Below are 57671 nucleotides of genomic sequence, written 5' to 3'. Positions count from 1 at the left end.
CCGGACATGTTGGCACATATGCGGAGAAGGACGCCGCCGAGAAAGCCGCGAGACGCGTCAAAGGCGTCCGCGCCATAGCCCAGGAAATAGATGTTCAAATTCTAGGCCCGCGGCGGACAGACGACGACGACATCGCCCGACGGGCAGTCAAAATGGTAGACTGGAATATCTCCATTCCAAAGCAAATGGTGCAGATCCGCGTATGCAAGGGCGTCGTTACGCTTACCGGCAAGGTGGAGTGGCAGTACCAAAAGAATGCTGCCGCCGCCGCTGTCAGGGATCTCGCCGGTGTCATTGGCGTCTCCAATCTCATAGAGGTCGTTCCCAGCATCAGTGCTGATGACATCAAGAGGCGCATCGAGGATGCGCTGGAACGCGATGCGGAATTGGAGGCACACGCAATCCAGGTCGATGTTTCCGGTGGTAAAGTTATCTTGAAGGGCCACGTCAGGACCTTGTTCGAGCGTCGTGCGGCGGAACGTGCCGCGTGGTCGGCGCCGGGCGTCCATGCACTCGATGATCAACTGTCCATCAGCTGATCAACTTTCGATAGAAGGAGGGATGCAAAATCATGAGCACGGATTTCACACGAACGGAAGAAGCGCTGCTTGCGGGTGCCGGATATCCCCTCCCGCACCACCAGGACTGCGATTTTCGCCTCGACAGAGCAGACAGAGACAAATGGGAAATCACAATTGTGTCCCCCCGCGCTCAAGCGTGGGTGCATGATGAATTGTGCAATCCCCTCTGCCAGTGTCTGAGTGATAGCCTCAAGGTAGATATATTGGGTGCGGATCGCTTTCTGAAGCAGGTACATGCCTTGGGGTTTCGAACCGAATTTGTCGGCATCGGCGGCAAGGATCTGTTCTGAGGTGGAGCGATGTATAAGTCGATTGTCTGTGCGGTTGGCCTCGGATCGAAGGAGAAAGCCGAGCATCTGATGCATACGGCTTGCGCGCTTCTCGACACGGAAGGAACGCTTCATCTCGCCCATACGGTCGAGCGATTTCCGTCCCTTGTCAGGCAGGGACCGGATGAGTGGGCAGTCTCTGTCATCGGTGAAGCGGAAGAAAAGCTGTCGCTGCTTTGCAGAGAGCTTTCAGTGCCAGCGCTTGTCCATGTTCGCACCGGTCGGGCCGCCGACACGGTGCTCGCCATTGCGATCGAAACAAAGGCGGATCTGATCGTGGTCGCGGCTCATACCAACGATGTTTTCGATCGGGTATTTGGATCGACCGTCGACCACATTGTCCACCATGCGAAATGCTCCGTTCACATCGATCGGATTCCGTCGGCCCCGAAGCAGTAAATATCCAACTCATTCAGAGGCTGGGCTGCGTCGTTGCATTGGCGGCCTGGTCGTACAAGCGTAGGCTAGAGGGCGTATGTTGCGGCCGTTCACGGCCATCGATCTCAAGACATATGGTTTGACCTCAGATATTCCAATCAACGGGATCGTGATCGACGAACCTGTCAAAAGCCTGTCATGAGAAGACGAAAGCGGTCTGCCGAAAAGGTGTGGCCGTGCATTTCGCCGCAATTGTTCCTCTAGATGTCACGGCTCTTAAGAGCTGCTGTTTGGTCGTCACCGTCAATCATGCGGTTGCAGCCAAAAGTAAACCTTTTTGGAAATCAACGAAAATTGAGCGCTATGACAGAACCGCGAAAATCATCCTCCAAGCTTAATCGCTATATCGGAGCCGGCCTTGTCCTTGCCGTGCTGGCGGGGCCAGCCGTCGCTGCCTCACTTAAAAGTATCATGGGCAGCATGGGCGATAACACCACTTCAGCTAAGGCCGTGCTCGCCAACTTCGACAGCAAAGCCGCCGAGCAGGTCCTGCGGCGCTACGCGGCTGACGCCGAGGCCGCCGACGCCATGTTTGCCAGCCAGAGCAGCGCCAAGGAGAAGGATCTCCACGCTCGCTTCAGCAAGATGGTCATGATTGCCGGTACAGCGAGCCAGAAGGCGCAAGACAAAGCCTCGTTTCGCAAGGCATTCGTGGCCGTGGCAGCCGAGTGCAAGTCCTGCCACACGGCTTACAAATAGCCGCTGCAAATCTTCCCGAACAGGAAACTCCACATGAGCGAACAACGATCCGCCTATGAACCCTATTGCGAACCACCCATCGGAAAAGGCGACAAGATTTCACCTGCCAAGAGCGATCTCGTGCGTGCCTGGGACCTTCCCACACGTCTATTCAAATGGTCGCTCGTCGCATTGATCCTGACGGCCTGGGTCTCGAGTGGCTTCAACGATCCGGACATGACTGTTCACAAAGCGGCGGGTTACGGCATTCTCGTCCTCTTGGTTTATCGCCTCCTGTGGGGTGTTTTCGGTAGTTCAACGGCGCGGTTTTCCGGTTTCGTCCGCTCGCCCGCCGCCGTATGGGCCTACCTAAAGGCGCTGCGGCGCAACCGCGCGGGACACTATCTCGGCCACAATCCGGCCGGCGGCCTGATGGTTATCGGTCTCATCGTCGTTTGCGGTGTGCAGGTTTTGCTTGGATTATTCTCCAGTGACGGGGTGACCGCCGCGGGGCCTTTTGCTGGACTGGTAGGGGATGCCGTTTCGAGCTTGGCCGCTTCCGTCCATGCTGCATGGTTCTACTTCGCCATTCTCGTTCTGGCGGGATTGCATATCGTCGCGAACCTCTACTATCAGTTCGTCAAGCGCGAAGACCTTATCGGCGCCATGATCACTGGCCGCAAACAGCGCGAAGCCTACGTCGACCACAATGAGGCGACGGGTGGATCGCTGCCTGTCGCCGCTGCCTGTCTTCTGATTGCCTTTGGCCTGGTTTATGGCACCGTAACGCTGCTTGGCGGAAGCTTCTTCGCTTCAATCTAGAGTTCGTCTTGGTCAAACAGGAGCGTTACGGCTGTAAGATGGCCAGGCTGTACTTCAATCTCCAGCCGCCCCTTATGCAACGCCATGATCCGGCGCACGATCTCAAGGCCAATACCCATGTGATCGGCTTTGAGATCGCCAAACGGGCCTCCCGCCGGAGCGTCAAAAACACCAGCGTCATCCTTGACCGTCAAGCGCGGACCAAGGCCAGCGACAACTTCGATCGCCGCACCTTCGGGGGTATGTTTGACGGCGTTTTCGATGAGATTGCGCAACGCGTCCTCAAGCAGTGGCGCATGACCTTCAACAGAGCCAGCGCCAAGATTGCTGTAGGCAATGGTGTGATTGAGGTCATAGACCAGGGGCGCGATATCCGTGACAACCCAATCGGCCAGCTTGGCCAGATCGACCGGCCGGAACACCGCGCGGTCAGCGCTTTCGAGCCGCCCCAGCGCCGTGATCTGGGCGATAAAGCCCGCCAATGCGTCGAGATCTGCCTCCATCTTGCGAGCACGAGGATGGTCGATGTTGCCAAGTTCCAGCTTCATCATAGCCAGCGGCGTGCGGATCTCATGCGCAACAGCCGTGGTGAACAGACGCTGCGATTTCATGAGCGTACCTATGCGCGCAAGGCTCCGGTTGACGGCAGCGGCAAGATCAGCAATTTCGCGCGGCATGCTGGTCTGGTTGATTAGATGGCTGGGGTCGAGTGGATCGAGATGGCCGGCCTCTCGCGCTGCTTTTGCGACGGGACGCAGGGCCTGGCGGATTGACAATAACGTGCCACCGAGAACGAAGAGCAGCATGATGGCCATCGGGGTGGCGAGATGATCCGCAAACTCACGCCCGATCACCGCCCACATGATGCCGTCGCTGTCGCGCAGGATCGCGATCTCGATAAAAATCTTGTCCCCATGGACTTCATAGGTCTTGCCGCCGGCAACGGCGAGCGGTTTGCCGGCGCTCAGCATTCGAGACCAGAGGTCCGGCGGATTGACCTCATGCGGCAGAAGATGATTGTCGCAGCGCGCATCGCAGTTCGTATAGAGAATCTGACCGGTTGGTGTGCGGATGCGGGTGATATAGAAGCCACCCTGGACGCCGTAACGGTCGAGGTCGTGCGGCAACTTGTAGGGCGCTTCGTCATGGCGGCGTTCGAAACCCTTCGACAGCTTTCCGGTTTCACGTTCGATCATCAACGTCGCCAACTGCTCGTTGTCGAAATAATAATCGGCAAAGACGAGTGCGGCCTGCACCGCCATGGCCAGCGCTGCAAAGAGCGCGATGCGCAGTGTGATGATGCGGATCAGCGTTGGCGGCCGAGCAGATCGATCAACCATTTTGGCGCTTTTCCCGCAGCAAATAGCCAATGCCCCGTATTGTTTCGATGCTGATGGGCAAATCGAACGGGGCGAGGCGACGACGCAGGCGGGAGATCGCCAATTCCACGGCGTTGGTCGAGATATCGTCGCCAAATTCGGAGAGCTTGCTTTCGATCAATTGCTTGGGAGTGACCCGGCCCGCGTTGCGAATAAGCAGTTCAAGGACGGACCGCTCGCGCGGTGCGACTGCGAGCGGTTCACCGCCTGCGGCCACCACACCGTTTGTGGGATCGAAAGATAGGCCGCCAACGACAATGGCCTCGATATAGTGCGGCGCTCTGCGGCGCAGAAGGGCGCGGCAACGCGCGAGCAATTCGATGTGATTGAACGGTTTGACGAGATAGTCATCGGCACCGCCGTCGAGGGCCGCTACGCGATCTTCAATCGAACCGCGCGCCGTGATCACGAGGATCGGTGCGGTAAAACCTTCGCGACGTAGTTCCCGGATAAGATCCAAGCCGTCGCCGTCCGGCAAGCCCAAGTCCACCAGGGCCAAGTCGTAGCTGACAGTTTGTGTTGCCAGCAGCGCGGCGCCTACCGTTGCCGCGCTATCAAGGCGCCAACCCGCCTGATGAACACTTTCGGTCAGCAAATCGCGCAGGCGGGCACTATCTTCGACCAGTAACAAGCGCATACAGACCCCGATTTGCGGTCATAGTGGTTGCGGACCACGACGACAACTTACTAGTGACGCTTCCCGCCGTGCCAGAGCCCACTCTAGACCAATGAACCCCGCGGTTCGACTGGGATCATGCAACAACATCGAAATCAGGACCGTACCGCACAGTGGACGTCTAAATCGGAGACCCGGATACCCTGACGCACGAATTGCCGAGCTATTTTCCAGGCAACGAAGGCGGATATCCATGAAAGTTGTCATGCCCGAGTCTGACTCAGCCATTCAGGCGCTGGTGGATAGTCGCTTTCAGCCCGGGTGTGCGGTGCATGGAATTCATGATGGAGACGGTCCTGGTGAGCGCCTTTCAAGCAGCAACCTGGCCGGGCACCGCAATGTGGCACGGATGGGCTCGGCGGTCGCTGATATCATCGTCGGTATCGATCAAGGGCACCTTGCGGCTCCGCGGAAGGCTGTGGTCTCCACACGAGCGAATAAGGCGACCCCTTACTTGAAGTTTTTCGTGATGGCCGCACGCGCCTCCTCCCGATCAAGCAGCCCATGATTGCTCCGCCTTACTGAGCATCTATCGTGCCTTCTCAAACCTGCCGCGTTGCCTGCCAGATCCAAGGCTCACCGTACTGCTACTCGGTATCGGCTCGGGCGGGCCGGTGTCGGTCCATCTGTAATGCCGCCGCTGGCCCGTAACCTCAATTGAGGCATGTCAAAGTAGCCATCCAAGTGCCTTGATAAACGTAGTATTCGCAACCTCTTCAGTGAAGTTTGCCTGTGGGGATTGCTGATATTCTCGCGCCCGGGGGGTCACGCTCTATGAAATGGCATGCATCGCATCAGTTTCCCGCGCTGAGGCTCGTCGTGCGCTCCGGCGAGAAGTACAGGGTCATCAAGACCGTCCGGGATGCGGCAGTAACATTGATCTCGGATTGGCCGAGCGACGATGGCGAGGAATATGTTATGGCGATCAGGGCATGCCTTGATGCTCTGAACGACGTCATCCCTCCGGAAGCGGCCAGAGAGGCCCTTATCCGTGCCGCTGCCGAAGAGCGTATCCTTTATATTTCAGTCATCGGATGACGTTGGGTTCGCACAGGGCGTGCGCTCCCACCTCGGCCTATTGATGCAGATCAAGGTCCAAAATCGTCAGAGAACCTACCAATTGATCAGGAATGCAAAGTGGACATTTTCGTTGTTCGCTTTGACTTCGGAACGGCAGATCCGTGACAAGGAGAAGAACATGCGTGCAGCTTTGCTGGTCGCCGCGATAGCCGGCGTTATCTTCGGTGCCTATGCTTACCAATCCAGTGGCTCCGCCAAATCAAAAGAACCAAAGCAACAGTCGTCGACGAATACGGGTAGCACAACCGGCAAACCTAAGCTCGGTTATCCAGATCCCTATATTCCCCCGACGAAGGGCAATGGCTTTTGATTTCTAGCGCCAATCAGAGGATGAAATAATGTCAAAACGTAACCCGACTGTCGTGGTCAAACGTCGGCGCCCGCGTGCGCCGCGATTGGCCTCTAGCCCATCGAAGACTTTAGGCTCTCTTCCACCAGTCGGTTCTCCCTCGAATATGCAAAACCCGCCAACTCGTCGCGTGCTGCATCTCTCCGGAGTTTCCTCCCGCGACGTGGCGACTTAATTTTCATGGCCGAATGCCCGCGTCCAGGCTTCCGACGGGACCTAAACGCCCTGTCGGCCTTTGGATCTCCCACAAAAGGCGCCGCAATCTGCACAGCCGGCGACCGATTTCCAATGTGCACGGATTAAGAACGCCGTCGATGCAGACATCCGCGACCTCCTCAGGCGTGCTATCGCTGCGCATCAGTCAGCTTTCTCTCAATATCTATGCGAAGATGCTCGCTGCGCAGTGCATCATCCTTCTCAGGCAAAACTGATTGGATGTAGGATCCCGGATCAACAGCGGCGCGAAGTGCTGTTGGCAGCACCATTGCAACTGATATGATAAAACCAAACGTAAGTTTGCTGCTCTCCGCAATATCCCGATGCCGATTGTCGAAATCGTCAGCAGAGGGTTACACATTTTCAAATCTCAGGAGCGAGTCTCCAGGCATGGGGAGGGGCCTGGTAATTCACACGCTGACATGGTGCCAACCTGAGCAGAATTGTATATGAGGCCGTACTTAACCTGCGTCACACGTAGATCGCGGTACCAGTTGACGAGATCGCCCCAAGGGTCATTTATCTTTGAAAGACCAGACACGAAGGCGACGACTGTCCCGATCTCGGTCTTCCCAGTAACCACGAAATAACCGCCCAGTGCGAAGATGCCTGCGTAACCCATCTGTGTCATCAGATTCATCATGAAATTCATCGTGAACTTGATTTTGTAGATGCTCATGTTGATCCGGAAGACATCTCCGATACGCGACGCCTGATGGCCATCAGTATCAATTGCGTGCCCCATTTGGACGATGTCCTCGCTGACATTGCGCATGATGCCGATCCTTTTTCCGACGCGGCGGTTGATCGCTGCCTGCATGATCGGGACAAAACCACTTTGCGGAAGAAAGATCGTGATGACGATGATCGTAATGAGTGGCTGCAGATAGACCAGATAGCCGCAAACAGCTGTCAATATGCCGATCTGCAACAGAGGCTCCGAGATACTTGTGCCGACGAAGCCACCGACAGGTTCGGCTTCGGCCAAGATGATCGAGAGTTGGACACCTTCGCTGGTCATCATGGAGTCGCCCGTCACCGATGTTCGTGATGCCTCGAATACCTGCAAACGCAGCCATCGGACCGCCGCTTCTCCGATCCAACTGCTGTAGATATTGAGCACAAGTTTCACGGCTCCCTCGGTCAGAGCCAAAAGGACGTATATCAACACCAGGAAGGCGATCGTTCGATAGGAGCCATTCTCCGTTGCCGCATTCACGATCCGTCGCTGTACCTCCAGCGGTATGGTTCCCGCTGTAAAGAGCACGATGGATAGGATTGCGGTGGCCAGCTGATGCCACCCCGATGCCCGAAAAACGAAACCATATAGCGTTCGGGGAAGAATGATTTCCTTCGGGAACGGGCGTGATAGAGCCGCCTTCGCACCGCGAAATGTTTTCAGGATGGTCATTGCGTTGCTGATTTCTCAAGCGCCGGCTGTCGCCCGGTGCCGGCAATCGGTTTCACCCACAAAATGCCAATGATCGTCGCGATCATGACGATCAATATGATCAGCAATAACTTTTGCACCGATGCCCTCCTGACGTGGCAAACAATTTCCCCAGCCCTCAAACGCTTTCATGTTCTCGCTGTGCGCGCGTTGATTCGGGTCAAAGCCGGGGCATCATTTGTGTGGGAGGAGAAGAGTGGTAAATTAAACTGCTCGCCGGAGTGATCCAGTGGTGGAAAAAGTCGCTTGAAACGCAGATGACACGTCGTTTCCCGGCATTTCCTCCGATATCGAGCTTCGAGACGGGCCCCAACTTCGATGGGCTTCAGCCATGAAAGCGATGGTTCTTCAACAAATCGGGAAGCCGCTCATATTTGTCGAACGTGACGATCCAAAGCCTGGCCCAGGCGAGCTGAGGATCAAGGTAGAGGCTTGCGCCGTCTGTCGGACTGATCTTCACGTTGTAGATGGCGACCTCAACGATCCAAAGCTTCCGCTCGTGCCGGGTCACGAGATCGTGGGTATTGTCGATGCCGTTGGCCCCGGAATCGAAATTGCCAAACTCGGTCGGCGCGTCGGCGTTCCCTGGCTCGGTCATGCATGCGGAACCTGCTCTTTCTGTCAAATGAAGGCCGAGAACCTATGTGACCGGCCGCAATTCACCGGCTACACCCGCGACGGCGGTTTCGCGACGCATGTTGTGGCCGACGCATCCTTTGCATTCGATCTAGATGCGAACGCCGATCCCGTATCGCTCGCGCCTCTTTTGTGTGCCGGATTGATTGGCTGGCGTTCGCTCAGGAAGGCCGGCGACGGCAAGAGCATCGGTCTCTTCGGCTTCGGCGCCGCCGCGCATATCCTCATCCAGATCTGTATCTGGCAGGGCCGAGACGTTTATGCGTTTACACGCAGCGGTGACCAAGCGGCGCAGCAGTTTGCGCTGGAGCTTGGGGCGACATGGGCCGGCTCATCTGAAGAGAACGCCCCAGTTCCGCTCGACGCAGCCATCATCTTCGCTCCCGTCGGCGATCTGGTGCCGATAGCGCTCAAGGCGGTTCGCAAGGGCGGGGTAGTTGTGTGCGGCGGAATTCACATGAGCGACATACCGGCGATGCCCTATGCCGTTCTTTGGGGGGAGCGTGAGCTTGTTTCGGTCGCCAATTTGACACGCGCGGATGCGGTCGAGTTTTTCCCGATTGCCCAGATGGTCGGCGTGCGAACCCACACGACGACCTATCCACTCAAGAGGGCCAACGAGGCGCTCGCCGATCTGCGTGCCGGGCGTCTCGTCGGGGCAGCGGTGTTGGTGCCCGAGGCGGGCTAACCCGAAATGAATACGGGTCTTACCATCCCGCCGAAACTTTCATCCCCGTCGGAAATAGAATCGTTTCACCAACTCGAGCGTGGCAGCGTAGATTGCCGAGATCGCAATCAGCCCTCCTAACAACGGAATGGGCAGCGGCGTGAAATCGAATATGCCCGCAACCGGTGGAAAATTGGGGAGCAGGAGGGCGACGAGCGTAATAAACGCCGTCGACCACAGGAGTAGGGGACCGGGCCTATCCTTCCATGCCGCTATGATCGTGCGAACGATCAGCATAGTCACGAGCTGTGTAATGAGTGATTCGACAAACCAGGCCGTGCGGAACTGACTGGTTGTCACGTTGACGATAAACAACAGAAATCCGAACGTCACGAAATCGAACAACGAGCTGACCGGGCCAAAAAAGATCATAAATCGTTGGATGCCGCGAATGTCCCATCGCCTTGGACGCTGCACTTGCTCTCGATCGACCCTGTCCGTGGCAATGGCCATAGATGGAATGTCGGCAAGGAGGTTGTTAAGCAGGATCTGCTTGGCGAGCAGCGGCAGGAAGGGGAGGAATAGAGAGGCGACCGCCATGCTGATCATGTTGCCGAAGTTCGCACTCGTCGCGATCGATATGTATTTCATGGTGTTGGCGAAGGTTCGCCGACCGTCGTCTACGCCGCGGATCAGCACGTTGAGGTCTTGTCGCAACAGGACGAGATCCGCAGCTTCCCGGGCGACATCGACTGCGCCGTCGACAGAAATGCCGACGTCGGCCTCATGAAGGGCTGGGGCGTCGTTGATGCCGTCGCCCATATATCCGACGACATGGCCGGAACGCCGAAGCGCCTTGATAATGAGCTCTTTCTGGTTGGGATCAATCTCGACAAACAGATCTGTTTTGGATGCACGGGCGAACAATGCGTCGCTGCTCATCGACGCCAGCTCACCGCCGGTCAAAACATTCTTTGTTCTCAGCCCGATCGTGTCGGCCAGGTGCTTGACGATGTAGCGGTTATCGCCGGATATGACCTTGATTCCGATGCCGCGATGTTTCAATCCCGTCAGCGCATCCTTGATGCCTGCCTTCGGCGGATCGAGAAACAGGAGAAAGCCCTCAAGGCAGAGGTCGCACTCGTCGCCAACGTTATAGGGCCCCTTGTCTTGAGCGAAGCGCCTACTGGCGATTGCGATCACCCGAATGCCATCCTCGCCCCATTTACGATAAAGCGCGTCGAGGCCGCGCGCGACGCTTCATCGAGAGGCTCGGCAGCATTGCCTGTCCTAACGGAGGTACAGACCGAAAGGATATTGGCGACGGCGCCCTTGCAGACCATCATTGTATCCTGGCCGGCGCTATTGACGATGACCGACAACCGTTTGCGCATGAAATCGTAAGGAATCTCGTCTTTTTTTACGAAGGCTTTCAGATCTGCGCCAATCTCGCCGGACGCCAGTATGGCATCGTCGAGCGGATTTTTGAGGCCGGCCTGCAACGATGCGTTCAAAACGGCGAGCAAGTGAACCTGCTGCGAGTGCATGCCGCCTGGATCGACGCAACCGTCGAGTTTTATGATGCCTTGCGTCAGCGTGCCGGTCTTGTCGGTGCATAGAAGGTTCATGCTCCCGAGATTTTCAATGGCGTCCAGCCGGCGAACGATGACGCCGCCAGCGGCCATGGCGCGCGCGCCGCGGGCGAGCGTCATGCTGATAATCGCCGGCAGAAGCTCCGGAGTGAGGCCGACCGCCAGTGCCAGAGAAAATAGGAGAGAGTCGATCAATGGCCGATGTAGGAGCAGGTTGGCAACGAAAACGGTAATGACGATCACCAACATGATACGCGTCATCAAATAGCCGAAGCGGCGAATACCTCGTGAAAAATCCGTTTCGGGTATCTGTCTCGCGATCGCTCCGGCGATGGCTGCGTATTCGGTGCGCCCACCCGTCTCGACAGCAATGACAGTTGCCGTGCCGCTGCGAACCGATGTGCCGGTGAAAACGCAATTGGACCTAGCGGCGATCGAAGCCTCGGGTGGACAGACACCGGCCATCTTGCCGACCGGGAAGGTCTCGCCCGTCAGAGCGGCCTCGCTGACGCTCAAGTCGCGCGACGAAAGGATCACGCCATCGGCTGGGACAAGACTGCCGGCTGCAAGCTTGATGATGTCACCCGGGACGATAGTGCTTGCCGGGACGAGGGATTCTATTCCGCCCCTTACAACTGTCGCGGACAACGAAATGCTCTTTTTCAGCGCCTCCAGCGCTTTGGTCGCTCCGTACTCTTGAGAAAAGCCGAGCAGGCAGCTCGCAAGGACGATAAGGCTTATGATGATGGCATCATGCATCTCCCCCACCAGCGATGATACCGTTGCGGCAAAGATAAGAATGAGAACGAGGGGATTGAGAAATTGCCGTAGCAGAATGTGAAGGGCATTCGTGTGCGTCATAGCGAGGACTGTGTTCGGTCCGTAGTTTTTTAGCCGGGAAGTTGCCTCTTCAGGCGAAAGACCTGCTATCCGCGAACCAAGATCATGCACCAGAACGTCTTGCGCCTTCGACCAAAAAGGCGACGGCGACATCGTGGTATCCCGGTTCGTGGAAGTCGGCCTTTTAGGTGGAGCGTTCTTGGTGGTTTCGTCAATTTCAATAGGCATCGGCGGTCACCTCTGATACCTTGCTAGCCATTGCACGGCGCGCGCGCCTTGACCTTTGTCAACAGGCGATCATCCGCCGGCTAAAGCCGGCATGCCGTCAGTGTCTACCGAGATGCGCCACCACTACGATGGCATGGGAATGCGCTGGTCGAAATGTAGAGATTGGCCTGAGCCGGTACGATAGATATCCGGCATCCAAAGTTCGGGGGCGGGGAGCAAACGTTGATATCAATATTCCGCTGCTGGATCAGTGAGCAACAAGAACGGGCATCTCAAGATCGACCAGCAGTGATCGAGTGACACCTCCAAGGACAAATTCACGAATTCTGGAGTGCCCGTAAGCTCCGGCGACAATCAGATCGGCGTGCAGGGCTCTCGCGGTTGATTGGATAGCGACGGCTACCTCTTCGCCATTTGCGCCGGCCACGACAACCTCGACATCCAAGCCGCTGTTGCTTAGCACCTCCGCGTATCGGGCCCGGCTTCTCTCATTCATTGAGCCATCATCGGTGATCGATATCAAAATGACCTTCGATGCGCCTTCCAAGAATAATCTGGCGCCTGTCAATGCTGTCGACAGCGGCGCGCTTCCATCCCATGCGATTGCCACCGTGTCGATCCGGCCGCAGACGTGGTTCGCAGGGAACAAGACGAGAGGTCGGCCGCTTTCGAACAGAAGGTTCTCAAGCAATGGCATCATGGTCTCAGACGCTTCGATAATTGACAGGTCATAAGCACGCGAGATTTCCACCAAAGTATCAGGGATTAGCGGCTCCGACGCTTCGAATGTCTGAATGATGGCCCGTATGGCCGCTTTTTGGGCGTAGTCGCACACTGCTTCGCTCAACGCGACACCGCTGTCGCGGCTGAAGCGCTTTGCCTGCGAGCCCAGTCTTTCGACGTCGTCAACCCATGGGGATGATTGACCGACGAGCGGCGTCTTGATCTGCAGGACGCTCGCGGTGAGATCTGCTTTTTGATGTCGCGCCAAGTCGACTGCATTTTGAACCACGGAAAACGAGCTGGCTGTGGGATAGGTGATCAATGGCAGATGGAATTGCGGTTTCATGTCAGTCTTCTCCAGCAAGCTGACCTGATGATCGCGTACCCGCCGGCCCGCCGCTTTGATGAAAGTCAAGATTGGTCGACCGGAGAGGAGCCTTATCGGCGCTCAAAATCGGCAAAAGAGGGCTTCGATCGCCTAACGGCGAGCGATATCGCGCCATTTTGATGCTGATCAATGAACGGTCTGGCAACATCGTCTTTGATGACTCCGCGTCTCACGAAGACGGTTTGGAAAGGGGCCGGGACGAAGTCGTCCTTCGATGGTCCTCGCAACGAAGAGGAGAAATGATATGGCCGATATGGCAAGAAAGCTTCCTGTGAGCACGGAGAAGAAGACGGCGCCGGCTATGGAGCGCTGGGCGCCATTCGAAAGCCTGCGATCGGAAATTGATCGTGTCTTCAATGACTTCACTCCGGGCTTCCTAGACCGCACATTCGCGCGTTTCCCGAATGCCTTCACGCGCGGCATGCCGGCTGCTGACTTCATCGAGTCCGACAAGACCTACGAGCTCACAGTTGAGCTTCCTGGGATTGACGCGAAAGAGCTGGATCTGACACTCGCCAATGGGATCTTGACGGTGAAAGGCGAAAAGCACGAACGCAAGGAGGAAAAGGAGAAGGAATACTATCTCAGCGAACGGCGCTACGGGTCGTTCCAGCGCAGTCTCCAACTTCCCAATGGTGTCGATGCAGACGGTATCAACGCATCCTTCGAAAATGGCGTCTTGAAGGTCGTTTTACCGAAGACGGCCAATGCTCACAAGAATGACCGGAAAATTGCAATCAAGGCAAGCTAGCTCACAAGCGCTCTACACTTGCCCGTCGCGGCTCAGCTGTAGGTTGCCAAGGGGGCCGGCGGCAGAAGAAGGGAGGGGCTCACCCCTCCCTTTGGCATTAGCCGACATGAAGATGATTTTCAACAATGGCGACGCCGGGGACAGACCATGCGGCTTGCTCTGCTGCATGACGCTCGCTCCAGGCATGAACGTCACCTTCAAGAACGACTTTGCTGTCGGAGACACGAACTCTGATTCCATCCGCCTCGATCTCAGCGTTTCGCCGTAGCGCCTGCTCGATCCGTTCCTTGATATCTGATGCGCCGACAAGTTGCCGGATGGTTAGGATATTCGTCACACCAACAACGCCGCCAAGCTTTTTGACGGCGTTTTCCGCAGCCATGCGCTGGAAGTGCCAGCGTACCTCGCCAGAGAGTGTTACCCATCCGCGCTGGACCTTGACGTCAATGGCGCCGTCGGGCAACGCAGTGTCCCAGGTAATGATATCAAGTGCGCGAGCTGCGATTTCATCGTCGGCATGCCTTTTCTGCTCGGGCCAACGCACATCGATCTCATCGGCAATCGCCCGGACGCCTTTCACACGCCAAGTAACTGCCTCCGCCGCCATTTTCTCGGCACAGCTCTTCACATGGCCAGATAGCGTCGCGACGCCATTCTCCACCGAAACGCCGATCGCGGCAGCGTCAATGCTGGGATCAAATTCCAGTTCGTCGAGGATATCCCGACGTATCTTCAGATCACTCATGGTGTCCTCCTTGAAGACGATTGATCGAGGCTCGCGCCTCAAACCAAATCTCGTCAATCCGGCGTGTGGTGTCATTGCGCTGGGTCAAAGACGAAACCGTGTCTTGGCGAACTTCGCCGGGTCGGTCGGACCGGCGGGTAGACCCGGGTAGGCTGGAACGGGATCCTCCGGTGCTCGGATCAGGGGCTGTCAAGTTTTGTCTTCAGTCGATTGCTGACTGGCCGCATTTGCTCTCTTATGCGCTATCTGTCGATCATGCGATGTCTACAAAATGCTGGGCAGGCCTCAAGGAAGCATGCCGGGAAACAGCATTGGCATTTGCCGTCAGTGGGCAAGAAACAGCGGTATGTCCGAGTCTTTCAGCATCGATCGTGTCACTCCGCCGAACAGGCGTTCCTGCAAGCGTGGATGACTATAGGCTCCCATGACGATCATGTCGGCTGCGATGTCGGCGGCGTGTTGTCGCAACGTTTCATCGACCAATCGACCGCCGCTCGCAACGTAGTCGACATCGACCTTGACACCATGTCGCGCGAGGAAGGCGGCGATATCTGCGCCAGGCTCTTCGCCGTTGACGGAGCGCGCAGCAAGAGGATCGACAAGTGTGACATGCACCGTTCCGGCGGCTTGCAAGAAGTCGATCGACTGGCGCGCCGCGCGCGCTGCCTCCTCGCCAGAGTCCCAGGCCAGCAAAATTGTTTTCGGCGGAAGCCGTACCATCTTATCGCTCGGGGTGACAAGCACCGGTGTGGGCGACTGAAATAACGCCCCGTCGATCACTCTTCGCCGAAGTTCCTCGTTGCGGGCGGCCTCCGGACCGATGAGGACAAGATCGGCATAAAGAGCTCGCTCGGCGATATCATCGTCTGCCCAGGCAAATTCCGTGTAGATTTCCTGCACGTCATAGGAGGACGTGCTCCCGCTGAGCAGCGTTTTGATATCGGCTGCCTTTTCGGTCAATCTATCTATTTCACGTTGCCGCTCATCGAGCCTGATCGTGGAGAGGGCATCATATGTGGTGAGCGGAGGCGTGGCGCACATCGAAACCACCAAGGCGGTAAGATGGGCACCATGCGTTTGGCAAAAGTCGACGGCGCCCTTCAGGTCATCCTTGAATTGACTGACGTCGAGGATACTCAAGACGGTTTTGATGGACATGGTCGGATCGCTTTTCCTGGTTGGAGGAAAGGACAGCAAGCCTCACTTTCAACCTCATTTCCTTGATCTTCCGCAAAGCGAACCCGATCGGCCGCGCATAAGGTTGGACGCATGCGAGGGAACCAGATGACGGATTCAGTTTTACATTTCTACGGTGCGGCCGGATCGGTAACCGGCTCGTGCTTTGTCCTTGAGCACCGCGGTACCCGCACATTGGTCGATTGCGGCATGTTCCAGGGCTCCAAGACCGAGAAAGAACTGAATTACAGGCCGTTCCCGTTCGATGCGTCTCTGGTTGACGCCGTCATTTTGACCCATGCGCATATCGATCATTCGGGACTTATCCCGAAATTGGTGAAAGCCGGTTTCGAAGGGCCTATCCATTGCACGCCGGCGACCTTGGATCTGTGTTCGATCATGCTGCAAGACTCTGGACATATTCAGGAATCAGAAGTCGAGCAGCTGAATCGCCGGCACGGCCATAGATCGCGCGATACGTTGCAACCCATTTACACCGCAGAAGACGCGCGTGCCGCGATGATGCAGTTTCGAGCGGTCGCCTATAAAGAATGGCAGAGATTGGAGGGCGGACTTGGATTTCGGCTTTGGGACGCCGGACATCTGCTCGGTTCGGCTTCGGTCGAAATCGAGCTTGCGACCGAAAATGGCCCCATCCGCATACTGTTTTCCGGTGATGTCGGTCCGCAACACAAGCTTTTGGAGGCCCGGCCGGATGCTCCCAAGGACTTCGATTATGTCATCTGCGAAAGCACGTATGGGGATCGTGAACGAGACGAAGTTTCCGACGTCGCTCGTCGCGAGCAACTTCGCGCGATCCTTCTCAAGGCCTATCATCCCAACGGCGCTCTGCTGATCCCATCATTTGCCGTCGAACGCACTCAGGAATTGCTTGCTGATATCAATGTGCTGATGGATGCGGGTGAGATATCCCGCTGTCCCATCGTCATCGACTCTCCATTGGCTTCGCGCGCGACCGCAATCTTCAAGCAGCATGCGCATTCCATCCCCAACGGCGACCTACTGATCAAAGCACTGAGTGCCAAAAATGTACGCTTTACGGAAACGGCCGAGCAATCAAAAGCAATCGACCTCATTCGCGGCTTCCATATCATCATCGCCGCCAGCGGCATGTGTGAGGCCGGCCGTATTCGTCACCGTCTCAAGAACTGGCTTTGGCGCGATGAAGGCACGGTGTTGTTCGTCGGATTCCAGGCAGCCGGCACACTCGGGCGAATTCTTGAGGACGGCGCGCGCACCGTAAAAATCCAGGGGGAAGAAATCATCGTCCGTGCGACTGTGCGATCACTGGATGCCTATAGCGGTCACGCCGACGCCAGCGAATTGAAAGCTTGGATAGACGCCAGAGAGCCGATTCGCTCAGGGCTGTTTCTGGTTCACGGCGAGCCTGCCGCGCGCGACAGTCTGAAATCTCGTCTGTTGGTGGAGAAGCCGGAAGCGACCATCATCGTGCCATCGCTCGATGACAGCTACAGCCTGACGAAAACAGCTGCCGTACCGCTCGCACGCGGTACGCCGCCTCCGCGCCTAGTACCCCAGGATGTCGGCCATTCGGATTGGCACAATGACTATCAATCGATCGTCCTCGATCTGGAGGAGCGGTTGCGTCAAACCGCCGACCGGAAAGCGCGCGCCGTCATTCTTCGGCGCGTGAAAAGAGCTATTGAGGAAGACGGGCGGCCAAGCTAGCCACAAAGGAGTAAGACCATGCTGATGACGGATCGCGATTGCAGAAGGGGAGGGCAGCGATTTGCCATTCCGACACTCGGAGAGGTCGAGGGCAAGCTCATCGCGTCGGAGATTGTCGCCACAAGTTACCTGCATGAGCTTTCGGCTCATTCCGGCAGCAAAGGGAATGCTTTCGATCAAGAATAGGATCAGACAAGCCCTTGATGCGCGCTGCGCAAGCGCAAGCCTTTGTCACGAGGACAGCGATGCGGCGGTAGTATATGCCTTGGAGCTGCTTGATGCGGCAGCCGAAGTCGCAGGCAACCAGGTTGATACCACCGCGAAGTCCGGTGGTTGCGAGACTGTCCGCCGATTGCGGCGCATAGCGAGCATGAAATGACATCGCACGGCAGCAATCGGCCGGAATAAAGGCAGCGCGGCAAGCCCATGCGTTTCTCAAATCGCAGTTTGCCGGTATTCGTCTCGTTAAGCTACGCGGCGCTATCTGATTGCTGTGGGTGCTCGGGCCAGAGCGACCCAAGGGACGGATTCATCGCCAGCTTGACTTTCTTGATCACAGGTGGGCTCAAGCGATGATCCAGCAATTTGAAGACATTCTGTGCTGCCTGCTCGGCGCCTACGTTATTTGGCCTCACTGATCGCGTGCCAATGCTCTCAAAGAAACCCATTCTATTTGAGCACGGTTGGGTGTGTTCAGGCTGCCAGTTTTCGTAGAATAGTCCCCGGATCAATGGCGGCAGATGCGCTGAGAAGTCAGCCATTGCCTTCTGGCCTATTGAATCTCGAAGCGCGTGTAGGACGGAGCGCAGGCAATCATAGGCCTCATTCCGTTCGCAATGGAGATATTCGGACAATTCTACGACCCATGTTTCGGCTTGGTGCGCAGAATCCGAGAAGGTCTGGGAAGGAATAAAGTTCATGCTAAGCCTCCTTGATCGAGACTATCGTCACCGAATTCCCGATGATGCGCATTGTCCTGGATCAACGCCACGGTTCTATTCGCGCGGGATGTTGGGGCGAAGCCTTGCTGTTTCCGGTCAGCCGAAATCTCTTCTCAAAGGTGGAAAATCTTTCTTCACGGATCGGATCGAACAATGAGTGACGGCGACGTTTGCACTCAGCAGATGATCTACGTCAATGATGGGGAGTCCCACCCGTGAATAATGAACGGAGCGCCTGAGTGGTTCGCCACGCCGGCAGCACCCATCCAATTCGTTCTTCGGGAGCCGGTACTTGTACAAATCCCACGTCCCTCTTTTTTTCGCCGTTGTTACGGTCCTGAGCCTAAATGCAGGAAGTCGCGAGGTCGCGGCGCGGGATGCAACAACATTTAGCGATCACATGCAGCAGCTCTGGAGCAAGTTGCATGGTAACCAACAGCCGGCCGGCATTGCGATGTCCAATGGTCGCATCGAGGCACAGCAGGTTCTGGTGTCCGCGAAATTCGCTGGTCGTGTCGCTGATATTCTTGTTGAGGAGGGACAGATAGTCGATGCTGGCGCCGTCATTGCGCGCATGGACACGTCCGAGCTCGACGCGCAGCTTTCTGGTGCGGAGGCGGACGTTCGGCGTTCCGAAACCGGTGTGGCGAGCGCCGAGGCGACTATTGCGCAGCGTCAGAGCGAACTCACGCTCGCGCATCAGGAGCTTGACCGCGCCTTCGATCTCAGCGCCACGGGAAGTGGTACACGGCAACAACTCGACCTGCGTCGCAGCCAGCTTGCCGTTGCCGAGGCCACCTCCCGTTCCGCGCTTGCAAGCCGTGATGAAGCTCAAGCCGCCCTGGATGCCGCTCGCGCCGAGGTGGCGCGCATTCGCTCGCAACTCGACGATGCGATCCTGAAGGCGCCCAGACGAGGGCGTGTGGAATACAAGTTGGTGCAGTCGGGCGAAGTGGTGGCAGCCGGGGCGCCGGTTGCGACGCTGCTCGATCTGGCGGACGTCTACATGACGGTTTTTCTGCCGGCACGAACCGCTGGGCGTCTCGCTTTTGGTGATGAGGCACGCATCATTCTCGATCCAGCTCCCGACTACGTCGTGCCCGCGACCATATCCTTCGTCGCCGCGGAGGCGCAGTTCACGCCGAAAACAGTAGAGACCGAGGATGAACGCGAGAAGCTGATGTTTCGTGTCAAGCTCCGTATCGCGTCCGATTTGCTGAAGCAGTACGAAACGCGGGTGAAGACAGGAGTTCGGGGCGTGGGTTACGTGCGCACCGACCCAGCTGCTCCCTGGCCGTCGCAACTCGCCGTGAAGTTACCCCAATGATGGGCGCAGTTATCAGCTTCGCCGGCGTTACGCATCGCTATGGGAAGAAAGTGGCACTCGACGGGGTTGATCTCGTAGTTCCGGCCGGCTGCATGGCGGGCGTGATTGGCCCGGACGGCGTTGGAAAGTCGACGCTGCTCGCGCTCGCTGCCGGTGTAACGAGGCTGCAACAAGGGAATATCCACGTCCTCGACGGCGATATGGCCGATGCGCATCAGCGCCGTCTCGTCGGCGCCCGCATCGCCTACATGCCCCAGGGTCTGGGGCGTAATCTCTATCCGACGCTGAGCGTTGCCGAAAATCTCGATTTCTTCGGCCGCCTCTTTGCAATGGATCGCAATGAGCGTCGGGAACACACGGACGAGCTGCTGAAGATCACCGGACTTGCTCAGTTTCGAAACCGCCCCGCTGGTAAGCTGTCCGGCGGCATGAAGCAGAAACTGGGCATCTGCGCCGCTCTGATTCATAATCCGGATATTCTTATTCTCGACGAACCGACGACCGGCATCGATCCGCTGTCGCGTCGACAATTCTGGGAGCTGATCGCACGCATGCGGGCGCGCCGGCCGGGAATGAGTGTCATTGTCGCCACGGCCTATATGGAGGAAGCCGAACGTTTCGATTGGCTTGCCGCCATGTATGGAGGTCGGGTGATAGCAACTGGAAGCCCCGCAGAGATTAAGCAGAACACGCGGCAATCCTCACTGGAAAGTGCTTTTGTTGCGCTCTTGCCGGAGGAGATGCGCAGGGCTGATGCGCCGCTTCCCGTTATCTCGCGCCCGGTGGAAGACGGCGCACCCGCCATCGAAGCAGAGGGACTTACCCGACGTTTTGGTGATTTCACAGCCGTCGATCACGTAAGCTTTCGTATCGGTAAGGGTGAGATTTTCGGCTTTCTCGGCTCGAATGGTAGCGGCAAAAGTACGACCATGAAGATGCTGACCGGTCTGCTGCCTGCAAGCGAAGGCGAAGCACGCCTCTTCGGTCAGCCCCTTAAAGCCGGAGATTTGGAAACGCGCCGCCGTGTCGGCTATATGTCTCAGGCCTTTTCTCTTTATGGGGAGCTCACGGTCCTCCAGAACCTGGTACTGCATGCGCAGCTATTTGGCCTTCCCGCTGAACAGGCGGCGGTTCGCGTGAGGGAAATGCTGGTCGACTTCGAACTTGCAGGCGTTGCGGACAGTCGCCCGGAAAGCCTGCCGCTTGGCATGCGGCAGCGCCTGCAACTTGCTGCGGCGGTCATACACCGCCCGGAGATTTTGATTCTGGACGAGCCGACATCCGGGGTCGATCCGGTTGCCCGCAACGTTTTCTGGCGTTCGCTCCTGACACTGTCACGCAAAGATGGCGTAACGATCTTTCTGTCCACGCATTTCATGAACGAGGCCGAACGCTGCGATCGAATTTCCTTGATGCACGAAGGCAAGGTGCTTGCCGTCGGCAATCCAGCAGAGCTTAAGAAGCAGCGCGGTCGAGAGACACTGGAAGATGTCTTCATCGACGTGCTCACGGCGGCGGGAATGGGAAGCGACGACACGGAGGCGGTTGCAACGGTTGACAATGCTGTCGTCGTCCCAAAGCCTGGCATCTTCGACCTTCGCCGATTGTGGGCATACGCATGGCGTGAGACCCTGGAAATACGCCGTGACCCCACCCGTCTGGCCTTCGCATTTCTAGGTCCCGCAATCCTCCTCCTGACCTTCGGCTATGGCATCTCCTTCGATGTGGAGCGCCTGCCATTTGCCGTCTTCGATCAGGATCAATCGGCTCAGAGCAGGCAACTTCTGGAGAGCTTCCAAGGTTCACGCTATTTCGAGGAGCGGCTCGCTGCCTCTTCCGTCGACGAGCTCGAGACTCGTCTTAAGAGCGGCGAATTGAAGCTGGCGATCGAAATTCCGACCGATTTCGGCAAGGATCTCTTGCGTCAGACCCGCGCGGAAGTTTCGGTCTGGCTCGACGGCGCCATGCCTTTCCGTGCGGAGACGGCACGCGGCTATGTTTCAGGACTTGCCACGGCCTACCTGACCGACAGCGCCGCGCGCCGCAGCGGTCGCAACACATCCGTTTACCCGATCGATATTGAAAGCCGCTTTCGTTATAATCAGGCCTTCAAGAGCGCTAATGCCATTGTTCCAAGCGTCATCGTTCTTATGCTCGTGCTCATTCCCGCCATCATGACGGCGCTCGGCGTCGTCAAGGAGAAGGAGACGGGATCCATTGCCAACTTTCAATCGACCCCGGTTACGAAGATCGAGTTTCTTCTTGGCAAGCAGTTGCCCTACGTCACCATCGCCTTCCTTAGCTTCATTCTCCTTGTCTTGATGACCCGGTTTGTCTTTAGCGTACCGATAAAAGGTTCTCTTCTCGCCTTTACCGTCGGGTCGTTACTCTATGTCTTCGCCACGACCGGTTTTGGCCTGTTTATATCGAGCTTTGTCCGCAGTCAGGTCGCCGCGATTTTTGCGACAGCCATCATTGCGATTATCCCGGCGGTGAATTTTTCCGGACTGCTCGTCCCGGTCTCGTCGCTTTCGGGTGGCGGACGGCTCATGGGACTTGCCTTCCCGTCGGCATGGTATCAGCCGGTCAGCGTCGGTGTCGTAGCAAAGGGGCTGGGTTTTGCCGATCTCTGGCTCGATATGTTGGTGATCGGCCTCTTTGGACTCGGGTTCACCGCGGCCGCGATTATTTCACTGCGAAAGAGGGGGGCGTGACATGGTTGCCCGTCTTTTCCGAATCCTTCGCCTCGGCATCAAGGAGCTCTACAGCCTCAAGGCCGATCCCGTCCTGGTCGTGCTGATCGTCTATACATTTACCTTCGCCATCTATGCCGTGGCGACGGGCGCGAAATTCGAGGTTGAGAATGCCGCGGTGGCAATCGTCGATGAAGACCGTTCGATGCTGTCTGCAAGATTGCATGATGCCTTGCTACAACCCTTTTTCAAGGCCCCGGAACTGATCGATGCCGACGAGATCGATGCTGCGATGGACGCCGGCCGCTTCGTTTTTATCGTCGAGATTCCACCAAAATTCGAGCAGGACGTGATCGCCGGACGCCATCCATCGGTCCAGATCGATATCGACGCGACCGCGATGTCGCAGGCCGGCAATGGGGCTTCCTATATCCAGAATATCATCCTGCAGGAGGTGCTGACGGCAATGCCTGGAGCTGATCAGAAACAACCGATCAATCTGGTCGTACGGGCGAAATTCAACCCCAATCTCAAATCCGAATGGTTCACGGCCGTGATGCAGGTGATCAACAATATCACCATGCTCTCCGTTATCTTGACGGGCGCGGCACTGATCCGCGAGCGCGAACATGGAACGATCGAGCATCTGCTCGTCATGCCCGTCACCCCGATCGAGATCATGCTTGCAAAAATATGGGCCAACGGTCTCGTCATCGTCGTCGCCGCGATCTTCTCACTCATCGTCGTCGTAGAGCGCCTGCTTGGTGTGCCTGTCGCGGGATCTGTAAGCCTCTTTGTGGCCGCGGCCGTCCTCTACCAGTTTTCGGTGACGTCACTCGGTATCTTGATTGCCACCGTTTCGACCTCGATGGCACAGTTCGGACTGATTGTGATGCCGGTTCTTATCGTTATGAACCTTTTGTCCGGGAGCACAACACCGATGGAGAGCATGCCCGGCTGGTTGCAGAATGTGATGCAGCTTTCGCCATCAACACATTTCGTCGCTTTATCGCAGGCCGTGCTATATCGGGGAGCCGGATTTGCGATCATATGGCCGCAAATGCTGGCGCTCTTCGGTATCGGAGCGGCATTCTTTGCCTTGGCCACCTTGCGCTTTCGCAAGTCGCTTCTCAGCGGTCAGTGAGGTGCCTGACAGTGGAATTTAGTAGTCCAGATTGCTTGCGCATTCGCTCGTCACTATTGTCATGAAATGGATATCATCGAAGCGTTTCAGCGTCTCAGCCTCGCTCTTGCCATCGGCATCCTGGTCGGGGTTGAGCGCGGCTGGCAGGAGCGCGAGACGGCGCCCGGTAAAAGAACGGCCGGTATTCGCACTTTCGGCCTGTCCGGCTTTCTCGGCGGCTTGGCGGGTTTCCTGTATGTTAAGCTCGGACCGATCCTGCCGACTGCCGTGTTCACTGTGTTCGGCATCGCCTTCATCGTCTTCAACAGATACGAAGCCGAGCGGGAACAGGATTACAGCGTCACCAGCGTCATAGCGGCTCTTGCGGTCTTCGTCCTCGGGGTCGTTGCGGCGGTTTCCGACATGACGGTTGCTGCGGCCGGCAGCGTCGCGGTGACCGCCTTGCTGGCTGCTCGCCATAGTCTGCATGGATTCCTGCGAAACCTGACATGGCTGGAATTCAGAGCTGCACTCGTGCTGCTTGCCATGACACTCGTTGCGCTGCCGCTGCTTCCCGACAGAACAATCGATCCCTGGAATACGATCAATCCATTCCAGCTATGGCTGCTGACAATCATGATTGCCGCCATCTCCTATATCGGCTATCTGGCGGTCCGCATTGCCGGACCAAAACATGGAATCCTTTTTAGTGGCGCTGCAGGCGGGTTCATTTCGTCAACCGCCGTCACCTTGTCCTTTGCGCGTCTATCGTCCGGCAGCACTCAGGCGACCCACAGCCTCGTTGCCGGCGCGACTATCGCCGGAGCAATGTCCGTCGGACGGGCGCTGGTCATCAGTGGCATATTGGCGCCTGTGCTCGTTCTCAAGCTGGCTGTCGCGTTCGTTCCCGTCATTCTTGTCTTTCTTTCGGCGACCTTCCTGATGCTCAGGGGAGCGAAGGCCGACGATAAGGCAACCGACATCAATCCAGATAATCCGTTCGAATTGCTCACGGTTCTCCGCTTCGGAGCATTTCTCGGCGTCATAAGCTTCCTATCGAAATTTACGATCGACCAGATCGGGCCATCGATGATCTTTGTCGTCGCGCTGCTTTCGGGACTTGCCGATCTTGATGCAATCACCCTGTCGACGGCACGCATGGCGGGCTCGGCGCTGACGACGGAGGTTGCGACGATCGCGATCTCTCTGGCCGCGGCCGCCAACCTGATAGCGAAGATGGTGCTGGCCATCATGTTCGGAAGTCGCGCCTACGCGACAGCACTGAGTGTGACAACGTTGACGGCGCTCGTCGTCGCCGTTGCCGCCTATTGCGGGCTCGGCACCTTGACCTGAGCGCCGGCCGGGACATCGCGATCCCCATGAAATCATGGCCGGCACCGAGCTCAATTGACGGAAATCAATGTAGCATTGCGTCCTCGGCTTAGAAAATGTCCCGACTTCTCGTCGCATTTACCCCGAAAGACCGAGATGCAGCGCATGTTGCAAACTCGGCTCTTGTTCCTGATATCCATGACCTGAGGAAGGATCGCCATGTTTCGCGGGCGCATAAGAAACAGGGAGTTGCTCGAACGCATTGTCAGCGCGGACGATGCCGCCCGGCTGATCAAGGACGGCATGACCATCGGCATGAGCGGCTTTACGCGCGCGGGCGAGGCAAAGGCCGTGCCCATGGCGCTTGCCAAGCGCGCCAAGGACGATCCGCTGAAGATCACGCTGATGACCGGCGCGTCGCTGGGGAACAATCTCGACAAGGCCCTGGTCGAGGCGCATGTGCTCGCTCGCCGTATGCCTTTTCAGTCCGATCCGGTTCTGCGAAACGCGATCAATGCCGGCGAAGTCATGTTCATCGATCAGCATCTGTCCGAGACGGTGGAACTTCTTCGCAGCCGCCAGATCTCGCCGGTCGATATTGCCGTGATCGAGGCGACGGCCATCACCGAAGACGGCGGGATCATTCCGACGACATCGGTCGGCAACTCGGCAAGCTTCGCGATCCTGGCCGATAAGGTCGTCGTCGAAATCAACCAGTCGCAGCCACAGGAATTGGAAGGGCTGCACGATATCTACATCCCGACGCGCCGGCCAAGCCGCGAGGCAATTCCCGTCATGGCACCAGACAGCCGGATTGGCGTTCCTTTCATTCCGGTTCTCCCGGAGAAGATCGCCGCTGTTGTCGTCACACAAAACAGCGACAGTTCTTCGACCATTCAGCCGCCGGATGCCGAAACGCGAGCGATTGCCGGGCATCTGGCTGAATTCCTGATGCATGAGGTCAAACTCGGACGCTTGAGCCACAGCCTTCTGCCGCTTCAGGCTGGCATCGGCACGATCGCAAATGCCGTACTCCACGGTTTCATCGATACGCCGTTTCACGATCTGACCATGTATTCCGAGGTCCTTCAGGATTCGACCTTCGATCTGATCGACGCCGGAAAGCTCACATTTGCATCCGGTTCCTCAATGACCTTGTCCGCCGACAAGTATCGCAAGATCATTCCAGATATCGCAGCGTATAAGTCGCGGTTGATCCTGCGCCCGCAGGAAATCAGCAATCATCCGGAAGTCATTCGTCGCCTTGGGATCATCGGAATCAACACCGCGCTGGAGTTCGACATCTACGGCAACGTCAATTCGACCCATGTCGGTGGAACACATATGATGAATGGTATTGGCGGCTCGGGCGATTTTGCCCGTAACGCCTATATGTCCATCTTCGTTACGAAATCGACGGCAAAGAACGGTGCGATTTCAAGGGTCGTGCCCATGGTCAGCCATGTGGACCATACTGAACACGACGTCGATATATTGGTGACCGAAACTGGGCTGGCTGACCTTCGCGGTCTCGCGCCACGGGAACGCGCTACCACCATCATCGCCAATTGTGTGCATCCGGCCTACCGCGAAGCCTTGTCCGACTACCACAAAAGAGCCCTTGCGCGGGGCGGACAAACGCCGCACGTCATCGAAGAGGCACTCAAATGGCACAGCTCACTGCGCGAAATCGGTCGGATGCTGGCTTAGCTTGGATATTGAGGATCATTTATTCACGATCGGCCTCCGATGGACGTCCCCTCGACGGCATCTGTATGCCCGAATGGAGACGTTGATCACCATATAGAGGAGGCGTCCAAACATCTCTGCGGAAACAGGGAGTTTTTTGAAATCGGAGCGTCGACGCACGCGATATTGATCGCTGCCATGCGGGAGATCGAAACTCGCATGCGGAATGCATCGGCTTACGCCTGCTGCCTATTGCAAGCTTTTGCCGACAGACGTGGGTCGAGCAGTGTTCCTTTCTCGCCGCGGGCGATGGCGCCCGCATCCTCCAACCTGCCGATGCCGGCCGGTCTATCCATTTCTTTTGCGAACTGGATCGCGGCGGCGACCTTCGGCGCCATCGAGCCTGGTGGGAACCTCACGTCAGATAACATCTCCGGAGGAATGCGACCCAAGCTTTGAGCCTTTGATGTCCCGTAGTCCAGATAGACCGCATCGACATCTGTCAGAAGCAGCAACATGTCGGCATTCAGCTGCCTTGCCAGCAGCGCACTGGCGGCATCCTTGTCGATCACGGCTTCTATCCCGGTAAGTCTGCCGTCAGCCTGCTCAATCACGGGGATGCCTCCGCCGCCCGTGCAAATGACGGTCACGCCGTGATCGACCAGCAAGGCGATGGTTTTTGCCTCGACGATTGCCAAGGGTTTTGGCGAGGCGACGACGCGCCGCCAGCTTTCACCGTCTGGTGCAATTCTCCAACCGCGCTCCCTGGCGAGCCGTCGCGCGGTCGCTGCATCATAAATCGGCCCGATGAACTTGGTTGGATGTGAAAAGGCGGGATCGCATGCCTCCACCCGTGCCATGGTCAGCAGGGTTGCAATTTGATGGCTCTTCAGGAGATTTCCGAGCTCCTGTTCGATCATATAGCCGATCATCCCCTCTGTTTCGGCGCCCAGAATATCCAAGGGAAAACCATTGCCGTTGGAGGCTTCTGCCTGCAGAGCAAGGAGCCCGACCTGGGGACCGTTGCCATGTGTGATGACCAGAGAGTGACCGGCATGAATGAGGTCAGCCAAGGCGGCAGCAGCGACCCGGATATTGGCGCGCTGATGTTCAGCCGTCATCGGCTCGCCGCGGCGCAGAAGTGCGTTCCCGCCGAGCGCAGCTACGATCAGCATGTCAGCCTCCAATCGTCGCGACGAGTAAGGCCTTGATCGTATGCATGCGATTTTCGGCCTGATCGAAAACAATGGAGGCATGAGACTCGAAAACCTCGTCCGTCACCTCCATGCAATCAATGCCATATTCCTTAGCGATGCGGGCGCCAACTTCCGTCTCGGTGTCGTGAAACGCTGGAAGACAATGCATGAACTTCGCATAGGGATTTTCTGTCGCCTCGATCACCTGGGCGGTAACTCGGAAGGGAGAAAGAAGCCCGATGCGCTCCGCCCAAGCCGATTCACTCTCGCCCATTGAAAGCCAGACGTCCGTATAGACAAAATCGGCCCCCAGCACCCCCGAGCCGACATGTTCCATCAAAGCGAACTTGCCGCCGCTCTTCCATGCCTCCGATTTCACATGATCGACAAACGCTTGGTCCGGCCACAGGGCTGTCGGCGAGATGAGGCGAAAATCGATCCCGACCTTGGCGGCGCCGAGCGCCAGCGACATCGCCACATTGTCGCGCCCGTCGCCAAGGAAGGCCACGACCATGTCCGACAGATGCTTGTGGGTGAATTCCCGCATGGTCATGAGATCGGCGAGAATTTGCGTCGGATGAGAAACGTCAGTCAGCCCATTATAGACGGGCACGCCGGAATAGGTTTTCAGCGTCTCGACTGCACTTTGCGCGAACCCGCGATATTCGATGGCGTCATAAATGCGGCCGAGAACGCGCGCAGTATCCTTCATCGATTCCTTGTGGCCGATATGGCTGCCGGTGGGACCCATGTAGGTGACGTGTGCACCCTGGTCATAGGCGGCGACCTCGAACCCGGTTCGGGTGCGTGTCGAATCCTTTTCGAAGATGAGGGCGATATTCTTTCGCGTCAGGCGCGGCACTTCGTAACCGCCCAGTTTTGCGGCCTTGAGATCGGCCGCAAGTCGCAACAGATAACGGATTTCCTCCGCTTCCAGATCATCGAGCGACAGAACGCTGCGACCATGAAGATTGATGGGCATGACAAGTTCCTTTGCAACTAAAGGGAGGCGCGAGCTAGTGGGCACGTCATGCAATGTCCGCCACCGCGGCCACGGCTGAGTTCTGCCCCTTCGATGGTGATCACCTCGACACCTGCGCGGCGCAGCAGCGTATTGGTATAGACGTTGCGGTCGTAGGCGATGACAACGCCGGGCTCGACAGCGATGACATTGTTGCCGTCATCCCACTGCTCGCGCTCGGCTTCATAGCGGTCGCCGCCGGTCGCAACGGCACGCAAGCTCTTCAATCCAAGCGCTTGCACAACCACGTCGGTAAACGGAGATGTCTCCTCCCGGGTATCCACCGAACCTTCGGTATCGCCCGGCCGCAGCGAGAAGCTCCGCAAGCGATCGACGACAGGAGGATACATGGTCACCAGATCCCGGTCGCAGAATGTAAAGACAGTATCGAGATGCATGAAGCTGCGATCGCGCGGCATAAGGGCCGCAATGACGCGTTTTGCAATACCGCTTGCAAAGAGACTTCGAGCAAGCGCGCCCACTGCCTGCGGAGTGGTGCGCTCACCCATGCCGACCAGGACGACACCATCGCCAATCGGCATCACGTCGCCACCTTCAAGACTGGTTCCAGTGACCGGGTTCTCAGGCGAGATGAATGTGAAGTCGGCTGCGTCGAACCGTGGATGAAAACGATAAATCGCTTCGACATTTGCAGCCTCTGGCCGTCGCGCCTGCCAATACATGGCATTGACCGAGACGCCACCATAGATCCAGCAGGAACTGTCACGGGTAAAGAGTTGGTTCGGCAGTGGCGGTAGCACGAAATCCTGCGGCGCCAGTGTCCGTCCAGTGAGCCCAAGCGGTTCAAATGGCAATTCGGCACGCGCAATGCCGCCGACAAGGTAGGTTGCCAGCTGATCGGCTGGCATCTCATTGAGCCAGCCGCGTAGTTCGTCGACCATGTCACGTCCGACAACCGCAGATTCGACCCGGCGATCGAGCAGCCAGCGGCGCGCGCTGGGCAAAGCCATAGTTTCCGTCAGCAATTCGCCCAACGACTGCACGATCACGCCGCGTTCGCGCAAAGCATCGACGAAGATGTCGTGCTCCTGGCGTGCGCGCTTGACCCAAAGCACGTCGTCGAAAAGCAACGCCTTGCAATTGTCGGGTGTCAGGCGCCGAAGGCTCAGGTCAGGGCGGTGAACCATGACTTCGCCGAGACGACCGACTTCTGAATGAACCCCCAGAACATTCATGGCGCTGCTCCCTGTCAAAACGGGCTGACGATGCCGGCCCACATTTCGTAGGCGGCAAGGAGGGCTACCGCGACAAGCGCGGCGGCAAGCACGGCTTCGAGGAGACGGAAGGGCTTTTGACCCGACTCTCGGCAGGCAAGAACATAGAAGAGAATGCCCGGCGCATAGAGGATTGCACACATGAACAGGTAGGCCGGGCCGGCGGCATAGACGAGCCACAGCCCGTAAAACGTTGCCAGAATCCCGATGAGCATTGGGGCCGTTCGTTGTTCACCCGGTGCATAGCTTTCGCCTGATATGGCCAGCTTTGCAGCATAGGCGCCGGAGAGGATGTAGGGCACGAGGATCGCGGTTGATGCGATGGAAAACAACGCCTGATAGGTGCTGTGAGCAAAGAGCGTAACGCCGAGGAACGCCTGGACAAGAAGATTGGTGATCAGCAGCGAAGCCCACGGGACACCACGGTCACTTTCCAACGCGAGGAATTTCGGCATGGTTCCGTCCTTGGCCGCCGCAAATGGAATCTCAGCTGCGAGGAGCGTCCAGCTTAGAAAGGCACCGATCACCGAGATGACAAGTGCGATGTTGATGAGAGCCGCACCCCAGGGGCCGACGACTGCCTCAAGCACCCCGGCCATCGATGGATTCTTCAGTGCGGCAAGCTCGGGTTGGCTCAGAATACCAAGCGAAAGCAGGGACACGAGCGCGTAGAACGCGAGACAGGTGAAAAACCCCAAGACCGTTGCCGTGGCAATGTCTTTCCGCCGCTCGGCCCGGGCGGAGAACACGCTCGCACCTTCTATGCCGATGAATACCCAGAGGGTGACCAGCATGGTACTCTTGACCTGCGTGGTGATCGAGCCGAGGCTTGCGTTGCCCAGACCGGTGAAATCGAGCAAGAAGACATTAAGCTTGAAGGCGACGACGCCGACTCCGACGAACAATACAATCGGCGCGATCTTTGCGATGGTGACGATAAGGTTCGCGACCGCTGCTTGGCGGATGCCCGCGAGGACAAGAGCGTGGATCAACCACAGCAGGATCGATGCGCCGAGCACCGCCTGCCAGGTGTTGCCATCACCGAAGGACGGGAAGAAATAGGATAGTGCGCTGAAGACGATAACTGCATAAGAAACATTACCAATCCATGCACTCAGCCAATAGCCCCACGCACTGTTAAAGCCGATAAATGGACCAAATCCAGCTTTCGCATAGGCATAGGGGCCCACATTCAGGTTTGGTTTGCGGGTGGCCAGGGATTGATACACAAAGACCAGCGCCAGCATGCCGATCGCCGTGATCCCCCAGCCAATTGCGATGGCCAATGGACCGGCGCCGGCCGCCATGTTCTGCGGCAGGCTGAAGACGCCGGACCCGATCATCGAGCCGATGACCAATGCCGTTAGCGAACCCAGGCGCAATTTTCTGCTAACCGCCACCGGCTCGGTCGAGGCGACAAGCTTTATGCCGATCGAAGTCATGGTTTTCTCCCAAGGATTAAGGGCGTTTATGGGAGACACTGGACACCAGGCGGCGGTGACAAACCTTGATCCTGGTCAAGGAGGTTGTCATTTTTGTAGACTTGCACACCGCACCCAGAATATTGGCTGACGATCCTGGAGTTCGCCGCAGCCACAATGCGGCATCACCCGCCGTCCGTCTGTTCGGTGTCATATTGCGAGCCTGCGCACAGTAGTCTCTCCAGACTTTTCAGGAAGGGGCGCTGACTACCGACGATCTTTTGGCCTGCCTCGGAAAGAGAGAACCATTCGGCGCGATCGATCTCCGGGAAGGACTGGAAATGCCCGCTACGTGGCGGCCACTCAATTTCAAACAGATTGCTGCGCAAGCGGGATGTATCGAATACTCCTTCAAGGGCAAAGGCGGTGACGACCTTTCCGCTCTTCTGGCGCAATTCGCCAAGAGGCTGCAGTGCGCCATCAGTTGCACAGCCTGTTTCCTCAGCGAATTCCCGTCGAGCGGCCGATTCAGGTGCCTCATCATTTCCGTATTCGCCCTTGGGAATAGACCATGCGCCGTCATCACGTTTACGCCAGAAGGGGCCTCCCGGGTGGACAAGCAGCACCAAAATGCTGCGTCGCGCCTTTTTATACATTAGGATCCCGGCGCTTTTCTTCATGTCTGATCTTCCGCCAGCAAGCGTCCAGTTACCCAAGACAATCCCGATCAGCACTATATTCACGAGCTTTCAACGAAGGTGCGAAAAATGGCCGGCAATCGTCACTGTTGGAAATCCCGTCGCAACACAATGATCCTGGGGTCATCGGGATCGCTATGAGCGTGAAAGGCCATGTCGCGTTCGAGCTCTATTGCTTCATGGTTGTCACGGCTTTCGATGGATTCGATGCTCTTGAAATTATGTCGTTCTGCATAGCGGCAAATATGGGCGAGCATTTCCCAACTGATGCCCTGATGTTTGTAGTCCTCACGAATGGTGAGCGCGACCTCTCCGCGTTGAGGATCCTTGCCGACCGCCAACATTGCCACTGCCAGCAACGTCTGATCAGATGAAAGGGCAAGGAAATTGACGCGCTTGGGATCGTCGGCGCTTGTCATTTCGACGAGCCTTTCATGAGAAACGGATTTCATTCCGGACAAGAAACGGAATCTGACATCAGCGGGTGTCACATGCTTGAAAAAATCGGCGACAATTGCCTCATCCTTCGGCACCGCGCGCCGAACGTGGAAGTGAAATCCGGTATGGGTGATCAGATCGGCATCCGTATCTTTGATATCCATCGTGCTTCTCCTTTAGGTTCACGGAACAATTGCTCGCCCCGGTCCCGATGCTAGGGTGATGCACTTGTTACAACAATGCGGATCGGTTGACTTTGACCCAACTCAAGGAGCACGCATTTCTGGAGCGAAGGATTCAGCTTGATCGCCAGCGGTTTGACGACGGACAAGCGCGGAATTTTCATTAGCTTGAACGCAAACGTACAACAGAAATGATGGCGACGTCCCGTGCTGCCGATCTGTAGCAGCAACAACCTCAATGTGAGAGGTCGTGATCACCACCGGCCGGCTTTTTGACGAAAAAGGCCATTATGACCGCCGCTATGGAGATGATCGCGCCACAGAAGAATGCTGTCTGGATCCCGGCAGTCGTCGCTGCCGCAACCGTAACGCCGTCGGACATTGTAGCATTTGAACCGGTCATCGTCATGACGGCAACGAAGAGCGCGGTACCGGCCGCACCGGCTACCTGTTGCGTGGTGCCGATCATGGCGCTTCCGTGATAGAGGTTCGAGGGAAGGGCGCCCAAACTGGCAGTGAACAGGGGTGTGAACATCAAGGCGAGACCGATGCTGAGGATGACATGGGCGATCAGCATCCACCAGAATGACGTCCCCGGTTGAATGAACGTCAGGCTCCACATCAGCAGGCTAAACAGGATGGCACCTGGGATGACAAGGGGCATGGGGCCATACTTGTCGAACAGGCTGCCGGCCGTTGGCGCGCACAGCCCCATGATCAAACCGCCAGGAAGGAGCAATAAGCCCGTCTGGAGCGTGCTCAACCCCAAAACGTTCTGAAGATAGATCGGCAGCAGAATGAAGACACCGAACATCGACATCATCAGGATCGCCATCATCATCGCCGGAATGGTGAATGCCTTTATCGTCAGAGTGCGCATATCCAGCAAGGCTCGATCGTGTTTTTGGAGCTGCAGTTGCCGCAGGATGAAAATCGCGATGACGGCAGCTCCCACGATGAGCGGAAACCAGGGGGACAGGATCGGCGTGTGAACCGCGGCCTCGCCCAAACCGCTCAAGCCGTAAACGAAGCAGCCGAAACCGAGGGCAGAGAGAGGAATGGACAGGACATCAATCGGCGCTTTTTTCGGTTGCGTGATGTTGCTGATCTTCCAGGCGCCGAGTGCAAGCGCGGGCGATGTCACGGCAATTCCTTGTGAGGAGCGGCTGCGATAGACGCGCGTGCATGAACACTTCACCAGTCAGCTACAAGCGCCATCGCTTCCCACCGCAGATCATCGCCCACGCGGTATGGCTCTACTTTCGGTTTCCGCTGAGCCTGCGCCTTGTCGAGGAATTGCTGCTGGAGCGCGGCATTGTCGTGTCCTACTAAACGATCCGCCGGTGGGGAACGAAATTCGGCCCGGATTACGCGCGTCGCCTTAGCCGCAAGAAGCCCAGCGGGAATGATGTGTGGCATCTGGACGAGGTCGTCATCACCATTGCCGGCAGGAAACACTGGCTATGGCGCGCCGTCGATCAAGACGGGTATGTGCTTGACGAAATCGTCCAGAACCGGCGCAATACCCAGGCTGCTAGACGATTACTGACCCGCCTTCTGAAGAAGCAGGGTATCGCACCGAAGCGGATGATCAGTGACAAGTTGCGCTCCTATGGCGCAGCTCGCCGACATGTCATGCCGCACGTCCAACACCGATCCCACAAAGGCCTGAACAACCGTGCCGAGAATTCTCATGTGCCGTTGCGACAACGGGAGCGGACGATGCAAGGCTTCCGATCACCGGGAGGCCTTCAGCGCTTCGTCTCTGTCTTCTCCGCTGTCCGTAATCTCTTCGTCCCACCCCGCTCACAACGCTCCGCATTCCAAAACCGCGTTCACCGCATCCAGGCGATGGCAGAGTGGAAAGCTGCGGCCCGAGCCATGGCTTGAGATCACCCGCCAAGGCAGAACATCTCCCGCACAACCGAATTCAAGTTAAGGTGACATCGCCCGCGCTCCAGTAGCATTTCCTCGACCAGCCGCAGGCTTAATGAGAACCGGAAATAAAGCCACACGGCATAGGCAATGATCTGCGGGGGAAAACGGTGGTTCTTGTAACTAACGGCGGACGACTTCATGGCGCCGGCTTAGCCTCCAACCGTCAAGCCGCTAATAAGGTGACATTACCCCATATCGCAGAAAGAGTTGCATCGCCTCGAAGTCATCCAGAAGATCCGTGACGAATGCCTGAGCGTCGTCCAGGCTGCGGAACTTCTCGACCTCAGCAATAAGTTGTGGAAGCGGTCGTACGCGTTGCTGCCGTGCGGAGCATTGCTTTTATACAACTAAGAATAGTTTAATTTCTCTATTTGCAACGTTCTGCGCCGTACCACAAACACTCGCCGCGCGTCCGGCAACAGCAGATCGCAATCGTAGACTTGACATTTGTCGTACATTATCTGACAACTGTAAAAAACGAGCTCGGATGAGCCTCGGCATAACCGGTTCGTCGGCTGGAGAAACGGCGGGCCGGTTGCGGGAGGACTGCAAATGGATGAGTTGCTTGAGGTGCAAGGGCTGAAGAAGTTCTTTGGAGGCGTGGCCGCGCTCCGAGACGGCTGCTTTCGGCTTCGCGCCGGTTCGGTGCACGCTCTCTGCGGCGGCAACGGCGCCGGAAAGTCCACGTTCCTGAAAATCTTGATGGGCATCCACAAGCGCGATGCGGGATCCATCCGTCGGCGCGGGCAGGAGGTCGATTTCTCGAGCCCCGCCGATGCGCTGGCATCGGGAATCGCGATCATCGAGCAGGAACTGAGCCCGATCCCGCATATGACGGTCGCCGAGAACATCTACCTTGGACGCGAGCCGTCGACGCGCTTCGGCGGCATCGACTTCAAGACGATGAACCAGAATGCCCAGCGCCTGCTGGATCAGTTGGAATTCAAGATCCGCGCCAATCAATACATGATGCATCTCTCCATGGCGCAAATGCAGCTCGTCGAGATCGCCAAGGCGCTCAGTCATGACGCTGAAGTTATCTTCATGGACGAGCCGACATCGGCGATCGGCGAGAAAGAAGCGCAGCAGCTCTTCAAGACAATCGAGCGGCTGAAGGCGACCGGCAAGGGCGTCGTCTACGTCTCGCATCGCCTGTCAGAAATCTTCCAGATCGCCGATTCCTACACCGTCTTCCGTGATGGCAGCTATATCGGCAGCGGCAATCTGGCCGACGTCGACCGCCCGAGCCTGATCAAGATGATCGTCGGCCGCGAGCTCGGCGAGGAATATGTCAAAACCAATGTTCCGACCGACATCGTCGGCCTCGAAGTGACCAATCTGACGGCGCCTGGCAAGGTCGAGGACATCTCCTTCGAGGTCAAGCAGGGCGAGATTTTCGGCATCTACGGGCTGATGGGCTCGGGCCGTACCGAAATCTTCAACTGCATCTTCGGCCTCGACAAGATCGAGAAGGGCGAGATCAAGCTGCACGGCGAGCCGATCACCATCTCCAAGCCGGCCGACGCGATGAAGCACGGCATCGCGTTCGTAACCGAAGACCGGAAGGTGACCGGCCTCAATCTCAGCGATAGCGTGCGCGGCAACATCGCGCTTGCAAGCCTCCCGGAGCTCAGCCCGAACTTTGTCATGCGCCGCCGCCACGAAAAGGTCGCGAGCCGGGAGATGACGTCGCGCTTCGCCATCAAGGCCGCGCAGGACACCATGCTCGTCTCGGGCCTGTCGGGTGGAAACCAGCAGAAGGTTGTCCTCGGAAAGTGGTTCCTGCGCAATCCGAAGATCCTGCTGCTGGATGAGCCGACGCGCGGCGTCGATGTCGGCGCCAAGCGGGAGATCTATCGTGTCATGTGCGAGTTCGCCGCCGCTGGCGGTACGGTGGTAATGATTTCGTCGGAGATCGACGAAGTGCTCGGCATGTCCGACCGCATCCTCGTCATGCGCGACGGTAAATCCGCCGGTGTCCACGCCCGCGCCGACACCGATGCACAGGTGCTCGTGCACCTGTCGACATGACAAGGCCAACTGCGACCCCAAAACATCATCGATCGCCTGGGAAGAGGTTCAGAACAGTGTCCCTTACAGAAAATAAGTCGGCGACCGGCTTTCTCAATTCGGATCGCCGCAGGCTGCTTGTTCAGGAATACGGCATCTTTTTCGCGTTCCTGATCCTGTCTGTCATCCTGTCGATTTCCAACGAATACTTCCTGACGGCAGGCAATATTTCGAACGTGCTTCTACAAACCTCGATCAACGGCGTGCTGGCGATCGGCATGACCTTCGTCATCCTGACGCGCGGCATCGATCTTTCGGTCGGCTCCGTCGTGGCGCTGGCCGGCATCGTCAGCGCCAGCCTGGTGACGACCTCGGCGACCGCCGGTTTCCACGGCGCTCCCTATCCGGCCGCCCTGGGCATCATCGTAGGTCTCCTGGTCGGTCTTGCCTGCGGCGCCGTCGTCGGCTTCATCGTATCGCGCTTCGCCGTCCCCGCCTTCGTCGCGACGCTCGGCATGCTCTCGGCTGCCCGCGGCCTGACGCTGATTTATGGTGGCGGCAAGCCGGTTCCCGCCCTAACGCCGGCATTTCGCTGGCTTGGAACGGGCAATATCGGCGGCGTGCCGATGCCGGTCGTTCTGCTCGCCATCGTCTTCATCATTTCCTGGTGGATTTTGAACAGAACGCGCTTCGGTCGCTATATCTACGCCGTCGGTGGAAACCCGCATGCGGCCAAGACCTCGGGCATCGACGTCACCCGCATCCGCTTCCTCGTCTATTGCATCTCGGGCATTCTCGCCGGTCTTGCGGGCATGATGCTCTCGGCCCGCACCGGCTCCGCGCTGCCGCAGGCCGGCATTGCCTACGAGCTTGATGCCATCGCCGCGGTCGTCATCGGCGGCACGAGCCTTTCGGGTGGAGTTGGCCGGGTGACCGGCACTCTGATCGGAGCACTGATCATCGGCGTCATGAACAACGGCCTCGATCTCATGGGCATCGAATCCTATTACCAGCAGGTCATCAAGGGCGCGCTCATCGTCGGCGCCGTAATGCTGGATCAGAAGCGAAATCAGGGGCAGTGACCCAACCAATTCGGATTGCAATCATGATCCGAGCGCCTACGGCGCGTCGAAGCGACGGCCGAACATTCCTATGGAGGAGAACGAAATGAAGAAATTATTGCTTGGGCTTCTAGCGACCGCCGTCATCGCAGCTTCCCCCGCGCTTGCAGCGGACAAGAAGCTGAAAATCGGCGCCACTACCTATGGCCTGAATGCCGAATTCATGCAGATCTGGTCGGCCGCGCTGAAGCAGCATCCGGCCGTCAAGAGCGGCATGGTGGACCTGACTGTCTTCGACGGCCGCTACGACGCGCTCGTCCAGCAGGAACAGTTCAACACCATGATCACCCAGAAGTTTGACGCCATCATCTTTGTCCCGATGGATGTCGAGGCCGGCGCCGCTGCTGTCCAGGCCGCGCATGATGCCGGCATTCCGGTTGTCGGCTCGAACGCTCGCGTCAACTCCGACCTGCTGACGTCCTATGTCGGCTCCAACGACGTCGAAGCCGGCGAACTGGAAGCTAAGTCGGTCCTCGACAAGATGGGCTGCAAGGGCAACGTCGTCATCCTCGAAGGCCCGATCGGCCAGTCCGGCCAGATTCAGCGCCTGGAAGGCAACCAGAAGGCACTCAAGGCTTGCCCGGATGTGAAGGTGCTTGAAATGCAGACGGCGAACTGGTCGCGCGCCGAAGCCCAGACGTTGATGGAAAACTGGCTGACGGCCCACCCGGGCCAGATCAACGGCGTCATCGGCCAGAACGACGAAATGGCACTCGGCGCGATCGAAGCGATCAAGGCCGCCAACCTGAAGGTCAGCGACTTCGCCATCGCCGGCGTTGACGGCGTGACCGATGCGATCAATGCCGTCAAGCGCGGCGAGATGGCGTCGATCCTGCAGGACGCCAACGCGCAGGCCCAGGGCGCGCTCGATATCGCCATCAAGGCCGTGGACAAGGACTACCAGCCGCAGTCGCCGATATGGAAGCAGTATCCGGACATGAAGTGGGGCGAAGGTACCGACAAGACCTATCTAGTTCCGTGGACCCCCGTCACCAAGGACAATGCCGATAAGCTGCTGGAATCCCGCAAGTAAGACGATGAAATGAGGGGCGGCGGATCGCCGCCCCGACCTCAAACATTAGGGCTTGAAACCATGACCGTTACCGCTCCCACGATCGACCTCAATTTTCCGCTTACCGGCAAGATCGCGCTGGTAACGGGCGCCGCCTCCGGCATCGGCTCGGCCATCAGCGATGCGCTGACCGCGAAGGGCGCCACGGTTGCCGTGCTCGACATCAATGCCGAGCTCGCCGAATCCAAGGCCAAATCGCTTGGCAATGGCGCCAAGTCTTTCGTCTGCGATGTGTCGCAGCCGGCATCGGTCACTCGGGCGGTCGCTGACGTCGTTGCAGCTTTCGGCGGCATCGATATCGCGGTCAACAGCGCCGGCGTCGTCTTTCTCGCCCCGGCTGAGGATCTGTCGCTCGACTACTGGGACAAGACGATCAACATCAATCTCAAGGGCAGCTTCCTCGTCACCCAGGCGGTGGGCCGCGCCATGATCGCCGCCGGCAAGGGCGGCAAGATCATCAATCTCGCCTCGCAGGCCGGTACGGTCGCCATCGAGGAGCATGTCGCGTATTGCGCCTCCAAGTTCGGCGTCATCGGCATGTCGAAGACCTTTGCCGCCGAGTGGGGCAAGCACGGTATCTGCGTCAACACCATTTCACCGACCGTCGTGCTGACGGAGCTCGGCAAGAAGGCCTGGGCCGGAGAGAAGGGCGAAGCCGCCAAAAAGCGCATTCCCACCGGCCGTTTCGCCTATCCGGAAGAAATCGCTGCCGCCGCCGTTTTCCTCGCTTCGGCTGGCGCGAACATGATCAACGGCGCCGATCTGCTGATCGACGGCGGCTATACCATTCTGTGAGCTCAAACGCTCGGCCATTTCCAGGAGACCTCATGCAGCGGTTCGTCAACCATCCCGATCTCGTCGTCGAGGATACAGTCAAAGGCTTCGTCAAGGCCCATTCGGATATCGTGCGCCTTGCCCAAAACCCGCGCGTCATCGTTGCCAAGCATGCGCCCGTCAGCGGCAAGGTCGGTATCGTCACCGGCGGCGGCTCCGGGCACGAGCCTGCCTTCATCGGTTATACCGGAAAGAACATGCTGGATGCCGTCGCGGTCGGCGAACTCTTTTCCTCGCCGACCGCGAAAAGCTTCTTCGACGCTATGAAGGAAGCTAATGGCGGCGCGGGCGTCGTCTGCCTCTATGGCAATTATGCCGGCGACAACATGAACGTCAAAATGGCGACTAAGCTTGCCGCCAAGGAAGGCATCGAGGTCCTGACCGTCGTTGCCAATGACGATGTCTGCTCGGCGCCGGCAAGCGAGCGCGAAAAGCGTCGCGGAGTCGCGGGTGAGATCTTCATGTGGAAGATCGGCAGCGCGAGGGCAACCCTAGGCGGCACGCTGCACGAGGTGCAGACTGTGGCGCAGAAGGCGATCGACAATTGTCGCTCGATCGGTGTCGGCCTCGGGCCATGCACGCTCCCGGCCGTCGGCCATCCGAACTTCCAGATCGAACCGGGCACGATGGAGGTCGGCATCGGCCACCACGGCGAGCCGGGCGTTCGCGTCGAGCCGCTGAAGACGGCCGAAGAGGTCGCCAAGGACATGTGCCGGATCGTGCTTGACGATCATGATCTGCCCGCCGGCACGGAGGTCGCCGTGCTCGTTTCAGGTCTCGGCGCCACACCGCTCAACGAACTCTATATCCTGAACGACACGATCGAATCCGAGATCACCGGCCGCGGTCTCAGTATCCACAAGACCTATATCGGCAACTACTTCACCTCGCTGGAAATGGTCGGCGCGACGCTGACCGTTCTCGCTCTCGATGACGAACTCAAGCCGCTTCTCGATCTCGAAGCGTCCTGCAACATGTTGCTCTGAGGATTGATGGTCATGCAAACATTCAAGAATTCTTCCGCAGGCGCCATCGTCCTTTCGATCGCGGACCGCATCATCGAAAACCGCGCCTATCTGAGCGAGATCGACGGCAAGATCGGCGACGGCGACCACGGGGTGAACATGGCCAAGGGCTTTGGCATGGCCGTGGAGCGGCTAACGGGCAAGGACGCTTCGCTCAGCGAGGGCCTCGACACGCTCGGCACGCTGCTGATGACCGAAATCGGCGGCTCGATGGGTCCACTCTACGGCGTCATGTTCACGGAATTCGCCGAAAGGCTAGAAGGCAAGACCGATATCAATGCGGCTACCTTCAGCCAGATGTTGCATGCCGGTCTTGAAGGCATTCAATCGATCGGCTCCGCCAAGGTCGGCGACAAAACGCTGCTCGATACGCTGGTTCCGGCGATTGAAGCCTTCGATGCCGCCAACAGCGCCGGAAAGTCCTTTGCCGATGCGTTGGCTGTGCTAATCGAGGCAGCGGAAAAAGGTCGTGACTCCACCATCAATCTCGTGGCGAAGATCGGGCGTGCCAGCCGTCTCGGCGAGCGCTCGCTCGGCATTCTCGACGCCGGAGCAACCTCCTGCGCGCTGATCCTCAAGGAACTCGCGCTCGGCGCCACCGCCCGGCTCCAGGAAAGCTGAGGCCTCACGCCTGCCGAACGATCCCAGGGCGGTGCGATCCGCTTTTCCCTCGGCGGATCGCACCGGACCGCAGCCGAAAATGGCATTGCAATGCAGCGGCATTGACTGCATCTTCGCGATCCCTAGAGCGGGAGTTCAGTTCAGACGCATGGCGACAAAGTCACAACAGGCCCGCAAGGGCGGGGCAGCCAAGGCAGAGGCGGCACCGGCGCCTGACCGCATGCCGCTTCGCTATGGCGATGACCCCTATGTCTGGGCTTGCTGGCTCTATTATGAAGAGGACATGACCCAAGGCGATATCGCCGATGTGATGGGCATCTCGCGCGCCACGGTGAACAGCTATCTGGCCGATGCCAGGGCGCGCGGCATCGTCAACATCGCCATCGAGCCCGCTCGGCTCGCCTCCCTGACAGTCGCGCAGGAACTCAAGCGCCATTTCGGCCTGGACGACTGTCTTGTCGTGCCGAGCGACGACACGGCGCGGCCGCTCATCGACCGGATCGGCGCCGCCGGCGCGCAGGCACTGCAGCGGCTGATCAAGTCGGGCGATACGATCGCGGTCTCTTGGGGGCGGACCGTGCTTGCGATCGGCGAGCGCGCCTCCGTCCGCGACTTGCAGGATGTCACCGTCGTCCAAGCGACCGGCGGAACGCGGGCGACTTTCGCCTATACGCCAGAGCTTTGCGCCGCCGCGGTCGCCGAGGCAGTCAACGGCAGGTTGATCGGCATATCCGCGCCGGCCATCGTCTCGACGAGCGCTGTGCGTGATGCCTTGCTGCAGGAGCCGCTGATCAGCGATCAGTTTCAGCACCTCGTCGGCGCGAACAAGGCGATCTTCGGCATTGCCTCCCTGCGCCCGAATTCGACCATTCACACCAGCGGCTTCTTCGAATCCGTCACCCTGCAAGAATATCTGGCGAAGGGCGCTGTCGGCGTCATCGCCGGCCGATTCATCGATGGGCAAGGTCGTCCTATCGTCGGCCCGCTCGAAGACAGGACCATCGGCATTTCGCTGGAGATGCTGAAGAACGTCGACGTGCGGATCGCGGCGGCTGGCGGTTTCGACAAGGTGCCGGCAATCCTTGCCGCCCTCCGCGGCGGCTATGTCAGCGTGCTGATCACGGACGCGGCCACCGGCCGCGGTATCCTGAATGCCGATGGCGTCACCGAGGTCAACCAGCGGCCGCCGCAGCGGCTGCGGGACGAGGCCAATGTGGCCCAGCCGCGAAGCGCCGCCCGAACCTATATCAAAAAGTTCCTCAACGACCCGGACCATGCGGTGGAAGAAATGCTCAATGGCATCGTTCGGGCGCATCGGAAGTATCTGGCGCCGGTCGATCGATCGAACCGCGCGCTGAAGGCCAAGGTCGGGCCGAGGCCGGGCAAAGTGGGACTGGTGGTCGGCGGTGGCAGCGGCCATGAGCCCTGCTTCGTCGGCTATGTCGGCAAGGGGCTCGTCGATGCGGTTGCGATCGGCAACGTCTTCTCCTCGCCACCGCCCGCACCAATCCTCAAATGTGCGCAGGCCGCCTCCAGCGGGGCCGGTGTGCTCTTCATCTACGGAAATTATGCCGGCGACGTCATGAATTTCGAGATGGCGGCGGAAATGGCGGAGGAGCAGGGCATACCTGTACGCACGATCGTCACCACCGACGATATCGCCTCGTCGCCGCCCGAGGATCGTGACGGACGGCGTGGTGTTGCAGGCAACTTCTTCGTCTTCAAGATTGCCGGCGCCGCCTGCGATCTGGGGCTGTCGCTGGAACAGTGTGAAGCAGCCGCCCGCAAGGCGAATGAGCGGACCTATACCGTGGGTGTGGCGCTCGAGCCGGGCTCAATGCCGCAGACCCGACGCCCCAACTTCGAAATCGGCCCCGACGATATCGAGTTCGGCATGGGCATTCACGGCGAGCCCGGTGTCATCAGGGAACGAATGATGATGGCCGACGACATCGTGGACCGCGTGATGGACCGCATCTTCCTGGAGATGAAGGTCGGCGAAGGCGGCCGCGTCGCTGTCCTGGTGAATTCGTTCGGGGCCACACCGCTGATGGAACTCTACATCCTTTTCCGGCGTGTCGAGCAGAGATTGAGCGCCAAAGGCATCGTCGTGGAGGCGAACTGGGTTGGCCACTATTGCACCTCGCTGGACATGGTTGGCGCATCCATCTCGATCCTGGCGCTGGATGGCGAATTGACCGAACTCTTGCATCATCCTTGCGAGACGTCCGCTCTGACAATCACTTAAAGATAAGATCGACCAGCTGGGATCGCAGGGTTGAGGCGGGAATTGGGAGGAGACCATATGCGGGAAAACGCGGCGCGGACGCTCCATGTGATGTTCAATCGGATATCCTCCGCCATTGCCGGAGAACGCGACCACCTGACCGAACTCGATGGCGCGATCGGCGATGCCGATCACGGGATCACAATGTCGCTGGGCTTCGCGGCTGTGGTCAACGAACTCGGAAGGGCGGACCTCGACAATCTCCCCGCTGCAGAGGTCATGAGATTGGCCGCATCCGCCTTTCTCGATGCGGTCGGAGCATCGACCGGCCCGCTCTACGCAACTGCCTTCCAAAGCGCTGCCGCCGCGCTGGAGGCCGAGCCTTCCCTTGATGCAACCGGGCAGGTCGCCATGATCGACGCTATCGCGAGCGGCATACGAAAGCGCGGCCGCGGGCAACGCGGCGACAAGACCATGCTCGATGTCTGGATCCCTGCGGCAGAAGCCGCCGCTACAGCCCAACAGCAGGGCCGAAGCATTTCAGACATATGGGCCGATGCCGTGGCTGCGGGGGAGGCAGGCGCCTATGCGACCCGCTCGATGGTCGCCACGCGCGGGCGCGCCGCAAAGCTCGGCGAACGATCGCTCGGGCACATGGACCCGGGCGCGGCCTCGGCCGTGCTGATCCTGAAGGCGATGATGCAGGCATTTGTCCATTGACGTATGTCGCGGACCACCGACGCGCTGATGTCAGTAGCCGACGCCACTTTAGATCGCTACGTGGCTGGCCGTTCCGACGGTCACGTACCAGGTCACCAGAACGCCGCAGATCAAGGCTCCCGGCAGGCTGCTCTGTGTCCGCCGCCAGGTGAATGTCGAGATGATCGCCACCGCCGTCAGCACAGGAATGAAATTGATCCCGATGATCGTCGCCAGCGGAATCGTCGGATAGAACGGTAATGGGTTAATGATCTGCCCCCTCATCCACAGGGCACCGTACTGGACGACCTCGAGTAGAACGAAGCCGAGCGCTGAAGCTCCGATCGTCGTGAGATAGTGCATCATCGCCGGTGTTCCGGGTGCGCCGAAATTGCGCTGAAGGACGTGCAGGCCGACGACAAAATAGGCCGTAAGCGGCGCCACGTCGATCAGCGCCGTCCGGAACTGGGCTCCGCTCGGCACCTTCAACGCAAAGAACCAGAAGCGGAAATCGATCTTCCAGAGAAGATCGACGGCCCAGGCCGCGGCATAGGCGCAAACCACGACAGCAACGGCGATCAAGACCGAGGGGATAACGATGCCCTTGCGTTCCTGGGATCGAGGCGCGAACGGCATCAAGGTCAACATGATGATCAGGTTGATCACTGCCCAGGCCATGATCTGGCTTCCGAAAGTCTGGGGCAACCAGCGCGAAGCCGGCAGGAAGTTGTCGCCAAACATGAAGGCTGGATAGAAGGTCAAGACCGGGATGAGGACCGTCAGCCAGAAGGCAACGCCTTTACCACGCACCGATGCAGCGACCGGAGCAGAGGGCATGGGCGTGGCGCTCAGCGCCGACAGGAACGGCAGACCCAGCAGAACATCGAAGACCCCGAGAAGTGCCACGATCAGGCCGATCAGTGCGATACCGGTGCCGACTTCCTTGTTGAACCAGATCTGGTCGTCGAGCGGCAGCGCCTTACCGCCGACAAGCGTCTTGCCGAACCAGTCCAGCGCATAGCCGATGGCCTCGTGGCTGATATGGTCGCCGGGGTGGATGACCGCCGGCTGCTGAAGTACGCGTCCCGTTCCGGCGGCAATGTCGCCATAGACCTTGCCGATCTCGATCGGCTCCGAAACGCCGAACACTGCCTGAACTTTGGGTGTGGCAGCGAGTGCCTTCGGCTTGGGCGAACCCCACATCAGCAGGGAAAACTCGTCATATTGCGAGAACACGACCGCCAGATTACGCGGCCAGGACGGCGTTCCCTCCTTGGCAAAGGGCGCGCCGGTCGATGACCCCTCCAGCACCACCGCCTTATAGGCGTCAGGCATGGCGGCAGCGGCAGCAAGCACGGTCCACCCGCCCATGGAATGCCCTTCAAGGCCGATATTGTCCTTGTCGACATAAGGCAGACTGCGCAGATAATTAAGTCCGTCAGGACCTCCGAACCCATCCGCGAAAGCCGGTCCATCGCTGTAGCCATGGCCACGCTGATCAAGGGCAACCACCACATAGCCGCGACGCGCGAATTCGATCGCGAAGCCGTCTTGTGTCTCGCGTGAATTGAAATAGCCATGAACCGCCAGAATGCCCGGCGCGGGTGTCTTTTCAGTCGCGGTCGGCGGAATGTAGACAAGCGCGCTCATGGTCGCGCCGGAAGCGCCTTTGAACCGAACATCCTCGATTCTGATTCCGCCGGCTGTTTGCGTGAAATGCGCCAGAAGCCCGCCGCCGACGATCATCAGCAGTCCGACCAGCAGACCTATTCCCCTCACCTTCATGTTTGCCTCTCTTGGGTGCCCCACTTGTTTTTCCGCAAAGCCGCCACACCCCGACACTCCCTTTGCAGGGGCGCCCGGAGAGATGACTAAGCGGACAAACGATCATATGATTTAATCGATTGACCAAATCATATGATTGGTACTCGTTCGAGTCAATTTATGCTAGGAGATTCCTGCAGTAGGGATTCAGGAATATTCGCTGATTTCGGCAAACCAGGAAGCAACGGCTGACCGCCTCATGACATCATTGCGCGATATGACAAGCATGACCATGCCTGCCAAGCGGGCCACACGTCAGCGCCCAAACAGCGCTGGCAGGCGCGAACAGATCGTTGACGCGGCCCTCAAGGTCATGCTGGCGGAAGGCGTTTACCGCACCACGACCCGCAGAATCGCGGAGGCCGCTCAGGTCAACGTCGCCACGCTCCACTATCATTTCCATGACAAGGAGGAGATCCTCCTCAGCGTCATGGATCTACTGGTCAGGGGCTATCGCGCGGTGCTCGCGCGTCAGTTTGCGGAACCACAGCCGTTGGAGACGCGAATCGCCGATCTGCTGTGGTTCATTTGGGGCGAGATCAAACGTGCGCCCGAAGAACAACTGGTTCTGCAGGAAATGACGCTTTACGTTTTACGACAGACCGGCGTGGAGCATCTTGCCGCCGACAAAGACCGGATCTTCTTGCAGCTTTATTCCGATTCGCTTCGAACAGCTGTCGATGTCGGCCCCGACGAAAACGGGCGGATCGAACAACTGGCAAATTTCATTTACACTAGCTTCGTTGGAATTCTCAATCAATGGCTTGCCACGCATGACACGGACTTGCTTCGTGCCGCCACAGCCACGCTGATTCTAGCAGCGCAAGATACCGCCCGCCGGCTTGGACTGGGCTGTTAACGGCGCGCCACGGCCCCAGTCCCTCGGGAGAGTGATCGAGAGCAGGCCAATAGCAGTACGGATGGCGATGTCACGAATTTCAGGTGAAAATTTGTTGGTCGTCTTGCTCATATCGGCTCCACTTTCTCACGAGTTGGAACCTCCGGCAGACCCAGTGCGGGACGACTGCTTTCGCCCTGATTTCGCACGGGAGGCGGTTGACGGGACTGCCTGGAAGCTGCCATCCCCTGCTCGTATGGCCTCGTCAGCGTCGGGGTTTAGTCCCTCGCGCACCACAAAGCAAAGGTCTCAGATACATCTTCCAGGGGCGCCGCGTTGGCCAGGTAGCTTGGCTTCCAATCGTCGCGGATGAGCGCCGCGTGCGGTTTCTCTTCGAGATCACAATACCAGTCGATAATCTAAGCGAGGCGGACAATATGCATCCGGGATCGGAGTGCGCAATCGTTGCGATGAATGCAATAATGTAGAAAGAATTACTGCAATTGTTATCCTCAGTGAGCGGCGACAATATCTGGACATCAGACGAACAGAGCACCGCCTGAGCTACCATGTCGGTAGCAAATGATGCTTCCATCAAAGCGAATGAGGGAACCACGGAAATGACTACTATCACCACCAAGGATGGCGCGGAAATCTTCTACAAGGACTGGGGATCCAAAGATGCGCAGCCGATCGTTTTCCACCATGGCTGGCCATTGTCGTCCGACGATTGGGATGCTCAGATGCTTTTCTTCCTCTCCAAGCGCTATCGCGCTGTTGCTCATGACCGCCGCGGCCATGGTCGTTCTTCTCAAGTAACCGACGGTCATGACATGGACCACTATGCGGCAGATGCCTTCGCGGTTGTGGAACACCTTGACTTGAAAAACGCTGTTCATATCGGCCATTCAACGGGCGGCGGGGAGGTTGCACGCTATGTCGCCAAGCACGGTCAGAAAGCGGGTCGCGTCGCCAAGGCGGTTCTCGTTTCGGTTGTTCCGCCGCTGATGCTGCGGACTGCCGATAACCCAGAAGGTTTGCCAATGGAGGTCTTCGACGGGTTTCGCTCGGCGCTCGCGGAAAACCGCGCCCAGTTTTTCCGCGATGTCCCAGCGGGTCCGTTCTACGGGTTCAATCGCGATGGCACCAAGGTTCAGGAAGGTGTGATTCAGAACTGGTGGCGTCACGGTATGATGGGCGGGGCCAAAGCCCATTACGATGGCATCAAGGCATTTTCAGAAACGGACCAGACCGAAGATCTAAAGGCGATCAGCGTTCCAACGCTGGTTCTGCACGGTGAAGACGACCAGATCGTTCCAATCGCGGACTCTGCCCACAAGGCGATCAAGCTTCTGAGAAACGGCACGCTCAAGACTTATCCCGGCCTCTCGCACGGCATGTTGACTGTCAATGCCGACCTGCTCAATGCCGACCTGCTGGCGTTCATTCAGTCCTGACCCGATAGGTGGCCGCGGTGGAAACCTGCCGCGGCCACTGCACGAGAACCTTGTCGTGAAGCGAAACATGCGATGATGAAGCTGACACCAGATCTTGTTGCCTTGACCATCAGGGATGTCCGTGATGACGGCCCGGAGCCGGGGTTGACGCCGCTCTCTCGGGCAGAACTTGACGAGCTGCTCGGACGGATCGAAAGCGAGGCAGGCGATGATCCTCTTTTTGTATTTGCCTATGGGTCGCTTATCTGGAACCCTGAATTCGAACCAGCCGGCAGAGAGCGCGCCACCGTATATGGATGGCACAGGTCGTTCTCGCTGAAGATCGAGCGCTGGAGGGCAACCAGTGAGCAGCCTGGACTGATGATGGTTCTTGAGCGTGGTGGCCAATGTAACGGCATCGTCTTCGAATTGTCCGACGATCGACGGCAGGAAGCTCTGCGTGCGCTTATGGGTCGCGAGATCAAATATCGCGAAGTTATCGATATGGTCCGATGGCTCCCGGTGCGAACCAAGGCGGGTGTTCGCAAAGCCCTGACGTTTTGGGCAAGCACGAAGCGTATTGGTTTGACAAAGCCTCTCCCGGCAGAACAGGCATCTTTTCTCATCGCAAGAGCCTGTGGGCAAGGCGGCTCTTGTGCCGAGTATCTTCACAACACGATTGTCGATCTTTGCGCTGAAGGCATTTATGACCGTAATTTGTGGCGTATGCAGGCTTTGGTCGCCGAAGAAATAGTTGACCTACACGGCAAGTGAGAGCCCGCGTTTCGTGTAGCGCGTCGAAGAGAAGCCCGGCTTCTAATCCAACCTCAGCATATGAGCTGCGACCTGCTCTTCGAAGAACTTCGAAAACGAGGCAATGCGGGGTGGTAAAGCCTGATAGGGTGGATAGTAAAGCGTCAGCCAGAGATCGGCCGGCGCCCATCCGCGCAGTACGTGAACCAGGCGACCGGTTCTCAGGTGCTCCGAAACATGGAAGCCCGGCAGCATCGCCACGCCCGCTCCATCGGCGGCCATGTCCGCAAGAATTTCGCCATTATTGGCGCTGAACGCCCGGCCCGCAGAGATTGTCATACTCGACACGCCATCCGACAGTACCCAGTTCTCGCCGCGGCTTTCGTCGCTATAGGCAAGGCAATCATCCGACGTCAACTCGCTCGGATGCCGCATTTCGGCATACCGGCTTGCCGGTGCTGCGACGAGAATGCGGGGAACTACACGGATCTTGCGCCAGATCGTGAACTTGTCGGACGGTTGGGACGAGATGCGAATTGCCAGGTCGTAGTCATCGTCCACAATGTTCACGAGCCCGTCGGACAAGGAAATCTCAAAGCTGATTTTCGGGTTAAGTCGTCGAAATCCGGAAAGGATTGGTGGTAATACCGCCTTGCCGAACCAGGTCGGCGCGCTGATCCGCAAGCATCCCTGGTCGGCCTTATGAGCATTGCGAACGTCTTTGCGGGCATTTTCGAGCGCCTCGACAGCCGGCTTGATCTGTGCGGCGAACACCGCCCCATCGGTCGTCAGCGATACCTGACGAGTGGTGCGTACAAAAAGCTGCACACCAAGATCGTCTTCAAGCGCTGCGATTGCTCTTGTGACAGCCGCCGGGGTTAGGTCAAGCTCGCGGGCAACCTGCGCAAAATTGCGCTTTTCAGCAGCCAGCAGAAACGTTTTCAGAGCCTTATAGTCATTCATCTCATTATTTCACGAATTGCAATTCATCATCATCGAGTATTGCAAACAAGATTTGTAATCAACGGCGCTCGGGAATGTGTCGATCCGCGGAACGGCTTAAACCGGCCTGGCAAGAACTGCCATGCCGGCTTTTGCCGATGGTTGGCGGTGAGGGAAGGCCACTACTAGGTGCCGTTGCCTTCCAGATGCTGGCTATGCGACCGACGCAGATGACCCCAAGAAGGGCTATTGCGAGTATGGAAACCATTTGCAATCAAGATCGACTGGCCTCGTGTGTGTCGTTTAAGTGGGGTCGGGCGATTGATTATTGCGAGGCGAGCGGTGCATGGACTTCGGCAATATATCCGCCGGGAAACCGGAGGATCGCAGCCTGCCGCTTGTCCGATTGGTAAGGCTGAACCAGCACGGTCGCGCCAGAGGCGGTTGCCTTGGCGATGGTCGCGCTTAGATCCTTCACCTCGTAGCCGGTTGTCTCATAGCCATAGGGGTAGGGAAGATGCCCATCAGTCACAAGGACCGTCATGTTGCCGAAGTCCGATACGACGCGGACGCGGCGATAGGTATCATTCGGGCGGCCGATCTCTATGCCAGGCGCTTGGCTGCTGTCCGAGACAATCTCTCCGTGTGAAAAGGTGAGGAAGTCATGAACGAAGGCGTCGACGGAGTCCCTCGATATATAGACCCGGTTTTCCGGAACTGTGTCGAACTTTACATAATGCGGAGCTTCGGTGTGCCAATAAAGCTGCATGTTGATGCCGCCCGGCCATTGGATGATGGCATCGCGGCCGATCGGATCGGGGAAGGTGTCAACAATGACCGAGGCCCCAGCATTCCTTGCCTGGCGGATCGCTTCGTCCATATCCGTCACGAGATAGCCGGTGCGCTCAAGTCCGAAGGGGTAGGGGATCGGTGTCTTGAACCCAAAAAGTGACACCGCTCCAACGGGAGTTCGGACAAGCTGCGAGGTTGTGCTGCTCGGGGTCGGAGTGACCGTTGTGACGACCTGTTTGGTCGACGCGCCGCCGAAGGTGACGACGAAACTACTTGCAAAGGCATCCACATCAATCGCTGGGACATAGACATGGGTGGTGTCGTACTGGGCTCCAACCGCTACTCTACGGTCGGTCGCGTGGACTTGTGCAATAGAGGCAGCCAGCAGCGTTGCAGTGGCGGCAGTAAAAAAGAATTTCGATCCAATTGATGGGGAGGTCATTGATATATCCTGACGATCTGTAAGGGCAGTTTGATAGGGCTCGTTCCAGATGGCGTTTGTGAAGTGATAATGATGCCAAGTTCCAACCGCCGGCAATTGCAGCAATTATCTCGAATGCGTTGTCGAAACTGCAATAATTGGTGGCTACCGAAGAAGCGCGCCGCCCTTCCAAGATTGGCCGTGGATGGTATAACTTAAGATTGTGTGTCTCCAGATACATCCAACGTGCCGAGATGGGTGCATTGGAGAGAGGCATTCGATACTTTTGTGAAGCTGCTTTAGAAGCATAACTATCTGATCTATCGAGCTTCTTGTATAGGAACTGCGCGTTCATGTCCCATTAAGAGCGAAGAGCATGAGGCACAATGCCCCACACTTAGTGCGAGAGCCGGTCCTATCAGGCCGCTATCAAGTTCCGACATGGTGGATCCAATTCTAAAGGCGCCTTTATCGATGGGGTATGACGGCCGCGGGAAACGCCACCTAGGCTTCGACTTGAAAGCACAGCGCGGTCGACGGGTACTCAACTCTCTCTTCGAACACCCGCCGGTCCCGCCGCGATCAGCGTATCGATCCCGGAGAGGAATGTCGCCAAGGTCGGCGAGGGATTGTCGTGGCGATATCCCACCGCCAGATCGATTGTCGGCGGTTGTCCGTCGAGAGGGCGACTGACGACCGACCAGGGAAGCAGCGGCTCGACATAGGCCGGAAGCAGAGCAATGCCCCGAGTCGACGCAACGAGCGAAATCCCCATCGCAAAATTATCGATGCGATGAGACGGGCTGAAATCTATTCCTTCATTCCGAAGATAGTCGTCGACCACCGTGCGCAAAACATGCGGAACATCGGAAAAGCCGATGATGTTTTCCTTCGCCAGATCCCGAGCGGAAACGACGGCGCCGGACGCAAGCGGGTGGTCGCTCGGCAATATCGCGACAAGCGGCTCACGCGCGACAACCTGATATCTGACGTCCGGACGTGGCTCAACACGCAGGAAGCCAAGGTCGAGTTCGCCGCTTTGGAGCGCATCGGCCACGTCTGGCGAATACAGGCTAGACACCTTGAAATCGATTCGCGGGAGTTCAGCGCGCAGGATCTGCGTGACATGCGGGAGCCAGTCAACTTCCTGTCCCGTCAGAAACCCGACTGCAAACGTTGTCTTGGCAGGCCTTGCCGCGCGCCGGGCGGCGGCTGCTGCCTCATTGGCCTGACCGATTGCCAGCCGCGCATGGTCGAGAAACGCGGTTCCCGCCGGCGTCAGCGTGATCCCGCGCGGGTTGCGGGTGAATAGTTGTGCTCCAACCTCAAGCTCGAGATCACGTAACTGGCGGCTAAGAGAGGGTTGGGCGGTATGCAGCCGCTTCTCGGCGGCGACCGTGAGGCTTCCTTCCTCGGCGACGGCGATGAAGTAGCGAAGATGTCGAAGTTCCATAGCACCTATGCCTATCAGGTATCACTCCGGTACGCACAAAGTCTTTTTCAACGGAGAAACGCGGGCGTACACCATAATCCATCGAAGCAAGGGATGACGGCAAGGCATGGGAGCCAAAAAAATGGCTTTTCGTGAACGCTCCCTCCTTGCCTTCGGACACGCAAACAAAGGATCAAGTCATGGACACGAAAATCATTCTCATCACCGGCGGCATCTCCGGCATCGGCCGTGCTGCCGCTCTCGCCTTCGCCAAACAGGGCGACACCGTCGTCGTTGCCGGCCGCCGCGAGATGGAGGGCAAAGCGCTTCAAGCCGAACTCCGGGCGATCGGTGGTGAGGCGCTCTTCATTCAGACGGATGTCCGTCGGGATGGCGAGGTAGCCGCGCTCATCGACCAGACCGTCGCCCGCTTCGGTCGGATCGACGCCGCAGTGAACGCCGCCGGCACCGAGGGCCAGCCCGGCCTCATCGTCGACCAGACCGCCGAGAGCTACGCCGCGACGTTCGACACCAATGTGCTCGGCACACTGCTCAGCATGAAGCACGAGATTCGGGTGATGCAGGCGCAGGGCCACGGCAACATCGTCAATGTCAGCTCGACCTTCGGCCATCGCGGCGGCCCCTATGCGTCGGTCTATGCGGCCAGCAAGCATGCGGTCGAGGGCTTCACCAAGTCGGCCGCGCTTGAGACGGCCGGAGCCGGCATCCGGGTGAATGCGGTGGCTCCAGGCGTGACCCAGACCGACATGCTCGATCGCTTCACCGGCAATGAGGAGAACAAGGCTGGCCTGCTGTCGACCGTCCCGATGAAACGCGCGGGCCATGTCGACGAACTTGCCGGTGCCATTGTCTTCCTCGCCTCGGACCAAGCCGGTTACATGACCGGACAGGTCCTGAGCGTCGATGGCGGCAAGTCCGCCGGTTGATTTCCCAACCAACCCTCTTTCACGATTGGAATTTGCCATGACCGACCATACGCATGACACCGCCCCGACCCAGTTCGTCGAGGCCAATGGCATCCGTTTCGCCTATCGCCGCTTTGGCAAGGCCGGCGGCGTGCCGATCGTCCTCAACCAGCACTACACCGGCACGATGGACTATTGGGACCCGGCCGTGACCGACGGTCTCGCCAAGGATCGCGAAGTGATCCTGTTCAACAACGCCGGCGTGTCGAACTCGTCGGGCGAGACCCCGACCAGCTTCCAGGACATGGGCGCCAACGGCATCGCTTTCATCCGGGCGCTGGGCCTGACTCAGGTCGACGTGCTCGGCATCTCGATCGGCGGCTTCGTCGCACAGGAAATCGCACTTCAGGGCGGAGATCTCGTCCGCAAGGTCATCCTTGTCGGCACCGGTCATCGCGGCAACGACATGACGGCCAGCCGGTCGAACGCGATCTTCTCCGCCACCTATGACCCGCCCGAGCATCTCTGGCTGGCGGTCCACTTCAAGCCGACGGCGACCAGCCAGAAGGCCGGCCTCGCTTTTATCGAGCGCAAGTGGCGTCGCGGGGATCGCGATCCGGAAGTGAGCGCTCAGACCGTCGCCGCGCAGGGCGAGGCTATCGGCAAGTGGATCACGCCGGACGCGAACGCGCTCGATTACCTGAAGTCGATCAAGCAGCCCACGCTCGTTGTACAGGGAAGTGATGACGTGATGATCCCGACCGCGCATTCATTGACACTCCAGCAGAACCTGCCGAACGCACAGCTCATCATCTATCCGGACTCGGGCCACGGCTCGATCTACCAGTATCCAGAGCTGTTCGTGGCCCATGCCACGCTGTTTCTGGACGCCTGACGGCCGCGCGAACCGTACCCATAAAGCCACCCGATTAAATGGCATCCGCGCGAGCCCGCGGATGCCGAACGATCCCTCACGTCTCAAGGAGACCCAACATGACTGATTGCAAAGGAAAGACAGCACTTGTCACTGGCGCATCGCGCGGCATCGGTCGCGCCACGGCCATCGCACTGGCCAAGGTCGGCGCCCAGGTCCTGGTCCACTATGGCCGCGGCGCCGAGGAGGCCAAGGTCGTCGTCAAGGAAATCCGCGATGCCGGTGGCCGCGCCGAGGCGCTCGGCGCCGACCTTTCCTCCCCGAAGGGTCCGCACGACCTGGCAAAACAGGTCCGTGCCATCGTCGGGGATCGTCTCGATATCCTCGTCGCGAATGCCGGCACGTCGCGGTCTGCGACGATTGAGGAAACGACCGTCGAGGATTTCGACCGGCTTTTCGCCGTCAACGTCCGCGCGCCTTTCTTCCTCGTCCAGCAGCTTTTGCCGATCCTCGGCGAACGTTCGAGCGTGGTGCTCCTCTCGTCGCTGGCTGCGGATGCCGCAGTCGGCAACCTGTCGGCCTATGCATCGACCAAGGGCGCGATCGACACCCTCGTCAAGCACTTCGCCGCGGCACTGGGGCCGAAGGGCATCCGCGTCAACGCCGTCGCTCCCGGCGTCGTGCCGACCGACATGTCGAGTTTTGCCAAGACCGATCAGGGCCGTGAGTTCACGCTCGGCATACAGGCCCTGAAGCGCATGGCCGCGCCAGAGGACATCGCCGACGCCGTGGCCTTCCTGGCCTCTGACAACGCCCGTTGGGTGACCGGCGACACGCTGCATGTCGATGGCGGCTCCAAGCTCTAATCGCAACCTCAATCAGCAAGCCAATCGTTCAAGGACAATCATCATGATCGCCAATCTGAAACTCTACCAGTCGAACGGCTCGCCGAACTCGCGCCGCATCCGCATTTTCCTCGCCGAGAAAGGCGTCGAACTGACCCAGGTGCCCGTCGATCTCGGTGCCAAGGAGCAATTCTCCGAGGCTTATGTCGCGATCAACCCGCGCCGTGTCGTGCCCACCCTCGTGCTCGAAGATGGCACCGCGATCGGCGAGGTTCCCGCCATCATGCGCTACCTCGACGAGGCGTTCCCCGAGAGGCAGTTGCTGGGATCGAGCTCCAAGGAGAAGGCGCTCATCCAGATGTGGGAACGGCGGATGGAACTCGAAGGCTTCGCCGCGGTCATGGAAACCGTGCGCAACCGCGCCGCAGGGCTAAAGGACCGCGCGATTGCAGGACCGCATGGCTATGCGCAGATCCCGGCGCTCGTCGATCGGGGCCTGGAGCGGGTCCGTGACTTTTATGCGGACCTTGAAGCCCGTCTCGTCGAAGCGGCCTTCGTGGCGGGAACGACGCTCTCGGCTGCCGATATCACCGCTTTCGTGACGATCGCCTTCGCGACCGGAGCACTGCAACTTGGCATACCCGACGCAAACACAGCGACCCGTCGCTGGCACGATGGCCTTGCAGCCCGACCAAGCTTCTCGGCCTGACCTCATCGAAATCCGGTTCCGCGTTCAAGGAACATCTTCAGGTACGTATCATGTCGAAACTCTTCACCCCCATGCGGATCGGCGCGCTTGACCTCGGTCATCGCGTCGTCCACGCCCCAACGACTCGGCTGCGCGCGCTGCCGGACGAGACACCCAGTCCGATGATGGTGGACTACTATCGCCAGCGGGCATCGCAGGGCGGACTGTTCATCACCGAGTCTGCCCATCCCTCTCACGACAGCCGCGGCTACATCGGCGCACCGGGCATTTATACCGACGCGCACGTAGCTGGATGGCGGCAAATCTCAGACGCTGTCCATTCCAAGGGTGGGACGATCATCATGCAGATCGCCCATGATGGCCGCCAGAGCCATGTCGACCTCAGCGATGGCGCCGCCCCGATAGCACCCTCCGTCGTGCCGTTCGAAGGAAAGGCCTTCACGCAAAACGGCTGGGTTCCCGTTTCGCCACACCGGGAGATCGCACTCGAAGAAATCCCGGCGCTGATCGAAAGTTTCCGACGGGGTGCCGAGCGGGCCAAAGCTGCCGGCTTCGACGGGATCGAACTGCATGCCGCAAACGGTTATCTCGTCGACACTTTCCTCCAGGACGGCACAAACAGGCGCACCGATGCCTATGGTGGATCGATTGCCAATCGGACGCGTTTCCCACTCGAACTCACCGAGGCCTTGATCTCGGTGTTCGGCGCCGATCGCGTCGGCGTGCGTATCTCACCGAGCGGCACCTGGGGGGCGATTTCCGACAGCGACCCGCAGGCAACTTTCGGCGCATTCGCCGAGGCCCTGAGCGCATACGGCCTGGCCTATCTGCACATTATCGAACCGCGGGTGAGCGGCGTCGAAACAGTGCATGTAGGGCAGGCACCCGTCGCGTCTTCGTATCTGCGCAAAATCTTCAAGGGGCCGATCATCGCCGCTGGCGGATTTGACCGCGATGACGCCGAGTCGATCATAGAACGTGGTGATGCTGATGCTGTTGCGTTCGGTCGGTTCTTCACATCGAACCCCGATCTGCCGGAACGATTTCGCCGCAACCTGCCCCTCACGCCCTATGTACGCGAGGCCTTCTGGGGTGGTGACGAGCGAAATTATACGGATTTCTTGGCCTATGGCGTAGGCGATGCTCCCGCGTGATTGCATCCGCGCGATACGACATTTCCCCCATGCCGGGGCCTCTGGGTAACGCAGCACACTTTTCCTCTCGGCGACTTCGCGGTCGCCCTCGGGTCTTTATTACCGACGATCTGGTGCTTTCGACCGTTCAGCCTGGCACGCAGCGCGGTACAGTTCGCCCGCTCTTGTCGGTACCACGCTCGCTTTCTGTCCATTATGAAGCACATGATAACATCGGTATTTGGCTTCAATCACCCGCACTGGTCGTAAGTTCGAGTCCCTTCAAGGCGAGCATCTCGACAGTGGCGCTATACTATGTTCGAGAAATTAGTATAACGGGGATCACGGTGGGTGGTGCCTTGTATTGGAGTAGCGGAGGCGGGCAGAGTCCACTGGGTAAAAGTCGCCAAGCTTGCTTGCTGGTCGTAACTATACTAGATTTGTGAAAA

General features: G+C 58.4%; 53 protein-coding genes and 2 pseudogenes (1 of these 55 running past the window's edge). 34 read left to right on the top strand and 21 right to left on the bottom strand.

Going from position 1 to position 57671, the window contains the following annotated elements; genetic code table 11:
- The 5 genes from FHX05_RS24995 to FHX05_RS24975 all read left to right on the top strand — a co-directional run.
- Positions 1-539: the 3' portion of a BON domain-containing protein gene (locus tag FHX05_RS24995; RefSeq protein WP_183875204.1), read on the top strand. 109 nt of this gene lie to the left of the window's left edge; only the last 539 of its 648 coding nucleotides appear in the window; the start codon falls outside the window, past its left edge; the stop codon is at positions 537-539.
- Between the two features lie 32 nt (positions 540-571).
- Entirely contained in the window at positions 572-871 is a 300-nt protein-coding gene (locus FHX05_RS24990; RefSeq protein ID WP_112398058.1) for a hypothetical protein, read from the top strand.
- A 9-nt stretch (positions 872-880) separates the two neighbouring features.
- Entirely contained in the window at positions 881-1309 is a 429-nt protein-coding gene (locus FHX05_RS24985) for a universal stress protein (protein WP_112398057.1), read from the top strand.
- A gap of 342 nt (positions 1310-1651) precedes the next feature.
- Complete coding sequence (locus tag FHX05_RS24980; RefSeq protein WP_183875202.1) at positions 1652-2047, top strand: cytochrome c; 396 nt, start codon at positions 1652-1654, stop codon at positions 2045-2047.
- Between the two features lie 33 nt (positions 2048-2080).
- Entirely contained in the window at positions 2081-2848 is a 768-nt protein-coding gene (locus tag FHX05_RS24975) for a cytochrome b/b6 domain-containing protein (RefSeq protein ID WP_183875200.1), read from the top strand.
- Here FHX05_RS24975 and FHX05_RS24970 read toward each other — a convergent pair.
- Together FHX05_RS24970 and FHX05_RS24965 are read right to left on the bottom strand one after the other, a co-directional pair.
- Entirely contained in the window at positions 2845-4188 is a 1344-nt protein-coding gene (locus FHX05_RS24970; RefSeq protein WP_183875198.1) for a HAMP domain-containing sensor histidine kinase, read from the bottom strand. The genes FHX05_RS24975 and FHX05_RS24970 overlap by 4 nt on opposite strands.
- Complete coding sequence (locus tag FHX05_RS24965; protein WP_112398053.1) at positions 4181-4864, bottom strand: response regulator transcription factor; 684 nt, start codon at positions 4862-4864, stop codon at positions 4181-4183. Before FHX05_RS24965 ends, FHX05_RS24970 begins: the two co-directional genes overlap by 8 nt.
- 813 nt (positions 4865-5677) lie before the next feature.
- Between FHX05_RS24965 and FHX05_RS24960 the strand changes: the two genes are divergently transcribed.
- The gene (locus tag FHX05_RS24960; RefSeq protein WP_112606526.1) at positions 5678-5941 is read left to right on the top strand and encodes a DUF982 domain-containing protein; all 264 of its coding nucleotides are present in this window, start codon (positions 5678-5680) and stop codon (positions 5939-5941) included.
- A gap of 160 nt (positions 5942-6101) precedes the next feature.
- Positions 6102-6293, top strand: coding sequence for a hypothetical protein (locus FHX05_RS24955; RefSeq protein WP_112606524.1), 192 nt, complete (start codon positions 6102-6104; stop codon positions 6291-6293).
- Positions 6294-6918: 625 nt separating this feature from the next.
- On the opposite strand, the gene FHX05_RS24950 is transcribed toward FHX05_RS24955, so the two are convergent.
- A complete protein-coding gene (locus FHX05_RS24950; RefSeq protein ID WP_183875196.1) occupies positions 6919-7959 on the bottom strand; it encodes an ABC transporter ATP-binding protein in 1041 nt (346 codons plus the stop codon).
- Between the two features lie 69 nt (positions 7960-8028).
- Between FHX05_RS24950 and FHX05_RS24945 the strand changes: the two genes are divergently transcribed.
- Both FHX05_RS24945 and FHX05_RS24940 read left to right on the top strand, forming a co-directional pair.
- Positions 8029-8223: a hypothetical protein gene (locus tag FHX05_RS24945; RefSeq protein WP_183875194.1), complete on the top strand. Its 195-nt coding sequence runs from the start codon at positions 8029-8031 to the stop codon at positions 8221-8223.
- Positions 8224-8329: 106 nt separating this feature from the next.
- Positions 8330-9322 (top strand): zinc-dependent alcohol dehydrogenase family protein, encoded by a 993-nt coding sequence (locus FHX05_RS24940; protein ID WP_112398048.1) that lies wholly within the window; start codon positions 8330-8332, stop codon positions 9320-9322.
- 39 nt (positions 9323-9361) lie between these two features.
- Here the strand turns inward: FHX05_RS24940 and FHX05_RS30850 are convergent, their stop codons facing one another.
- The 3 genes from FHX05_RS30850 to FHX05_RS24925 form a co-directional block, all read right to left on the bottom strand.
- Positions 9362-10504: an HAD-IC family P-type ATPase gene (locus FHX05_RS30850; RefSeq protein ID WP_348648339.1), complete on the bottom strand. Its 1143-nt coding sequence runs from the start codon at positions 10502-10504 to the stop codon at positions 9362-9364.
- Positions 10501-11886 carry an HAD-IC family P-type ATPase gene (locus FHX05_RS30845; protein ID WP_183875192.1) on the bottom strand — a complete coding sequence of 462 codons (1386 nt, stop codon included), beginning with the start codon at positions 11884-11886 and terminating at the stop codon, positions 10501-10503. The genes FHX05_RS30850 and FHX05_RS30845 overlap by 4 nt, the downstream gene beginning before the upstream one ends.
- Before the next feature lie 322 nt (positions 11887-12208).
- Positions 12209-13030 carry a universal stress protein gene (locus FHX05_RS24925; protein ID WP_112398093.1) on the bottom strand — a complete coding sequence of 274 codons (822 nt, stop codon included), beginning with the start codon at positions 13028-13030 and terminating at the stop codon, positions 12209-12211.
- A 286-nt stretch (positions 13031-13316) separates the two neighbouring features.
- Between FHX05_RS24925 and FHX05_RS24920 the strand changes: the two genes are divergently transcribed.
- Positions 13317-13823 (top strand): Hsp20/alpha crystallin family protein, encoded by a 507-nt coding sequence (locus tag FHX05_RS24920; protein WP_112398046.1) that lies wholly within the window; start codon positions 13317-13319, stop codon positions 13821-13823.
- A 97-nt stretch (positions 13824-13920) separates the two neighbouring features.
- Here the strand turns inward: FHX05_RS24920 and FHX05_RS24915 are convergent, their stop codons facing one another.
- Together FHX05_RS24915 and FHX05_RS24910 are read right to left on the bottom strand one after the other, a co-directional pair.
- Positions 13921-14568, bottom strand: a complete 648-nt coding sequence (locus tag FHX05_RS24915; protein WP_112338829.1) for a BON domain-containing protein — start codon at positions 14566-14568, stop codon at positions 13921-13923.
- A gap of 324 nt (positions 14569-14892) precedes the next feature.
- A complete protein-coding gene (locus FHX05_RS24910) occupies positions 14893-15726 on the bottom strand; it encodes a universal stress protein (RefSeq protein WP_183875190.1) in 834 nt (277 codons plus the stop codon).
- A 126-nt stretch (positions 15727-15852) separates the two neighbouring features.
- Between FHX05_RS24910 and FHX05_RS24905 the strand changes: the two genes are divergently transcribed.
- Positions 15853-17454 (top strand): MBL fold metallo-hydrolase, encoded by a 1602-nt coding sequence (locus FHX05_RS24905; protein WP_183875188.1) that lies wholly within the window; start codon positions 15853-15855, stop codon positions 17452-17454.
- An 18-nt stretch (positions 17455-17472) separates the two neighbouring features.
- On the top strand, positions 17473-17640 hold the full coding sequence (locus tag FHX05_RS30495; RefSeq protein WP_246699082.1) for a hypothetical protein: 168 nt from the start codon (positions 17473-17475) through the stop codon (positions 17638-17640).
- 284 nt (positions 17641-17924) lie between these two features.
- Here FHX05_RS30495 and FHX05_RS24895 read toward each other — a convergent pair whose 3' ends face one another.
- Positions 17925-18374, bottom strand: a complete 450-nt coding sequence (locus tag FHX05_RS24895) for a DUF2267 domain-containing protein (protein ID WP_183875186.1) — start codon at positions 18372-18374, stop codon at positions 17925-17927.
- 313 nt (positions 18375-18687) lie between these two features.
- On the opposite strand from FHX05_RS24895, the gene FHX05_RS24890 reads away from it, so the two are divergent.
- The 5 genes from FHX05_RS24890 to FHX05_RS24870 all read left to right on the top strand — a co-directional run bounded on the left by FHX05_RS24890 (position 18688) and on the right by FHX05_RS24870 (position 26580).
- On the top strand, positions 18688-19722 hold the full coding sequence (locus FHX05_RS24890) for an HlyD family efflux transporter periplasmic adaptor subunit (protein ID WP_246699081.1): 1035 nt from the start codon (positions 18688-18690) through the stop codon (positions 19720-19722).
- Positions 19719-22436, top strand: a complete 2718-nt coding sequence (rbbA, locus tag FHX05_RS24885; RefSeq protein ID WP_183875184.1) for a ribosome-associated ATPase/putative transporter RbbA — start codon at positions 19719-19721, stop codon at positions 22434-22436. Before FHX05_RS24890 ends, rbbA begins: the two co-directional genes overlap by 4 nt.
- Before the next feature lies 1 nt (position 22437).
- Positions 22438-23559, top strand: a complete 1122-nt coding sequence (locus FHX05_RS24880) for an ABC transporter permease (protein WP_183875182.1) — start codon at positions 22438-22440, stop codon at positions 23557-23559.
- 66 nt (positions 23560-23625) lie between these two features.
- Positions 23626-24891 (top strand): MgtC/SapB family protein, encoded by a 1266-nt coding sequence (locus FHX05_RS24875; RefSeq protein WP_112606504.1) that lies wholly within the window; start codon positions 23626-23628, stop codon positions 24889-24891.
- Between the two features lie 198 nt (positions 24892-25089).
- Complete coding sequence (locus FHX05_RS24870) at positions 25090-26580, top strand: acetyl-CoA hydrolase/transferase family protein (RefSeq protein WP_112606502.1); 1491 nt, start codon at positions 25090-25092, stop codon at positions 26578-26580.
- 215 nt (positions 26581-26795) lie between these two features.
- Here FHX05_RS24870 and arcC read toward each other — a convergent pair whose 3' ends face one another.
- The 7 genes from arcC to FHX05_RS30490 form a co-directional block, all read right to left on the bottom strand.
- On the bottom strand, positions 26796-27734 hold the full coding sequence (gene arcC, locus FHX05_RS24865) for a carbamate kinase (RefSeq protein ID WP_183875180.1): 939 nt from the start codon (positions 27732-27734) through the stop codon (positions 26796-26798).
- Position 27735: 1 nt separating this feature from the next.
- Positions 27736-28737, bottom strand: a complete 1002-nt coding sequence (gene argF / locus FHX05_RS24860) for an ornithine carbamoyltransferase (protein WP_183875178.1) — start codon at positions 28735-28737, stop codon at positions 27736-27738.
- A 17-nt stretch (positions 28738-28754) separates the two neighbouring features.
- On the bottom strand, positions 28755-29972 hold the full coding sequence (locus FHX05_RS24855) for an arginine deiminase (RefSeq protein ID WP_183875176.1): 1218 nt from the start codon (positions 29970-29972) through the stop codon (positions 28755-28757).
- Between the two features lie 14 nt (positions 29973-29986).
- The gene (gene arcD, locus FHX05_RS24850) at positions 29987-31453 is read right to left on the bottom strand and encodes an arginine-ornithine antiporter (RefSeq protein ID WP_183875174.1); all 1467 of its coding nucleotides are present in this window, start codon (positions 31451-31453) and stop codon (positions 29987-29989) included.
- Positions 31454-31617: 164 nt separating this feature from the next.
- Positions 31618-32112, bottom strand: coding sequence for an NUDIX domain-containing protein (locus FHX05_RS24845; RefSeq protein ID WP_183875172.1), 495 nt, complete (start codon positions 32110-32112; stop codon positions 31618-31620).
- A 101-nt stretch (positions 32113-32213) separates the two neighbouring features.
- Positions 32214-32732: a GNAT family N-acetyltransferase gene (locus FHX05_RS24840; RefSeq protein WP_183875169.1), complete on the bottom strand. Its 519-nt coding sequence runs from the start codon at positions 32730-32732 to the stop codon at positions 32214-32216.
- 253 nt (positions 32733-32985) lie between these two features.
- Positions 32986-33894, bottom strand: a complete 909-nt coding sequence (locus FHX05_RS30490; protein ID WP_348648338.1) for an MFS transporter — start codon at positions 33892-33894, stop codon at positions 32986-32988.
- On the opposite strand from FHX05_RS30490, the pseudogene FHX05_RS24830 reads away from it, so the two are divergent.
- Positions 33888-34640, top strand: a pseudogene (locus FHX05_RS24830) (IS6 family transposase). The gene FHX05_RS30490 and the pseudogene FHX05_RS24830 sit on opposite strands and share 7 nt — an antisense overlap.
- Before the next feature lie 59 nt (positions 34641-34699).
- Here FHX05_RS24830 and FHX05_RS24825 read toward each other — a convergent pair.
- A pseudogene (locus FHX05_RS24825) lies at positions 34700-34828 on the bottom strand (IS6 family transposase); the annotation flags it as partial.
- Positions 34829-35240: 412 nt separating this feature from the next.
- Between FHX05_RS24825 and FHX05_RS24820 the strand changes: the two are divergent.
- From FHX05_RS24820 to dhaL (FHX05_RS24785), 8 genes are all read left to right on the top strand, one after another.
- A complete protein-coding gene (locus FHX05_RS24820; RefSeq protein WP_183875168.1) occupies positions 35241-36719 on the top strand; it encodes a sugar ABC transporter ATP-binding protein in 1479 nt (492 codons plus the stop codon).
- 56 nt (positions 36720-36775) lie between these two features.
- Entirely contained in the window at positions 36776-37780 is a 1005-nt protein-coding gene (locus tag FHX05_RS24815) for an ABC transporter permease (RefSeq protein WP_183875166.1), read from the top strand.
- Between the two features lie 85 nt (positions 37781-37865).
- Positions 37866-38852, top strand: coding sequence for a substrate-binding domain-containing protein (locus FHX05_RS24810; RefSeq protein WP_113217136.1), 987 nt, complete (start codon positions 37866-37868; stop codon positions 38850-38852).
- A 60-nt stretch (positions 38853-38912) separates the two neighbouring features.
- Positions 38913-39686, top strand: a complete 774-nt coding sequence (locus FHX05_RS24805; RefSeq protein ID WP_183875164.1) for an SDR family oxidoreductase — start codon at positions 38913-38915, stop codon at positions 39684-39686.
- 32 nt (positions 39687-39718) lie between these two features.
- The gene (locus FHX05_RS24800; protein ID WP_183875163.1) at positions 39719-40711 is read left to right on the top strand and encodes a dihydroxyacetone kinase subunit DhaK; all 993 of its coding nucleotides are present in this window, start codon (positions 39719-39721) and stop codon (positions 40709-40711) included.
- Between the two features lie 12 nt (positions 40712-40723).
- Positions 40724-41371, top strand: coding sequence for a dihydroxyacetone kinase subunit DhaL (gene dhaL, locus FHX05_RS24795; protein ID WP_183875161.1), 648 nt, complete (start codon positions 40724-40726; stop codon positions 41369-41371).
- A 148-nt stretch (positions 41372-41519) separates the two neighbouring features.
- Positions 41520-43619 (top strand): bifunctional sugar-binding transcriptional regulator/dihydroxyacetone kinase subunit DhaK, encoded by a 2100-nt coding sequence (locus FHX05_RS24790; RefSeq protein WP_183875159.1) that lies wholly within the window; start codon positions 41520-41522, stop codon positions 43617-43619.
- Positions 43620-43676: 57 nt separating this feature from the next.
- A complete protein-coding gene (gene dhaL, locus FHX05_RS24785; RefSeq protein WP_183875157.1) occupies positions 43677-44318 on the top strand; it encodes a dihydroxyacetone kinase subunit DhaL in 642 nt (213 codons plus the stop codon).
- 48 nt (positions 44319-44366) lie between these two features.
- Here the strand turns inward: dhaL (FHX05_RS24785) and FHX05_RS24780 are convergent, their stop codons facing one another.
- Positions 44367-46082 (bottom strand): alpha/beta fold hydrolase, encoded by a 1716-nt coding sequence (locus FHX05_RS24780; RefSeq protein WP_183875155.1) that lies wholly within the window; start codon positions 46080-46082, stop codon positions 44367-44369.
- A 265-nt stretch (positions 46083-46347) separates the two neighbouring features.
- On the opposite strand from FHX05_RS24780, the gene FHX05_RS24775 reads away from it, so the two are divergent.
- The 3 genes from FHX05_RS24775 (at position 46348) to FHX05_RS24765 (ending at position 49169) form a co-directional block, all read left to right on the top strand.
- Complete coding sequence (locus FHX05_RS24775) at positions 46348-46980, top strand: TetR/AcrR family transcriptional regulator (RefSeq protein WP_183875153.1); 633 nt, start codon at positions 46348-46350, stop codon at positions 46978-46980.
- Positions 46981-47579: 599 nt separating this feature from the next.
- On the top strand, positions 47580-48416 hold the full coding sequence (locus FHX05_RS24770) for an alpha/beta hydrolase (protein WP_183875151.1): 837 nt from the start codon (positions 47580-47582) through the stop codon (positions 48414-48416).
- A 75-nt stretch (positions 48417-48491) separates the two neighbouring features.
- On the top strand, positions 48492-49169 hold the full coding sequence (locus tag FHX05_RS24765) for a gamma-glutamylcyclotransferase (protein ID WP_183875334.1): 678 nt from the start codon (positions 48492-48494) through the stop codon (positions 49167-49169).
- A 42-nt stretch (positions 49170-49211) separates the two neighbouring features.
- Here FHX05_RS24765 and FHX05_RS24760 read toward each other — a convergent pair whose 3' ends face one another.
- The 3 genes from FHX05_RS24760 to FHX05_RS24750 form a co-directional block, all read right to left on the bottom strand.
- Positions 49212-50111: a LysR family transcriptional regulator gene (locus FHX05_RS24760; RefSeq protein ID WP_183875149.1), complete on the bottom strand. Its 900-nt coding sequence runs from the start codon at positions 50109-50111 to the stop codon at positions 49212-49214.
- A gap of 304 nt (positions 50112-50415) precedes the next feature.
- Positions 50416-51324: a glyoxalase gene (locus FHX05_RS24755; RefSeq protein ID WP_183875147.1), complete on the bottom strand. Its 909-nt coding sequence runs from the start codon at positions 51322-51324 to the stop codon at positions 50416-50418.
- Positions 51325-51847: 523 nt separating this feature from the next.
- Positions 51848-52756, bottom strand: a complete 909-nt coding sequence (locus tag FHX05_RS24750; protein ID WP_183875145.1) for a LysR substrate-binding domain-containing protein — start codon at positions 52754-52756, stop codon at positions 51848-51850.
- A 179-nt stretch (positions 52757-52935) separates the two neighbouring features.
- Here FHX05_RS24750 and FHX05_RS24745 point away from each other — a divergent pair, with 179 nt between their 5' ends.
- The 5 genes from FHX05_RS24745 to FHX05_RS24725 all read left to right on the top strand — a co-directional run bounded on the left by FHX05_RS24745 (position 52936) and on the right by FHX05_RS24725 (position 57243).
- Positions 52936-53682 (top strand): glucose 1-dehydrogenase, encoded by a 747-nt coding sequence (locus FHX05_RS24745; RefSeq protein ID WP_183875143.1) that lies wholly within the window; start codon positions 52936-52938, stop codon positions 53680-53682.
- A 37-nt stretch (positions 53683-53719) separates the two neighbouring features.
- Positions 53720-54556: an alpha/beta hydrolase gene (locus tag FHX05_RS24740; RefSeq protein WP_183875141.1), complete on the top strand. Its 837-nt coding sequence runs from the start codon at positions 53720-53722 to the stop codon at positions 54554-54556.
- Between the two features lie 98 nt (positions 54557-54654).
- On the top strand, positions 54655-55401 hold the full coding sequence (locus FHX05_RS24735) for an SDR family oxidoreductase (RefSeq protein WP_183875139.1): 747 nt from the start codon (positions 54655-54657) through the stop codon (positions 55399-55401).
- A 43-nt stretch (positions 55402-55444) separates the two neighbouring features.
- A complete protein-coding gene (locus FHX05_RS24730) occupies positions 55445-56089 on the top strand; it encodes a glutathione S-transferase family protein (RefSeq protein WP_183875137.1) in 645 nt (214 codons plus the stop codon).
- Between the two features lie 50 nt (positions 56090-56139).
- Complete coding sequence (locus FHX05_RS24725) at positions 56140-57243, top strand: alkene reductase (RefSeq protein ID WP_183875135.1); 1104 nt, start codon at positions 56140-56142, stop codon at positions 57241-57243.
- Positions 57244-57671 lie beyond the last annotated feature (428 nt).

The sequence above is a fragment of the Rhizobium sp. BK491 genome, from assembly GCF_014194925.1.
In the GTDB taxonomy this organism is placed as follows: Bacteria; Pseudomonadota; Alphaproteobacteria; order Rhizobiales; family Rhizobiaceae; genus Rhizobium.
The sequence above is the reverse complement of the archived record's forward strand: the minus strand, read 5'-3'. Positions and strand labels throughout refer to the sequence as shown.

Coding starts and splice junctions, on each gene's coding strand:
- FHX05_RS24990 (WP_112398058.1), top strand. CDS start 572: ATGAGCACGGATTTCACACGAACGGAAGAAGCGCTGCTTGCGGGTGCC.
- FHX05_RS24985 (WP_112398057.1), top strand. CDS start 881: ATGTATAAGTCGATTGTCTGTGCGGTTGGCCTCGGATCGAAGGAGAAA.
- FHX05_RS24980 (WP_183875202.1), top strand. CDS start 1,652: ATGACAGAACCGCGAAAATCATCCTCCAAGCTTAATCGCTATATCGGA.
- FHX05_RS24975 (WP_183875200.1), top strand. CDS start 2,081: ATGAGCGAACAACGATCCGCCTATGAACCCTATTGCGAACCACCCATC.
- FHX05_RS24970 (WP_183875198.1), bottom strand. CDS start 4,188: ATGGTTGATCGATCTGCTCGGCCGCCAACGCTGATCCGCATCATCACA.
- FHX05_RS24965 (WP_112398053.1), bottom strand. CDS start 4,864: ATGCGCTTGTTACTGGTCGAAGATAGTGCCCGCCTGCGCGATTTGCTG.
- FHX05_RS24960 (WP_112606526.1), top strand. CDS start 5,678: ATGAAATGGCATGCATCGCATCAGTTTCCCGCGCTGAGGCTCGTCGTG.
- FHX05_RS24955 (WP_112606524.1), top strand. CDS start 6,102: ATGCGTGCAGCTTTGCTGGTCGCCGCGATAGCCGGCGTTATCTTCGGT.
- FHX05_RS24950 (WP_183875196.1), bottom strand. CDS start 7,959: ATGACCATCCTGAAAACATTTCGCGGTGCGAAGGCGGCTCTATCACGC.
- FHX05_RS24945 (WP_183875194.1), top strand. CDS start 8,029: ATGATCGTCGCGATCATGACGATCAATATGATCAGCAATAACTTTTGC.
- FHX05_RS24940 (WP_112398048.1), top strand. CDS start 8,330: ATGAAAGCGATGGTTCTTCAACAAATCGGGAAGCCGCTCATATTTGTC.
- FHX05_RS30845 (WP_183875192.1), bottom strand. CDS start 11,886: ATGTCGCCGTCGCCTTTTTGGTCGAAGGCGCAAGACGTTCTGGTGCAT.
- FHX05_RS24925 (WP_112398093.1), bottom strand. CDS start 13,030: ATGAAACCGCAATTCCATCTGCCATTGATCACCTATCCCACAGCCAGC.
- FHX05_RS24920 (WP_112398046.1), top strand. CDS start 13,317: ATGGCCGATATGGCAAGAAAGCTTCCTGTGAGCACGGAGAAGAAGACG.
- FHX05_RS24915 (WP_112338829.1), bottom strand. CDS start 14,568: ATGAGTGATCTGAAGATACGTCGGGATATCCTCGACGAACTGGAATTT.
- FHX05_RS24910 (WP_183875190.1), bottom strand. CDS start 15,726: ATGTCCATCAAAACCGTCTTGAGTATCCTCGACGTCAGTCAATTCAAG.
- FHX05_RS24905 (WP_183875188.1), top strand. CDS start 15,853: ATGACGGATTCAGTTTTACATTTCTACGGTGCGGCCGGATCGGTAACC.
- FHX05_RS30495 (WP_246699082.1), top strand. CDS start 17,473: ATGCTGATGACGGATCGCGATTGCAGAAGGGGAGGGCAGCGATTTGCC.
- FHX05_RS24895 (WP_183875186.1), bottom strand. CDS start 18,374: ATGAACTTTATTCCTTCCCAGACCTTCTCGGATTCTGCGCACCAAGCC.
- rbbA (WP_183875184.1), top strand. CDS start 19,719: ATGATGGGCGCAGTTATCAGCTTCGCCGGCGTTACGCATCGCTATGGG.
- FHX05_RS24880 (WP_183875182.1), top strand. CDS start 22,438: ATGGTTGCCCGTCTTTTCCGAATCCTTCGCCTCGGCATCAAGGAGCTC.
- FHX05_RS24875 (WP_112606504.1), top strand. CDS start 23,626: ATGGATATCATCGAAGCGTTTCAGCGTCTCAGCCTCGCTCTTGCCATC.
- FHX05_RS24870 (WP_112606502.1), top strand. CDS start 25,090: ATGTTTCGCGGGCGCATAAGAAACAGGGAGTTGCTCGAACGCATTGTC.
- arcC (WP_183875180.1), bottom strand. CDS start 27,734: ATGCTGATCGTAGCTGCGCTCGGCGGGAACGCACTTCTGCGCCGCGGC.
- argF (WP_183875178.1), bottom strand. CDS start 28,737: ATGCCCATCAATCTTCATGGTCGCAGCGTTCTGTCGCTCGATGATCTG.
- FHX05_RS24855 (WP_183875176.1), bottom strand. CDS start 29,972: ATGAATGTTCTGGGGGTTCATTCAGAAGTCGGTCGTCTCGGCGAAGTC.
- arcD (WP_183875174.1), bottom strand. CDS start 31,453: ATGACTTCGATCGGCATAAAGCTTGTCGCCTCGACCGAGCCGGTGGCG.
- FHX05_RS24845 (WP_183875172.1), bottom strand. CDS start 32,112: ATGAAGAAAAGCGCCGGGATCCTAATGTATAAAAAGGCGCGACGCAGC.
- FHX05_RS24840 (WP_183875169.1), bottom strand. CDS start 32,732: ATGGATATCAAAGATACGGATGCCGATCTGATCACCCATACCGGATTT.
- FHX05_RS24820 (WP_183875168.1), top strand. CDS start 35,241: ATGGATGAGTTGCTTGAGGTGCAAGGGCTGAAGAAGTTCTTTGGAGGC.
- FHX05_RS24810 (WP_113217136.1), top strand. CDS start 37,866: ATGAAGAAATTATTGCTTGGGCTTCTAGCGACCGCCGTCATCGCAGCT.
- FHX05_RS24805 (WP_183875164.1), top strand. CDS start 38,913: ATGACCGTTACCGCTCCCACGATCGACCTCAATTTTCCGCTTACCGGC.
- FHX05_RS24800 (WP_183875163.1), top strand. CDS start 39,719: ATGCAGCGGTTCGTCAACCATCCCGATCTCGTCGTCGAGGATACAGTC.
- dhaL (WP_183875161.1), top strand. CDS start 40,724: ATGCAAACATTCAAGAATTCTTCCGCAGGCGCCATCGTCCTTTCGATC.
- FHX05_RS24790 (WP_183875159.1), top strand. CDS start 41,520: ATGGCGACAAAGTCACAACAGGCCCGCAAGGGCGGGGCAGCCAAGGCA.
- dhaL (WP_183875157.1), top strand. CDS start 43,677: ATGCGGGAAAACGCGGCGCGGACGCTCCATGTGATGTTCAATCGGATA.
- FHX05_RS24780 (WP_183875155.1), bottom strand. CDS start 46,082: ATGAAGGTGAGGGGAATAGGTCTGCTGGTCGGACTGCTGATGATCGTC.
- FHX05_RS24775 (WP_183875153.1), top strand. CDS start 46,348: ATGACCATGCCTGCCAAGCGGGCCACACGTCAGCGCCCAAACAGCGCT.
- FHX05_RS24770 (WP_183875151.1), top strand. CDS start 47,580: ATGACTACTATCACCACCAAGGATGGCGCGGAAATCTTCTACAAGGAC.
- FHX05_RS24765 (WP_183875334.1), top strand. CDS start 48,492: ATGAAGCTGACACCAGATCTTGTTGCCTTGACCATCAGGGATGTCCGT.
- FHX05_RS24760 (WP_183875149.1), bottom strand. CDS start 50,111: ATGAATGACTATAAGGCTCTGAAAACGTTTCTGCTGGCTGCTGAAAAG.
- FHX05_RS24755 (WP_183875147.1), bottom strand. CDS start 51,324: ATGACCTCCCCATCAATTGGATCGAAATTCTTTTTTACTGCCGCCACT.
- FHX05_RS24750 (WP_183875145.1), bottom strand. CDS start 52,756: ATGGAACTTCGACATCTTCGCTACTTCATCGCCGTCGCCGAGGAAGGA.
- FHX05_RS24745 (WP_183875143.1), top strand. CDS start 52,936: ATGGACACGAAAATCATTCTCATCACCGGCGGCATCTCCGGCATCGGC.
- FHX05_RS24740 (WP_183875141.1), top strand. CDS start 53,720: ATGACCGACCATACGCATGACACCGCCCCGACCCAGTTCGTCGAGGCC.
- FHX05_RS24735 (WP_183875139.1), top strand. CDS start 54,655: ATGACTGATTGCAAAGGAAAGACAGCACTTGTCACTGGCGCATCGCGC.
- FHX05_RS24730 (WP_183875137.1), top strand. CDS start 55,445: ATGATCGCCAATCTGAAACTCTACCAGTCGAACGGCTCGCCGAACTCG.
- FHX05_RS24725 (WP_183875135.1), top strand. CDS start 56,140: ATGTCGAAACTCTTCACCCCCATGCGGATCGGCGCGCTTGACCTCGGT.